The following is a 57,152-nucleotide window of genomic DNA, read 5'->3' as shown; positions in this document are numbered from 1 at the left end:
CTCGCGCGCCGCTGCCACGGCGACGCACGGCCGGAATGTCCGATCCTCGATGAGCTTGGGCGGAGCTGACGCGCGATCGAATAGGACGTTGCCGCCGCCGTCCGCGTCCTGAACCTAGCGGTGAAGATGCTCTCCGCCATCGCAAGGCTCGTCAGCAGCTTCCGTCTGGATCGTGCAGTGCTCGATCCCGAAGCGCGCACCCAGCATGGTCACGATCGAGCCGCGAACCGCGTCGGCATCCGCATTGTCCGCGAGAGTCACGTGTGCCGTGCAGCTGACCTCGTCGTTGGAGGTGGACCAGACATGAAGATCGTGGAGGCCGTCGACACCCGGCGATCCCGCAATCGCCGCCCGCACCTGCCTGAGTTCGAGGCCGCCCGGTACGCCCTCGAGCAGCACGTTGGTGGTGTCCCTGAGCAGGATCCAGGTGCGCGGCAGGACCCACAGGCCGATCGCCACCGCGACGACCGGATCGATCCAGGTCCAGCCGGTAAAGCGGATGGCAAGCGCGCCGCCGATCACGCCGATAGATCCGATCATGTCGGCCCAGACCTCGAGATAGGCGCCCTTGACGTTGAAGCTTTTGTCCTTGCCCGCTTGGAGCATCCGCATCGAGACGAGGTTCACGACGAGGCCGATCGCGGCAACGGCCAACATGCCCCAGGACTGCACTTGCTGGGGTTCGGTGAAGCGCCTGATCGCCTCGACGAAGACATAGATCGCAATCGCGAAGAGGAGAACCGCGTTGAACGCCGCGGCGAGAATCTCGAAACGTCGGTAGCCGAAGGTCCGCCGCTCGTCAGCGGCACGCTGGCCCAGTTTGATCGCCATCAACGCAATGACGAGTGCCGCGACATCGGTCAGCATGTGCGCGGCGTCGGACAGCAGCGCGAGGCTGTTGAACACGATCCCGCCGACGACCTCGGCGACGAGGTACGTCGATGTGAGCGCGAGCGCCCATCCGAGCATCCTGGCGCTCGCGCCTGCCGTGTGGTCGTGGGCGTGTCCGTCGGCGTGATCGTGGGACATGTTCAGCTCCTTCGCGGTCGTTTCACCTCAACGGGAGGGCATTGCGCTGGTTCATCCCCGCGGACGCCTGAGCGGGGACTGCCGCCACGGGCGCGTCCGGGACGGAAGCGTGAGATCGAGGACCTGGGCACGGCCACGGACAGCGTCGATCGTCCGGCCGAGCGCACGGGCGATGTCGCGGGGCTGCTGCCGCGCTCCGAGCCGCTCGCGGAGCTCCGCATCGTCCTCCGCCGTCCAGGGCCGCGGGGGCGGTCTCACTCGACGCTCTCACGGACCGTCCGCCCGCCGAAACGGGCATAGAGCGTCGGCAGTACGAACAACGTGAGCAGCGTGGCCGAGATCAGGCCGCCGATCACCACGGTGGCGAGCGGCTTCTGGACCTCGGCGCCGGCGCCGTGGCCGAGCGCCATCGGCACGAAGCCGAGCGAGGCCACGAGTGCGGTCATCGCCACCGGGCGGAGGCGTGCGAGCGCGCCCTCCCGAGCCGCCTGCGCGCGTTCGGCTCCCCGCCGGATCAGGTCCTGAATATAGGTGACCATGACCAGCCCGTTGAGGACGGCGATGCCGGACAGCGCGATGAACCCGACCGCGGCAGAGATCGAGAACGGCATGCCCCTCAGCACGAGGGCCAGCACGCCGCCGACCAGGGCCAGGGGAACGCCGGTGAACACGAGAACCGCGTCACGCGCCGAGCCGAGCGCCCCATAGAGCAGCAGCATGATCACCGCGAAGCAGATCGGCACCACGATCAGCAGCCGGTCGCGCGCCGAGGCGAGATTCTCGAACTGCCCACCCCATTCGAGATAGGTGCCGGGCGGCAGCTTGACCTGCTTGCCAATCGCGGTACGCGCATCCGCCACCACGCCGGCGATGTCGCGGCCGCGCACGTTCGCCTGCACGACCACCCGGCGCTTTCCGTTCTCACGACTGATCTGGTTGGGGCCGTCCACGATGCCGATGTCGGCGACCGTGGAGAGCGGAACGAACCCGCCTTCGGGTGTCGGCACGGGCACCTTGGCGATCGCGGTCAGATCCGATCTGGCGCTTTCGGGTAACCGGATGACGACCGGAAACCGCCGGTCGCCTTCGAAGATCATGCCCGCCTCGCGCCCGCCGATCGCGGCCGCCACCGTATCCTGGACATCGCCCGCGGTGACGCCCACGCGCGCCATCGCGGTGCGGTTCGGCCGGATGTCGAGCATCGGCAGGCCCTCGGTCTGCTCGACCCGCACGTCGACGGCGCCGCGCGTCTTGCGCAGCACGTCGGCGACGGCGTCCGCCGCGGCGTTCATCTGCGCGAAGTCGTCGCCGAACACCTTGACCGCGACATCGCCGCGGACGCCGGCAATGAGCTCGTTGAAGCGCATCTGGATCGGCTGGGTGATCTCATAGGCGTTGCCGGGAAGGTTCGACAGGCGCGTCTCCAGGCGTTCGACCAGCTCGGCCTTGTCCAGGCTCGGATCGGGCCATTGATCGCGCGGCTTCAGGATCACGAAGGTGTCGGTGACGTTGGGGGGCATCGGGTCCGACGCGATTTCCGAGGTGCCCGTGCGCGAGAAGGCGAACTGCACCTCGGGCTCCCTGGTGATCGCCTTCTCGACCGCGAACTGCATCTTCTGCGCCTGGTCGACCGAGATGCCGGGAATGCGGATCGCCTGGACGAGCACGTTCCCCTCGTCGAGCTGCGGCAGGAATTCCTGGCCGAGCGTCGTGAAGGCCGCCCCGGCCAGCGCGAGCGCGCCGACCGCGACACCCAGCGTCGCGCTCGGCCGCCGCATGGCGGTGTCGAGGCCGGGTTCGTACCGCCGCCGCAGCGCGGAGACGATCCGACCCTCCTTTTCCTCCACCCGCTTGCTGAGCCACACCGCGATCGCCGCCGGCACGAAGGTGAGCGAGAGGATGAAGGCGAAGACGAGCGCGATGATGACGGTGAGCGCCATCGGCTCGAACATCTTGCCTTCGACGCCCGAGAAGGTGAGCAGCGGGACGTAGACGAGGATGATGATCGCCTGGCCATAGACAGACGGACGGATCATCTCGCGCGCGGATGCGGCGACGATCGCCAGCCGCTCCTTGAGCGTCAGCGCATCGCCACGCCCATGCTGGGCCTCGGCGAGGCGTCTCAGCGAGTTCTCGACGATGATCACCGCGCCGTCGACGATCAGGCCGAAGTCGAGCGCGCCGAGGCTCATCAGATTGGCCGACACACCCGCACGCAGCATGCCCATGCTCGTCAGCAGCACCGTGATCGGGATCACCAGCGCCGCGATCAGCGCCGCCCGGAAATTGCCGAGCAGCGCGAACAGGACGACGATGACGAGCAGCGCGCCTTCGGCCAGGTTCCGAGCGACCGTGGCGATGGTCGAGTTGACGAGGTCGGTCCGGTTCAGCACCGGCTTAACGACCACGTCGACCGGCAGCGATTGTCCGATCTCGTTCAGCTTTTGAGCAACGCCGTTGGAGACGGTACGGCTGTTCTCGCCGATCCGCATGACCGCGGTTCCGACCACCACTTCGCGTCCGTTCTCCGAGGCCGAGCCCATGCGCAGGCTCTGTCCGGTCCGCACTTCGGCGATCTGGCTGAGCACGATGGGCACGTTCTCGCGCGTGGCGACGACCGTCCTCGCCAGCTCGTCGGCGTTGCGGATACGACCATCGGCCCGCACCGAGAGCCCTTCGCCGTTACGGTTCACGACGCCGGCGCCGGCGCTGGTGTTGTTGCGTTCTAGAGCGCGGGCGAGATCGTCGAGGGTGATCTTCATCGCCGCCATGCGCTGCACGTCGGGGACGACCAGATATTCCTTGGTGTAGCCGCCGAGCGAATCGACGCCGGCAAGACCCTCGGTGCTCTTGAGCTGCGGCGTGACGATCCAGTCCTGGACCGTGCGCAGATAGGTCGCCTTGTCGGCCTCGCCGACGAGATGGTCGCCCTCCGGCGTGATATAGCTCCCGTCCTGCTGCAGGCCGGGCTCGCCGTTCTTGTGGTTGACCTTGTCGAGCTCGCGGAACTCGACGGTCCACATGAAGATGTCGCCGAGGCCGGTGGCAATCGGCCCCATCTCGGGGTTGACCCCCTCCGGCAGGTCCTCTTCGGCGGCACGCATCCGTTCGGCCACCTGCTGGCGCGCGAAATAGATGTCGGTGCCTTCGGTGAATACCGCCGTGACCTGGGCGAAGCCGTTCCGGCTGAGCGAACGGGTATATTCGAGGCCCGGAATGCCCGCGAGCGCCGTCTCGATCGTGAAGGCGACCTGCTTCTCGACCTGGTCGGGCGACAGCGCCGGGGCGACGACGTTGATCTGGACCTGATTGTTGGTGATGTCGGGAACCGCGTCGATGGGCAGCCGCTGGAGCGCGAGCATGCCGAGGATCGAGGCGACGGCGGTGAGCAGCAGGACGAACCAGCGCCGCTCCACCGAAAAGGTGACGATGCGGGCGATCATGGATCAGTCCTCATGCTCGGCTTCGCCCTTTCCGAGCTCGGCCTTGAGGGTGAAGGAGTTGGTCGAGCCGATCCGTTCCGTTCCGGACAGGCCCGAGGTGACGATCACCTGACCGCCGTTGGTGCGGCCGAGCGTCACGGGGGTCGCCTTGAAGCCGTCGGCGGTGCGCACGAAGACGTGCGGCTTGTCCTCGATCATCTGGACGGCGGCAGAGGGCACGGCGACGGTGCGATCCCCGCTTGCCGGCACGATGATCGAGGCGTTGACCGTCTCGCCGACGCGCCAGCGATTGTCGCCGTTGTCGAGTGTGGCGATCACCGGCACGAGCCGGGTGGTCTCGTCCAAGATCGGGGAGACGAAGGTGACCCGCGCTTCCTGTCGTCGTCCGGGCGCCGTGACTTCGACGCGCGCGCCGGGCCTGACCCGGCCCGCGTCCGCCGGCAGCAGCGACATGGTGATGGACACCCTGGACAGGTTGGCGATGCGGAACAGCTCCGCGTCAGCCGCGACCGTCTGCCCCAGCGTCGCCGAACGACCGATCACCTGGCCGGAGATCGGCGCGCGGACCGCGATGCGGTTGGGCGCGCCGCCACCGCCGCCTGTGGCGGCGAGTTGCTGCTGGGCGAGCCGGAGCGCGATATTGGCCTCCGTCGCCGAGGTGCGGGCGGCGATCAGGTCCTGCTCGGGCGACACCCGCTCGGCGAAGAGCCGCTGCTCGCGCCGCAGGTTGGAGCTTGCGAGCGCGGCGCGGGCGCGAGCCGCCTCGACCTCGGCCTTGAGCGATGCGGCCTCGCGGCTCTCAATGACCGCGAGCGCATCGCCGCGCTGGACCGGCTGGCCGAGATTCCTGGTCAGCGAGACGAGCCGTCCCCCGATCGCGGCCGAGACCACCTGCACCCCTTGGGGATCGCCCTCGACGGTCGCGCTGATCTCGATCGCACCAGCCTCGCCGCCGACGGTCGGCCGCACGACTTCGATACCGGCCTCGGCGATCTGCTGCGGCGTGAGCTTGACCACACCTTCCTCGGCGCCGTGCGCATCCTTCTCGGCGTGCTCGTCGGCCGCCTTGTTGCCTTCGGCTGTCCCGCCGCCGCAGGCAGCGAGCGTGAGCGCAAGGGAGGCGGGCACGAGCGCCCGCGTGATGATCTTCTTCATTGCTGATCTTCCATGGCTGTCGGCGCGCGGGCGGTGAGCCGCTCCAGTCGGGCCTGTGCGTCGTGATAGGCGGCGAGCGCATCGATCGCGTTCGCGCGTGTCTCCGCCAGCGTGCGCTCCGCTTCGAGAAGGTCGAGCTGGCCGAACTTGCCTTCGCGGTAGCCGATCCGGGCGATCCGCGCCGCTTCCTCGGCCGCGGCCAGCGCCGGACCGGTCGCGGCGCGCGCATTCGCCTCTGCATTCGCGACATCGGTCTCGGCACCGGCGATCGCCTGTTCGGCATCGAGCAATGCCACCCGACGAAGGGCCTCCGCCTGCTGGCGCTGGGCCCGGGCGGCATCGACATTGGCGCTGCCGTTGTTGAACACCGGCAGCGGAATGCTCACGCCGAACACCGCGGCGACGTCGTTGCTCGCTTCCAGCCGGCGTGCGCCGGCGCTGAGCGTGATATCGGGCACCCGCTGGCTGCGGGCCAGGCGTTCCTGCGCCTTCGCCGTCGTGACGTCCGCCTGCGCTGCCGCCAAGGCCAGTGTGCCTTCCGCGCGGGCGGGCTGATGCGGTCCCATGGCGCCGATCCGCTCGAACCAGCCGAGATCCAATGCGCCCGGTTCGCCCCCGATCAGCCGCGCGAGATTGCCGCGGGCGAGCTGCGCCGTGCGCTCGGCGCGCTCCAGCGCGGTCGCGGCGTTGACCCGGGCCACTTCGGCGCGCTGCTCTTCGAGCGGCGACGCGCGCCCCGCCTTCACCCGCACGCTTGCCGCGCGAAGCCCTTCGGTCGCAATGCCGACCTGTTCGCGCGCGACGAGCAGGCGCCGCTCGGCCGTCGCCGTTTCGTTGAAGGCCTGAGTGACGCGCAGCCTGAGGTCGGCGCGCACGACCGTTCCTTGCAGCTGCGCGCGAGTGCTCTGCGCGTCGGCCACGGCGATACGTGCAGTCCGTTTGCCGCCGAGCTCCACCGGTAGCGACATGCCGACCGTGGTTTCGGCGGAGCGGAGGCCGCTATAGGCGCCGGTGCCGACGACGTTCTCGGTCTCGACGTTCAAGGACGGATTGGGGCGCAGGCCGGCGACACGCCGCTGCGCTTCGGCGGCACGCACCCCCGCGTCCGCGGCATCGACCCCTGGCGCGGTGGCGCCCGCGAGCTGGAGCGCCTGCTCGAGCGTGAGATGTGCTTCGGCCACGGCGGGTGGGGCGGTCTGGGCCTGCGCCGAAGCTGCGCAGGCGGCTGCGGCCAGCGAGGCCGCGAAGATGCGATACATGGACGTGCTCCTGACGATTGGACGGCCGCGGCTGCGGCGGCACAAAAGGGCTCGTCAGGCGATCGGCGGCCTCAGCCCCGGCAGGCTGCCCGTTCCCGTCAGCTGGGTCGTCTCGTACCGGTCACGTTCGGCCCGTGACAACGCCGTCACGGCCATGTCGTCGCTTTCGGCGGGCGCGGCGGCATGGTGGCCATGGCAGCCGCCATGATGGTGGGGATAGCCCATGTCAGCTTCGGACGGCACCTGGTCGGCGTCCCCGCTCCAGTGCAGCTCCGCGTCGGCGTTCCCAACGCAGGGCGGCGGCTCGAGCGCATGCGCCATCGACCCTACTCCCAATGAGAGGATCAGGCCCAGGAAGGCGATCATGGCAAGGAGCCGCCGCATGCGATCTCTTATCGGCTCCCTGCTGATGCGGATAGCTTCATGCGCGCCGGGGGCTGCGCGAGTTCGCTGCGTGCCTGCCGCATGATCTGCACGCCCCCGGAGAGCCCGAGCGCCGCCATGATCGTCGCCACGACGAGGTCCGGCCAAGCGCTGCCGGTGCCGAAGACGCCGGCGGCGGCCAGGACCACGGCCAGGTTGCCGATCGCGTCGTTCCTCGAGCATATCCAGACCGAGCGCATGTTCGCATCGCCCGAGCGGAAGCGGTAGAGCATCACGGCGACCCCGGCATTGGCGATGAGCGCGGCGATGCCGACGATGCCCATGACTTCGGCTTCGGGCGTCCGTCCATGCCACACGGCCCAGAGGGTCGCGCCGAGCACATAAAGCCCGAGCAGTGCCAGCGTGGCCCCTTTGAAGAACGCGGCACGCGCGCGCCAGGCGAGCGCCATGCCCGCCACGCCGAGGCTGATCGCATAGTTGGCGGCATCGCCGAGGAAATCGAGCGCGTCCGCCTGGAGCGCCTTCGAACCGCCGGCGACGCCCGCGATCATCTCAACCAGGAACATCGCTGCGTTGATGCCGAGCGCGATCCAGAGCGCTCGACGCCAGATGGGATGGTTGTTCGCATCCGGTTTGTCGGACGCGCAGCTGCTGCAGGCCACTTCACACCTCGCACGACTCGATGTGCCCCCTATATGCAGTCTGTAGCAACTATAGGGTCAAGCGGGATTTCGGGATGCAGATCGGTGAGCTGGCACGCGTGACGTCGACCAAGGTCGAGACGATCCGCTTCTACGAGAAGATCGGGCTGCTTCCCGCGCCCGCTCGCACCACAGGCAATTACCGCGACTATGGGACGCCGCACCTGGCGCGGCTCTCGTTCGTCCGGCGGGCGCGGGATCTCGGGTTCACGCTGGACCAGGTGCGGGAGCTGCTTGCGCTGTCCGATGACCGGGACCGCTCCTGCGGCGCGGTCGACGCGGTGGCACGGGCGCATCTCGCGCAGATCGATCAGAAGATCGCCGATCTTCGCGCGCTCCGCCGCGAACTCCACGGACTGATCAGCCAATGCAGCCAGGGTTCCATCTCGGATTGCCGGATCATCGAGGCGCTGGGGCCGCCGGGTGAGGTGGAGCATTGACACAATGTCATGAGCGGGCGGGACGCCGATGATGGCCTTGCCCACCGCTCAATTGCCGTGGGCGCTCCGCGCGGCACGATAGAAGAGCGCGCGGCCGGTCGGCACCAGCTGCAGCAGAAGGTCGAATTCAGCAATGTTCGCCGTGAGCACCGTGAAACCGAGCTTCTGCGCCTGGAGGAACAGCGTGCAGTCCTGCAGGGCTTTCAGCTTGGCGTCGCGCGCATAGCCCTGCAGCCGCGAGACGATGCCGGCGAGCAGCGCCGCCCTGCCGAGCACGTCCGCGTCCGGCAGGAAGACGCGGTGATCGGGCATGGCCTCGATCTGATCGCGCACCGCGCCGACGACTGCGGCGGTCCGCCGGTCCTCGGGATCGAGCACGCCGATGGTGTGCATGAGTTCCTGGACCGCCACCGTCGAATGATTGACGTGGCGCGTCTCCACCAGCTGCTCGACCACGGGCGGTGCGGCTCCCTGCATTTGGTTGATGTAGACGCACGTATCGAGGAGCAGCGGCTGACCGACCAGCTCCTCTTCGCTGGCGAACGGAAGCTCGCTATCCTCGCGGCGCGCGAGCGTCCGCCCGGGATCGAGCCGCGCCCAGCGCAGCGCCGCAGCGACGTCGAAACCCGCCACGTCAGAAGCCGAGCTTGAGGTCCGGATCCACCTTGCCGCGGGTCGCCTTGAAGCTCTCGGCGAACCTGTCTTCGAGCGCGACGTTGGCGAGCGCGAACTCGATCAGATCGGTGTCCGTCTCGATTCCGGTGCGCGCCTTGGCCTGCTCGACCAGCGCGGGGCTGACCCGGCCGCCGATCCGTCCGCTCTTCTCGTGCAGCAGGCCCGAGCGTTCCGCAGCCGCCATCACCGCTTCGACGCGGCCCTCGTGCAACGTCATGAATTGCCCGGTCGCGCCGCTGCGACGGACTTCCAACGCCTTGCCGGCAGCGCTCTTGCGCGCGCCCGATCCTTTGGCGAGGTGCCTCGCTCCGCTCTGCTTTGCCATGACGATGTCCAACGTTTCGAGATTTTGTCTAACATACGCTCGCGGCCAACCTAATTCAAGGCGACACCTCCGATCGCACCGGGCAGTGCGCTGCCTAGAAGAGGCTGGGCTGCACCTCCCGATCATGCAGCAGATGCAGCCGTGCATGCTGCGCCGCCTCGACCGCCCGGCGATAATGGATGGTGCCATATCGCTCGGCATCGTCGAAACCGACCGGGGCCAGCTCCTCGGTCGGAAAAACAGGCATCGTAGATCGCGCGCGCTGCCGCGCGCAGGCAGACATCATGCTGCATGGCGGACTCCAGGAGTGAATCGAATCGCCGTTGGGCGACAGCGGCGAAGCTTAGAACATTAAGTGAACATCGGGCAAGCGTCGTCTCCGCCTGCGAAGGCATGCGGCGAATAGGGGCGCTATTCACCGCACAATGTGCGGCGATTATGGTTGCGGGGGCGCAGCAGCAGCCATTCATAAGTTCGGAATATGTATGAATTATCAGCGCCCCCTCCAGATGCATGAGATCAGCAAACAGCGGTTCGATGCGCTCGCGGGCTATGTTCGTGTGCCGAGAATCCTCGCCCTTGTTCAGGAGGCGGCGTGGTTCACATTAGCGGATGAACGACTTCTAGGCTTGGTAGTCTGGGACAGAATTGATCGTGACTACGGCTGGGTGGTGCTCGGTCGTGATCGCAAGGCGCGGTTCCGCGCAATTGCGCAGGACGTCTCGTTGCCGAGCTTCGCAGACGCGCGTGAGGCGCTGCGTCAGGCGCTGGAGCGCCATCATCAGCAGCCAGATGAGGAATATTATCAGGGCGATGAGCGAGGGTCCCCCGTCGACTTTTTCGCGCCCCACGCGCGTCCGGAGCGCCGACACCCGTCTTTCGTCACATTGCTGGAACAAGCCCGATTCTCACCGTCCCGCGAACTGATCGCCGCCATGATGCGGTTTCACGAGGATGCCGACGGAAACTTCATCGAGCAATTTCAGACGAACGGCTTCGACGCCAGGCTTTGGGAATTGTACCTATACGCCACTTTTGTCGAACTCGGGTACGCACGCCAGCCTGAGTTTGCCGTCCCAGATCTAGTGCTCAGCGGATTGCTGGGCCGGCTCGCCATTGAAGCGACCACCGTCAATCGACCGCAGGGGATCGACGTACCGCGCCCCAAGACGGACGAAGAGATCAGGGCCTATCTGGAAGGCTATGTTCCGATACGCTTCGCGCGGTCGCTCAAGGCCAAGCTCTATCATAAGAACCGATATTGGGATGCCAAAGGCGTCGACGACGCGCCCTTCATTATCGCTTTGCAGGATTTCCACGTGCCCGCGGCGATGACCCGGATCGTGCCGATCGCAACTGAGTATGTCTTCGGCGTGCGTCATTCGATCGTCGCGGGCAAGCGCAAGATCGAGATGATCCAGGAACACGTCTTCGGAAATGCGCGCGAGCCATCCGGCTTTTTCCGCCTGCCCGAATCGGAGAATGTGAGCGCGGTAATTCTGAATCCGCTGGGAACCCTGACCAAGTTCAACCGGCTCGGCTATGTTGCGGGTTTCGGCGATCGGCGGGTCCGCATGTTGCGCGCCGGCTTGGCTCGTCGCGAGGGAAAACCCGACGGTCCCTTGCCGACAGTCTTTGAACATGACGTGTCGGCGCCTGAGTACAGCGAGAGCTGGGTGGAGGGCATGGTCGTCCTCCACAATCCAAACGCTCGCATCCCCTTGGACCCTGATCTGATACCGGGCGCCAATCACGAGTTCCTGGAACCAGACGGCAGCATCATGTCCCTGCTGCCTGACTTCCAGCCCTATATGTCGCACACAGCCATCTCGCTTGAAGGCGAAGCAGAGACGTTTGCAGATGAAGCTGGGGAGGGCCCGAAATAATGGCCGAAACACCTGCCGATGCGGTCGCCGTCAATCTGGCGAACTGGGAGAAGGGCCTGTTTGAGAAGATCCCGGTAGGCGGTCTCCTCGCACGGAGCCCGGTCGCACACAAATGGAAGGCGACCTTTCGAAGCCTTATGCTGCGTGAGGCGACCTTCTGGCGCCAGCACGACCTCATGCAACAATCATATGCACTCTATCAGCAAGGGCACGTACTTGGCGCGCGCATCCTTCTCCGCAGCGCCTTCGAAACCCTGGCGACGCTCGTCTACCTGAACATATTGATGCAGCAGGTTCTCGACGGGAAATTGGATTTCCACGCCTTCGGCGAGAAGACTGCTACCCTACTTCTAGGCTCTCGCAACAACGATGAGCTTCCACGCGCCACCAACATCGTCACCGTGCTCGAGAAGTGCGAGAAGCGATATCCAGGGATCATCGCGCTCTATGCCGACCTGTCGGAAAGCGCGCATCCTAACTATGAGGGGCTTTGCAGCGGTTACTCGAAAATCGACCACGACGAGTATGAGACAGTTTTCTCAAATCGCTGGATGGAGCTTCACGGTGACCGTCACCTCGACGCAATGCTCCTCTGCATGGGCACATTCCACGACGAGTATGACAAAGTGTGGCCCGAGCTGTTCGAAAACCTCGAGAAATGGGTCGAAGAGCATGATAACGAGCTTGAGGCGACCAAAGGCAAGCCGGCTGAACCTAAAGAGCCATTGTGAGGGCGAGAAACGGTGCGTGCGCATGCTGGGCGATATCGGGGCAACAAACTTCCTTATTTTCGGCGCCCCGTGATCTAACGGCGTGAATAACACATCGGATGGTAGCGAAATAACTTGTCGCCGCGAGTCCCCGATGTTGTGATGCCGCTATGAGCGATGCCCATACAGTCGATGAGATTAGCGCGGAAACAGAGCCACCCGTGCGGCAGACAGTGTTCATCAGCCACGCCAATCCCGAAGACAATGAGTTTGCGGCATGGCTCGGCACGCGGTTGATCGGCGCGGGCTACCAGGTGTGGAGCGACCTATTGCGCCTAGTTGGTGGCGAGCCGTTCTGGCGCGACATTGGCGACGCGATTAAAGACCATGCCGGGGTTGTAGTGCTGGTCCTTTCGCGCGCCTCGGTCACCAAACCCGGCGTGCTCGATGAGATCGCGCTGGCGGTGGCGACTTCGCGCAAGCTGCAAAATCCCCGATTCATTATCCCGGTCCGGTTGGACGATCTTCCGTTCGACGAATTTCCTGAGCAGGTCATTCGACTCAATGCCATCAATTTTAACGGCAATTGGGCGGATGGCCTGCACCGGCTGTTCGAAGCGCTCGATGAGCGTGCCCTTGACAAGGCCGAAGGCGCATCAGCGCAGGGTATCGCAGAATTTCGGAACTTCCGGCTGCGACAGAGTGCGGCGATTGCTGACCAGCCCGAGCAGGTCGAGGGCAGCTGGCTGCAAATTCGCGCGCTTCCCGCACAGGCACATCTCTGCCGCTACGGCGCCGAACCGAAGACGGTTGCGAAGCAGCTCGGCAAGTTCGGGACACCAATCGTGCCCTGGGACCGGCTCGGATTCGGCTTCGCGCGCGCGGCCGAGATCGTCGATGCCGAGACCCCCGACATCGCGGTCGAGCCAGCCTACGACATCGATTTGCAAAAGTTTCTGAGGGGCGAACCCAGCGGCGGCCCCGAACTGCGCGGGGTCGATGCGCGGCGGATGATGGTCAACTTGCTGCGCCAGGCCTGGGAGCGTTTCGTCCTCGCCAAAGGGCTGCGGCGTTACGAGTTCGCGCATGGTAGCGCCTTCTATGTTCCGCGCGGACTTATCGAGAAGGACACGATCGTCTTCACCGACCGCAGCGGCAAGAAGCGGCGCAAGCGCCTGTCGGGGCGCAGCATCAAGCGCAATGTCTATTGGAGCTTCGCGGTCAGCATCCATCCGGTTGTCGGCCGGCAATGGCATTTCGAGCTGAAGCCGCAGGTCGTATTCACGACCGACGGCGTCACACCGATCGATAGCAAGGTGAAGATGGCGCGGCTGCGCAAGAGCTTTTGCAAGAACTGGTGGAACGATCAATGGCGCGCGCTGCTGTGCGGCTTCGTCACCTTTCTTGCTGACGGCCAGGACGCGATCACCCTTCCGTTGGGTGGAAGCGCCGAGATGACGCTTGCGGGCTCGCTCGCCCTGTTCGAGGTTCCGACCACAATCGTCGGCGACAGCGTTACCAGTCTCGATGAGGCAGACGGCGACGGTGATGTCGACAGTGAGACCGGTGCCGACTTGCTCGACGATGGCGAAGATGCCAGTCCGTTCGATGAGCTCGACGAGGAGGAGGTGGTGGCATGAGCGCGATCAAGCTGCGCCAGCTCGCCGAACCGATGTTGAGCTTCGGTTATCAGCAACGCCTGGAGCACCCAAAGGACGGCTTGTTCCTATTCGGCCCGCTTGGCGGTAGCGGTCACCCCGCCGAGATGCGGATCGGCGTCATCGGCACCGCGACGGGCCTGGCCTGTTTCAGAACCTGGTCGCAGCGCATCCGCGGCCATATCCCTTCCGCCAATGCAACGGTTGCGCACCATGCCAGCTGGCCGGGATTCGAAGCGGTGTTCGAGACGCGCTGGCCGGAACGGCCAATGACCGAAATTACGGTCGATGCCGACGCGCTCGCTAATGCAATCCGGATCGAGAACCGACACGAGGCAATCGCCAAGGCGGTCAGCCTGTTCGAAGCGCCAATCCGGCGCTATCTGCGCCACGAGGAAGCACCGCCGACGATGTGGTTCGTGGTGATCCCCGAAGAAGTCCACCGCTTTGGCCGCCCGAAATCGACCGTGCCGCGCGAAGAGCGGATCACGGGCGACGCCTATCTCGGGCGCAAGGCGGGCAAGAAGGTGCTTGAGATGGGGTCGCTGTTTCCTGAGGACAGGGAGGCGGCGGAGATTTATCGCTATGAACTCAACTTCCATCATCAACTGAAAGCCAAGCTTCTCGACGAGAAGGCGGTGATTCAGATCGTGCGCGACACGACTCTCACGCCCGAGGCTTTTGTCGACGAGAAAGGCCGGCAGCAGCGCACGACGCAGGATCCCGCGACGATCGCCTGGAATCTTTGCACCACAGCCTTCTTCAAGGCGAGCGGTCGGCCGTGGCGGCTCGCCGATGTACGACCCGGTGTCTGCTATGTCGGGCTGGTGTTCAAGAAGGACGACACCGCGCTTGGCGGTGCCAATGCCTGCTGCGGCGCGCAGATGTTCCTCGATAGTGGTGATGGCGTCGTATTCCGCGGCGCGGTCGGGCCCTGGTATTCGGAGGCTGACCGATCGTTTCATCTGACGCGCGACAAGGCGGCAGAGCTGATGAAGCTGGTCGTCGATGCCTACCGCGATCTGCATGGGCACGCGCCTGCCGAGCTGTTCATCCACGGCAAAGCGCGGTTCAGTAACGAGGAATGGGCGGGATTTTCCTCGGCGGTGCCAGAGGAGACGCAGTTGATTGGCGTTCGCATCCGTCCCACCAGCGAACTAAAGTTGTTCCGCCTCGGCAAAAAGCCGGTGCAGCGCGGCACGGCGTACCTGACTAGCGATCGGCTCGGCTATCTCTGGACCAAAGGGTTCATTCCGCGGCTCGCGACCTATCCCGGCTGGGAGGTACCCAATCCGCTGCTGATCGAAATCCATCGCGGCGAAGCAGACCTCGAACGGGTGATGGGCGATGTGCTCGGCCTCACCAAGATCAACTTCAATGCCTGCGTGTTCGCGGACGGACTCCCGGTGACGCTTAAATTCGCTGACGCGGTTGGAGATATTCTGACGGCGGCGCCGGTTGGCGATCTGCCACCCCTGCCATTCCGCCATTACATTTAGAGGCGCCGTCCTTCGCTGTACGCTCGATGCGAAACGTCGGAAACCTGCCGCCAGACAGCCATTATTAGTGCAAAAAGGTGTCCGACGGCCCCGGAAGTTGTGAGAACCGCGCTTGAGAACGCGCGCCGATAACGGCCATCCGGCGCCGCCGAACGCGCGAACCATATCGCCTAAAGCATTCTAACGACAACCTGTGCTTGCCAAGAGGGAGGCGCTCGTCGAAGATTCCTCTTGATGAGGAAAGATGTCGATCACCTGCCTGCGACCCAACAGGGCGAGCTGGAGCGTGTCCAGCGCGTGCTGATGGAGGAGTTTGCCGAGGCGATCGGCAAGGCCACCACGCCGAGCCGCAAGAACGGCAAGATCCTCAAGATCATCCTGTTTGGCTCCTATGCACGGACCGATTGGGTCGACGAGCCGGAGAATGGCTACCAATCCGATTTCGATCTGCTGGTGGTGGTCAACCACGAGGACCTCACCGACATCGCGCATTACTGGTACGTCGCCGAGGATCGCATCCTGCGCGACGCCGAAATTGCGCGGCCGGTCAATATCATCGTCCACTCGCTCGACGAAGTGAACCAGTCGCTGAAGCGCGGCGAGTATTTCTGGGTCGATATCGCCCGCGACGGGATCATCCTCTACGAGCTGCCTTGCCACCCTTTGGCAACGCCGATGCCCCTCACGCCGGCCGACGCCTATCAGATGGCGCAGGCCTATTTCGGCGAGTGGCTGAAGAAAGTAGATAGCGCGATAAAGGGCGCGAACTTCTACATCGGTGAGGCGGAGTTCAAAGATGCCGCGTTCACGCTGCACCAAGCGGTAGAGCGCGCCTACATCTGCTTCCTGCTCGTGCGAACGCTCTACTTCCCGCGCTCGCACAACATAAAATTCCTCCGATCACTCGCCGAGGACAACGAGCCGCGACTGATTGAGGCATGGCCCCGCGAACGCCGGCTCGATCGGCGGCGCTTCCAATTGCTCAAGCGCGCATATGTCGAGGCCCGGTATTCGACGGCCTATGAGATCAGCGTCGAGGAGCTGAACGCGATCCTAGGATGCGTGCGCGCACTCCGTGATAACGTCGAGCAGGTTTCGCGCGAGAGGCTCGAAGAATTGCGGGCTGCAGCAGAGCTGTAGTTCGGCTCGACCTCGCAATCAGCCGACCCGCAGGTTGTTCACACATCAGCCGGGAACAGCCACCACTGGCTTGAGGGCGACCCGGTTCAGTACTTCGGTGTAGACTGCAGCCTCGCCCGGCATTTCCAACGTCACGACGAGAGCAAAGTTGGTCGCCTGGTCGAGATCGTCGGCTTCTCTCTGAACGTCGAGTTCGAAGAAGCCGTCGCCGGCGATAGCCGCTGCGCGATCGCCTTCCCACCGGCGATGGACAATTGTTCCCTTGTGGGCTTGTTTCGGGTCGGGCTGCGGGATGCCGCCGGCCTTGATGCCTGCGGCCCCCAACTGCTCCGGCTCGACGATCTTCATGCGAACCGCCCTGTAGGCGACGGCACTTGGCCGCGGGGGGCTGAACCACGCCAGTGTGGCATGCAGGCCGTGCGGTTTTGCCTTGCCGCTCATCGCGGCCGGCCAGGGGATCCTAAAGCGCCGCCCCTGATCCGCATTGAGTGTGCCGACTGCCCACAACGTCGCACGATCCTCAGCGCAATTGATGATCAGCTCAGGATCATATGCGCCATATCCGAGATAACGCCGGACGTTGTCCTTCTGGCGATAATGCTGCCGATTGTCGGCCGGGCCGAGGATTTCGATCAACAGGTCCTTCGCGCCGGTCCACCGAGCCCCGTGCACCAGCAGTGCCTTGAGCAAAGCCGCGCGCTGCGCGCTGGGCAATGCGACAAAGTCGGGATAGGCCGCCTCAAGGGCCTCATGCGCTCTGGCAGCGACACCGGTCGCGAGCGCTGCGGCAACGCTCGTGCCAACCGAACGCGCGATCACGTTCGGCCCGAGCGAAGTGGCAGATGGCGGCGCGGCGACCGCCACACCACCGAACGTTCCCGCATTTGTCGTAAGCGGGTGAAGGCGATGATGATCGCCGTGCGGCGCGAGTCTCACATGATGGCGTCCGCCGGGGGCAAGAATGTCCGGCTTCGTCGCTCCTCCATAGCCAGGGCCGAGACCGCTGGAAATTGTACAGAGCCCGGTGTCGGCCCAAACATCGAACGTGTAGGCGGGAAGCGGCACCGGATTGATGAAATTGTCCGCGTGCAGCGCGCCGACGGTGATCGCGTTCACTGCCTCGGCGGGCGCGAGGATGCGCCGCGTTGCGATTTGAGATGCGCTGGCTTGCAAGGCGACGCGAGTTCGCTGAGCTGCGTCCAACGTCTCGAATTGACCCGCAGTCATGTTCTGGGTCTCGAACAAGTCGTGATGGTTGCCGGCGCTTATGATGAAGAGCACGCCATATTTGCTCGCGAGATAGTCGACCACTCGAGCCCAGCCCGAAATCCGTCCTGCGAATGGTTTGTTAGCATCGCCCAAAGAGGCGTTGATGATAATGACGTGAGGCGCCGTCGGCTCGTCGCCGTCGCGCATGCGGACCAGTGCTTCCTCGAACAGGTCCGCCGGCAACCGATCGGGGAAGCGCTCGGGATGTGCAGGATCAGCGGTCGCATACATCATGTTGACGAAGTGGATCGGGCGTTCGAGCGGGCGATCCCAGGTCTGATTGATGTCTCCGTGGACGACGGCCGACGCCATAGCAGTGCCATGCTTGCGCGGGCCTACTGCCAACGGTTCCAAGGCAAAGGGATCGTCAACGCTCAGGGCACCAGCGAGACGCGGATGCGCGGAGAGAGGGACCGCATCGAAGATGGCCGCAATCGGATCACCTGCCAGAGCGGGCGCCGCTCCCTCCGGGCCGCCCGGAACTTCTTCAAGTGGCACCAGTTGCAGGACGCTTTGTGGCCGAATCTGAAGAACTGTCTCTTCTCCCGCGAGTCCCGCAGGATTTCGCGCAAGAGCGGCGGCAAGGGCGCCCCCCGGGACATCACATAGAAGTGCATGGTATCCCGCCCCAGCGATGCGGGATCGGGCGATGACCGCGCCGCCCACCCCATCGACAGCCTGTCTAGCCTGGGCCTCGGTCACCTCGCCATTGTGGCGGAAGACGAGCTCAATCTCCACGCGGACCATTGCGGCTCCCGCGTTCACCTCCGCCGTTAGGACGTCGAAGTCGGCAGGTGTGATTCGGTCTTGCGGCCCCCACGGTCGCACATCGCGAAGCTGGGAGAGCAGCGCCTTCCAAGCGCTATAGCCCGGAGGCACCGTGCCGTTTTGCTGCCAACCTCGCCAGAGTGTAACGATATTTCGGAGCGCGCCCTCCGACGGGACCATCAGATAAAGCGCGGGGTTTTTATCGAACTCGTCCTCCTCGAGATCTTCAGCACCGAGGAACTCGAGACCGGGAACCAACCTGACCGCTTTCTCGAAGGCGAGAACGCTTCCGGTGAGCTCAAAAACGAGAAGACGCTCAGGGGCAAGCGCATTGGGATCCGCGCGGATCTGGAGCGTCGACGTATTGGCCTGAAGCTGGTCGCTCAGGTGCTGGAGCTTTTGACCGCCCGGCGTTGCGACTTGATCGCCGGGGCTAAACTTGCGAGCGATCGGCGCGCCGCCGCCTTTTCGTCGTCCGATCGCCGTCGCTGCCCCCAGCCGTAACAGCGGATGTTCTGGTGGATTCGCCATCGCTCTCCGGTCTTATTCTCGTCGTCCAGAGCCGAAGCTCTTGCGCGAGCACGCTCTTCAGCGTCTCGCCCCCCTGTGAAAGAATGTGCCGCCGTCGAATGTTCTGACAAAATTCGAACACCTCGGCAAAGCTGGTCTGTCCCATCCGGGTAGCCACTGCCTTGGCAGTGACCCCCGGGTCTTCGGGCCAGGAATCGAAGAATCGCTCGATTAACACGGCGACTGCCTCAGTTGATGGCGTGGGCATGTCGATCCGAAGCTGAAACCGCCGCCAGACTGCCCGATCGAGCAGCTCGGCATGATTCGTAGCGGCCACGACGATCGTGTAGCTTGGCAGCTGATCGAGTTGCATGAGGAGGAACGAGACGACGCGTTTGATTTCGCCCGTCTCGTGAACGTCCCCACGCTCCTTGCCGACGGCGTCGAACTCATCGAAGAACAGGACACAAGGCGTTGCCCGCGCATACTCGAACAGGCGCGCCAAGCGCGCATTGGTTTCACCAAGATATGCGCCAACCAATGCATCATAGCGCACAGTGAGGAGCGGAACGGCTACGGCCTCCGCGATCGCTTCGGCGAGCGAAGTCTTTCCGTTGCCCGGAGGGCCTGAAAGCAGCACGCGATGGCGCGGTTGCATACCCTGCGCGCGCAGAAGATCGGCACGCCGCTGCTCCTCGATCAATTGCCGGGAAAGCTGTTCGGCGGGCAGAGTGAGGATGAGGCTTTCAAGCGTAGCACGCGGCTCGGATTCGATCACGAAATCACGGCCCGCAGCACCAGCGCGCCGAAGCTCGCTCGAGGGGGTGACCGGAACCGACTGAAGCGCGCGGTGAAGCCGATCAGCTAGAACATGATGGCTTTTAGCCCGTTCTTCCGCGACAATCGCCTCGACCGTAGAGGTCAATGAGGATCGATCGCCCGAAGCGCCTGCCTTGACCAGCGAAACAAGGAGATCACTTCTTGCCATCGACCTTTAACGCACCACCCGTATCGCCCCTACGGGCGAGACTAACACGCCAGCCCCATCGTGGGAATCCCTCGTGGGAACGGGCGCGGAACAGCACCGTGAACGAAGCAGCCAGCTGCCGGCTCAATCGGGAATTGTGATAAAGCCGACCGGCCGGACAACTGTTCCCGAATCGAGCTGTACCTAGCCCATCAAGGCGCATCAGCGCCATTCTGTTTTCAAGCGCTTAGGCGGACTCTGAGCCCGTCCGGATCGACTTCCCGTCGACCGGCGGGAGCCTCGACGTGACGCCCACCAAACTGCTCATCGGCCAGATCCTCGTCGTCTTCGCGATCGTCCTCGCCGGGCTATGGTCGGCGACCCAATGGGCGGCGGCGATGCTCGCCTATCAGCCCGAGCTTGGGCCGGCCTGGTTCCATTTCGGTCACCTGCCGATCTACCGCCCATGGGCGCTGTTCGCCTGGTGGTATCACTTCGATGCCTATGCGCCGCATGTGTTCGACCGTGCGGGCACTTTGGCGGGCGCCAGCGGCTTCATCGGTTGCGGCGCCGCCATCTTCGGTTCGCTTTGGCGGGCGCGACAGGCTCGGCACGTCACCACCTACGGCTCGGCCCGGTGGGCGACACAGAAGGAAATCGCGCGTGCCGGCCTGCTGCGGGACGCTGGCGTCATGCTCGGCCGCCTGGGTGGCAGCTATCTGCGCCACGACGGACCCGAGCATGTCATGGCATTCGCGCCGACCCGATCGGGCAAGGGCGTCGGTCTCGTCGTGCCGACATTGCTCAGCTGGACCGGCTCGGCGGTCGTCCACGACATCAAAGGTGAAAACTGGCAGCTGACCGCCGGCTGGCGTGCGCGCTTCTCGCATTGCCTGCTGTTCAATCCGACCGACGCGCGATCAGCGCGCTACAATCCGCTGCTCGAGGTCCGCCGCGGCCCCAATGAAGTCCGCGACGTCCAGAACATTGCCGACATCCTCGTTGATCCCGAAGGCGCGCTGGAGCGGCGCAACCATTGGGAGAAGACCAGCCACTCGCTGCTGGTCGGGGCGATCCTCCACATCCTCTATGCCGAGGAGGAGAAGACGCTCGCCCGCGTCGCCACCTTCCTGTCCGACCCGCAGCGCAGCTTCGTTGCCACGCTCCGGCGGATGATGACCACCAACCATCTCGGCAGCGCCGAGCATCCGCAGGTCCATCCCGTCGTCGCCTCCGCCGCGCGCGAGCTCCTCAACAAGAGCGAGAACGAGCGCTCGGGCGTGCTCTCGACCGCCATGTCGTTCCTCGGCCTCTATCGCGACCCGACCGTCGCCGAGGTCACGTCGCGCTGCGACTGGCATATCGCCGATCTCATCGAAGCCGAGCGGCCGCTCTCGCTCTACCTCGTCATTCCGCCTTCAGACATCAGCCGGACCAAGCCGCTCGTGCGCCTGGTGCTCAATCAGATCGGGCGCCGGCTCACCGAGCGCCTCGACCAGGGCGAGGCCGGCAGCCGCCGCCACAAGCTGCTCATGATGCTCGACGAGTTTCCGGCGCTCGGTCGCCTCGACTTCTTCGAGACCAGCCTCGCTTTCATGGCCGGCTACGGCATCCGCGCCTTCCTGATCGCCCAGAGCCTCAACCAGATCGAGAAGGCCTATGGCGAACACAACTCGATCCTCGACAACTGCCACGTCCGTGTCGCCTTTGCGACCAATGACGAGCGCACGGCCAAGCGCATCTCCGACGCGCTCGGCACCGCGACCGAGCAGCGTGCGATGCGCAACTATGCCGGCCACCGGCTCGCACCCTGGCTCGCGCACGTCATGGTCAGCCGGCAGGAGACCGCGCGCCAGCTGCTGACTCCCGGCGAGGTGATGCAACTCGCTCCCGACGAGGAGCTGGTGCTCGTGTCCGGACTGGCGCCGATCCGTGCGAACAAGCTGCGCTATTTCGCTGACCGCAACTTCACCCCGCGCGTCGCGCCGCCGCCCCGGCTCGCTGACGGCTCCTATGCCGACCGGCCGGCCGCGCGTGCCGACGACTGGTTCGGCATCGTCCGCCGACCCGATGCGCGCCTCGGCGAGACGGAGGAAGCGGAGCAGCTGGCCGAAGACGGCGGACTCGAGCAGCAGCGTCACCCGGGCCTGCCGGAACAGGCCGTCGCCAAGGCTGAACCCGTGCCCGATCCGGCGACTGCCCTGATCGAAGACGAGGACATCGCGGCCGACCAGCGCGCGATGGACCAGGCGCGCGGCCTCAGCGCCGTCGCTCGCGGTTACGCCCTCAACGAGGGCAGCGATCACGATCTCGTGCCGGGGCTCTGACGATGAAGGTCCGCCAGAACCTCTATATCGACCGCGAGCTCAGCAATGCGCTGGAATCGCTCGCGGCAGGCACCGCGGGCAACAAGTCGCGGCTGGTGAACGACGCGCTCGCGGACTGGCTGGCGCGGCGGGGCACGCAGCAGATCGACGACCTGCTCAAGGTCCGCCTCGATCGGATCAGCCGCGAAATCGAGCATGCCCGGCGCGACATCGAGGTGCTGCTCGAAAGCCTGTCGCTGTTTGTGCGCTATCAGCTGATGGTGACGGCGCCGCTCCCTGACGCGGACGCCGCCGCAGCAGCCGTCGGCCGCGACCGGTTCGAGAAGTTCGTGGCCCAGGTGGGCCGCCAGCTCGCCGTGGGCAAGCGCACCATCGGCCACGACCAGCCGACGGGAGACCGAGCATGACCGGCAACGTATCCGACACGGTCTCCGAAGGCCGCCGCCGCGCCATGCTGCGCACCGCCATGGGACCGACCATCGCCGCGGCGCTCGCCGACCCGCTCGTGCTCGAGGTCATGGTCAATCCAGACGGCGCGCTCCGCCTCGACAGGCTGGGCGAAGGGCGGACCGACACGCAGGTGCGCTACGATCCCGCGCAGGTCGAGCGGATCATCCGGCTGGTGGCGAGCCATGCCCGGACCGAGATCCACGCAGACCGGCCGATCGTCTCCGCCGAGTTGCCGCCGCACGGCGAGGGCGCCGGGGAACGCTTCGAGGGCCTGCTGCCGCCGGTATCGCTCGGCCCCTGCTTCTCGATCCGGAAGCCGGCGACGCGCCTCTACACGCTGATGGACTATGTAAAGGACGGCATCATGTCGGCCGATGCGGCACGGCGGCTGTCGCTCGCGGTCGTCGACCGCAGCAACGTCCTGGTGGCAGGCGGCACCAGCTCGGGCAAGACGACGCTCGCCAACGCGCTGCTCGCCGAAATGGCGCATCTCGACGAGCGCGTGCTGCTGATCGAGGACACCCGCGAGCTCCAGTCGCCCGCGCCCGACACGGTGGCGCTGCGCACGCGTCCCGGGGCGGTCACCATGGCCGATCTCGTCCGCTCGACGCTGAGACTCCGGCCCGACCGGATCATCGTCGGCGAGGTGCGCGGCCCCGAGGCGCTCGACATGCTCAAGGCCTGGAACACGGGCCATCCGGGCGGGATCGCGACCGTCCATGCGAACAGCGCCGCCGCCGCGCTCTACCGGATCGAGCAGCTGGTGCAGGAGGCGGTGGTCACCGTGCCGCGCCGGCTGATCGCGGAGGCCATCGACATCGTCGTGTTCATCGCCGGCCGCGGCACCGCGCGGCGCGTGCAGACGATCGCGCGGCTCGCCGGCCTCGATCCGGACGGCGGCTACGGCCTCGTCGACCTCACCCCTGACCCTGAACCCCAAAGCCATGGAGACTGACCATGTCCAGATTGCGCATACCATCTCGCCTTTTCCTGTCCGCTCCGCTGCTCGCGCTTGCGACGATGCCGGCCCCGGCATGGGCGGGCGGCTCGGGCATGCCATGGGAGCAGCCGCTCGAGCAGGTGCTGGAATCGGTCCAGGGCCCGGTCGCCAAGATCGTGGCGGTGATCATCATCATCGTAACCGGCCTCACGCTCGCGTTCGGCGAGACGGCCGGCGGGTTCCGGCGGTTGATCCAGATCGTGTTCGGCCTGTCGATCGCCTTTGCCGCATCCTCCTTCTTCCTCAGCTTCTTCAGCTTCGGCGGCGGGGCGCTCGTCGCATGACCGGCGGCGGGCACATCGAAGGCTTCGAGGTGCCGATCCACGGCAGCCTCGGGCAACCGATTCTGCTCGCCGGCGCGCCGCGCGGCCTCGCGATCGTCAACGGAACGATAGCCGCCGCGATCGGGCTCGGCCTGCAGCAATGGCTGGTGGGCATCGCGCTCTGGGCGGTCGGCCACAGCCTCGCCGTCTTCGCCGCCCGCCGTGACCCCGACTTCGCGCCCGTGCTCCTTCGTCACCTTCGCCAGAAGGGCCATCTCGCATGCTAGCGCTGCACGAATATCGGCGGTCCGCCGACCGGCTCGCCGACCATCTTCCCTGGGCGGCGCTGGTGGCCCCGGGCATCGTCCTCAACAAGGACGGCAGCTTCCAGCGCACGCTCGCCTTTCGCGGCCCCGATCTCGAAAGCGCCACCCAGGCCGAGCTCGTCGGCGCCTCGGCGCGCGCCAACAATGTGCTGCGCCGTTTCGGCTCGGGCTGGGCGCTGTTCTTCGAAGCCGAACGTCGCGAGGCGCCCGGTTATCCCGAAAGCCGGTTTCCCGACCCGGCATCCTGGCTCGTCGACGAGGAGCGCCGCGCCGGCTTCGAAGCCGAGGGCGAGCATTTCGAGAGCCGCTACTATATGACGCTGGTCTGGCTGCCGGCGCCCGACAGCAGCGAGGCCGCCGGTCGGGCACTGGTCGATCGGCCGGACGAGGCGGGGACGCGGGACTGGCGCGGCGAGCTCGCCCGCTTCGCCGCCGAGACCGACCGCGTCCTCGACCTGTTCGGCGGCTTCATGCCCGAGGTCCGCGCGCTCGACGATGCCGAAACGCTGACCTATCTCCACGGCACGGTCTCGGGCCGCAGGCACGCCGTCGGCGTGCCCGACACGCCGATGTACCTCGACGCCCTGCTTGCCGACACGCTGCTGGCCGGCGGGCTCGAGCCTCGGCTCGGCGACCAGCATCTGCGCACCGTGACCGTGCTCGGCTTTCCGGCTCTGAGCCGGCCGGGCATCCTCGACGCGCTCAATTCCGCCGACTTCGCCTACCGCTGGACCACGCGCTTCATCGCGCTCGACAAGACCGACGCGACGAAGGTGCTCACCCGCATCCGCCGCCAGTGGTTCAACAAGCGCAAGTCGATCACCGCGTTGCTGCGCGAGGTGCTCTACAACCAGCCCACGCAGCTGCTCGACAGCGACGCCGACAACAAGGTGGTCGATGCCGATCTCGCGCTCCAGGCGCTCGGCGGCGACCACGTCGCGTTCGGCTATCTGACGGCGACGATCACCGTCGCCGATGCGGACCGGGCGCGGGTCGAGGAGAAGGTCCGCGCAGTCGAGCGGATCGTCAACGGGCTCGGCTTCACCTGCGTGCGCGAAGGCGTGAACGCGGTCGAGGCGTGGCTCTCGTCGCTGCCTGGTCACGCCTATGCCAATGTCCGCCAGCCGCTCGTCCACACGCTCAATCTCGCCCACCTGATGCCGCTCTCGGCAATCTGGGCCGGGCCCGACGGCAACCGCCATCTAGACGGCCCGCCGCTCCTCTACGCGCAGACGTCGGGCACGACGCCGTTCCGCCTGTCGACCCATGTCGGCGATGTCGGGCACATGCTGGTGGTGGGGCCGACTGGGGCCGGCAAGTCTGTGCTGCTCGGCCTGATCGCGCTGCAGTTCCGGCGCTATGCCCGCTCGCAGATCGTCATGTTCGACATGGGCTTCTCCGCCCGCGTGCCGGTGCTGGCGATGGGCGGCTCGCATTATGCGCTCGGCGCCCATGGCGACGAAGTCGGCTTGGCCTTCCAGCCGCTGCGCCGCATCCATGATCCGCTCGAACGCGCCTGGGCCGCCGAATGGCTGAACGCCCTCTTCGCGCACGAGAAGGTCGTGGTGACCCCGCAGGTCAAGGATGCGGTCTGGTCCGCGCTCGGCAATCTCGCCACAGCGCCGGTCGAGCAGCGGACGCTGACCGGGCTCAGCATGCTGCTGCAGTCGGCGCCGCTGCGCACGGCGCTCACGCCCTATACCGTCGAAGGACCGTATGGCCGGCTGCTCGACGCCGCCGACGAGAAGCTGGCATTCGCCGACGTGCAGTGCTTCGAGACCGAGGCGCTGATGCTTCAGGCCGGCGTGGTCGCGCCGGTCCTCAATTATCTGTTTCACCGGCTAGAGGCGCGGTTCGACGGCAGGCCGACGCTGCTCGTCATCGACGAGGCCTGGAGCCTGCTCGACGACCCGATGTTCGCCGCGCGCATCCGCGAGTGGCTGAAGACGCTGCGCAAGAAGAATGTCGCGGTGGTTTTCGCCACCCAGTCGCTCGCCGACATCACCGAGAGCAGCATCGCCCCGGCCATCATCGAAAGCTGCCCGCAGCGGATCCTGTTGCCCAACGATCGTGCGATCGAGCCACAGAGCCGCGCAGCCTATGAGCGCTTCGGCCTCAACGACCGCCAGATCGAGCTGGTCAGCCGGGCCACGCCCAAGCGCCACTATTATCTGCAATCCGCGCGCGGCAACCGCCTGTTCGAGCTCGGGCTCGGACCCGCGACGCTCGCGCTGTGCGGCGCGTCCGGTCCCGAATGGGTCGAGCGCGTCGATGCGCTGCTCGCCGGGCACGGGGCTGACGTTTTTACGGACCGCTTCCTCCGCGATGCCGGGCTCGACTGGGCCGCCGACCTTCTCCCCCGCTTTCCCGCTTCCCCATCCCAGACCGCCAAGGAGATTGGATCATGACCCGTTCCCGTTCGAATGCACGCAGGCATGTCATCGCCGCCGCGCTCGGCCTCGCTGCGGCCGGATCGCTCGGCATGGCGATCGGCACCGCGCCGGCCTCGGCCCAGATCACCGTGTTCGACCCCAGCAACTACAGCCAGAACATCCTGACGGCGGCGAGGACGCTCAGCCAGATCAACAACCAGATCCGCTCGCTTCAGAACGAGGCGACGATGCTGCTCAACCAAGCGAAGAACCTGAGCCGGATCGACTTCCCCGAGCTGCAGGCGATCACGCAGCAGCTCCAGCAGATCGATCGGCTGATGGGCCAGGCGCAGGGCCTCGATTTCCGGGTATCGGGCCTCGACGAGCAGTTCCGCCAGCTCTTCCCGCAGGACTTCGGCCGAGCACTGTCCACCAACGAGCAGGTGATCGCCGCCCGGCGACGGCTCGATACGGCGATGGCCGCGTATCGCCAGACGATGACGGTCCAGGCACAGGTGGCCGAGAACGTTGCGGCCGACGCGCAGACGCTGAACGCGATCACCGCCAAGAGCCAGAGCGCCGAAGGCGCGCTGCAGGCGGCGCAGGCGACCAACCAGCTGCTCGCGCTCAGCGCCAAGCAGCAGTTCCAGATCCAGAACATGATGGCGGCGCAATATCGCGCCCAGGCCACCGAAGCCGCGCGGCGCGCCCAGGCCGAGGCGGAGGGGCGCGCCGCCACCAAGAAATTCCTCGGCTCCGGCAACGCCTACACGCCCCAATAGGCGCGGCCGGTCGCAGGCGGCGGCGGTCTCCCCTCCCGTCGCCGTCGCCGCGGGGCGTGGCCAAGCTCCCCCGCCACGCCCCGCGGCACTTGCCTTACAGAAACAGGAACGCGCCCGTGCAGGACCTCAGCGTCATCGATCGTTTCATGCAGGCCTTCATCCGCTACATCGACAGCGGATTCGGGCTGCTCGGTCCCGACGTGGGGTTCCTCACCACGACGCTGATCGGCATAGACATCACGCTCGCCGGCCTGTTCTGGGCGATGGGCGGCGAGCAGGACGTGATCGGCCGCTTCCTCAAGAAGATCCTCTACATCGGCGCCTTCGCGCTGATCCTGAACCAGTTCTCGACGCTCGCCGACATCATCTTCAGGTCATTCGCGCAGGCCGGCCTGACCGCCGGCGGGGGCAGCCTGACGGCCGACGACCTCCTGCGGCCGGGCAAGGTCGCATCGACCGGCTTCTCCGCCGCTTGGCCTTTGCTCGAGCAGGCCTCGAGCAAGATGGGCTTCGTCAGCTTCTTCGAGAACTTCCTGACGATTGCGGTGCTGCTGTTCGCCTGGGTGATCGTCATCCTCGCCTTCTTCATCCTGTCGGTCCAGATGTTCGTGACGATCATCGAGTTCAAGCTGACGAGCCTCGCGGGCTTCATCCTCGTGCCCTTCGCACTTTGGAACCGGACCAGCTTCCTCGCCGAGCGCGTGCTCGGCAATGTCGTCTCCTCGGGCATCAAGGTGATGGTGCTCGGCGTGATCGTTGGCATCGGCTCCAATTTCTTCGCCGAGTTCACCACCTCGCTGCAGGGACAGGAGCCCGATCTCGGCCAGGCGATGAGCCTGACGCTCGGCGCGCTGGCGCTGTTCGGCCTCGGCATCTTCGGTCCCGGTATCGCTTCGGGTCTCGTGGCCGGCGCGCCCCAGCTCGGCGCGGGCGCCGCGCTCGGCACGAGCCTCGGCGCCGCCGGCGTGGTCGCACTGGGCGGCGGGGCCGCGATGGGCGCAGCGCGGCTCGCCGGCGGTGCCGCGCTCGGCGGCATCCGCGCCGGCACCGCAATGGGCTCGGCTGCATCGACGGCCTACACGCTCGGCCAGGAGGCGTCCGGCTCCTCAAGCATCGGTGCCGGCCTCAAGGGCGTCGCCCAGGCGACGGCCGGCGCGGCCCGGCAGCGTGCGAGCTCTGCGTTCGGCCTCAGGGAAGCAGCGGAATCCGGGCGCACGGCGGCATGGTCCGCGCTCGCCGGCAGTGGCGGGGCGCAAGAGGCGCCGGCGTCCGCGCAGGCGGCCCCGCCGTCTTGGGCCCAGGCCATGCGGCGTCAGCAGGACGCCCGTCATCACCGCCATGTCGCGCTCCAGACGATCAAGGAAGGCGACCGCGGTGGCGCCTCGGCAACCCCCGACATCAAGGAAAAGGAGGAATAGGTCATGCGCTTCAAGCGAAGCGTCCAGCGCTATGGGCGCACGCCCGAGCCCGAGACGCCATACCAGCGCGCCGGGCAGCTCTGGGACGAACGGATCGGCGCGGCACGCGTGCAGGCGCGCAACTGGCGGCTGATGGCATTCGGCGGGCTGTTCCTGACGACGGGCATGTCCGCAGCACTCGTCTGGCAGTCGCTGCAGAGCAAGGTCGTGCCCTATGTCGTCGCGGTGGACCGGCTCGGCGAGGCTCGGGCGGTGAGCGAGGCCGAGCGCGATTATCAGGCGACCGACGCCCAGGTCGCATGGCACCTGGCGCGCTTCATCGAGCATGTCCGCTCGGTATCGCTTGATCCCGTCCTGATGCGGCGCGACTGGCTCTCGGCCTATGACTTCGTCACCAAGCGCGGCGCGCAGTTCCTCGGCGACTATGCCCGCTCAGCGGACCCGTTCGGCGGCGTCGGCGAGAAGACGGTCTCGGTCCAGGTGACCAGCGTGGTGCGCGCCTCCGACCGTTCGTTCCAGGTCAAATGGACCGAGACGGCATTCGAGCGCGGCGCGCGGACCGGGACGTCGAACTGGACCGGCATCCTGACCATCGTCCGCAAGCCGCCCAACTCGGCCGAGACGCTGCGGCGCAATCCGCTCGGCATCTATGTCGACGCGATCGACTGGAGCCGCGAGCTTGATCCCGCGCCCCTGCCTGGGCCCACCGCGGCACCGGCCCAGACTCTCAACCCGAACCTGCCGCTCGGATCGCCGCTCGATCCCAACCTGGCAGCCGAACCGACATCCGCCACAGTCCCGGAGAACAGGCAATGAATCGACAGCTATTCTTCGCGGCGCTCGCCGCTTCCGCCGCCGCTTCGATCGCCGCATCAGGGGCGTCAGCGCAGGCCAGATCCCCGGCACCCGCATCGGGCGGGCAGACAGCCCGCCACCATGGCGCCCCGCCCATGCAGAGCATGAGCGCAGTGCGTGGCGCCAACGCGGACGCCACGCTGGAGCCGCGTCGGCCCGACTTCGTGAACGCCACCGCGGTCTATCCCTTCTCCGAAGGCACCATCTATCGGGTCTATACGGCACCGGAGCGGGTCACCGACATCGCGCTCCAGCCTGGCGAGACGCTGGTCGCGGTCGCGAGCGGCGACACGGTGCGCTGGGTGATCGGCGATACGAGCAGCGGCACCGGACAGGAAAAGCGCGTCCATGTGCTGGTAAAGCCATTCTCGGCCGGGCTCGCCACCAATATGGTGATCACGACCGACCGCCGGACCTACCACGTCGCCCTTGCGAGCACCGCGGGGCCTGCGATGGCGGCGCTGTCGTGGAGCTACCCACAGGACGCGCTGCTTGCGATCCGCCGGGCGCAGCAGGCGGCCGAAGCGGCTGCGCCCGTCGCTGCTGGCCTTGAGGTCGAGAGTCTCAACTTCGCTTATGAGATCTCTGGTGACCGCCCGAGCTGGCGGCCGCTGCGCGCCTTCGATGATGGGCGTCAAACGTTCATCGAGTTTCCGCCGTCGCTCGGCGTCGGGGAAGCGCCGCCACTGTTTCTTGTCGATCGCAAAGGCGAGGCGCAGCTCGTCAATTACCGGCTGCGCGGCCGCTATTACGTCGTCGACCGGCTGTTCGATACGGCCGAGCTGCGCCTCGGCACCAAGCGTCAGCAGGTCGTGCGGATCAGCCGCGCCGGCACGAGCGGGCGGAGGTCGTGATGAGCGATACTGCCGCACCCGGCGAGGCCGGCGCACCGCCCAAGGTCGACCCGGAGACCCTCGTCCTGCGCGCCCGCCCAGCGCCGGCGATCCGCTTCAAGCGTGGTCTGATCGTCGCGCTGGCGGCGATAACGATCGCGGTGCTCGTCGCCACCGCCTGGTTCGCGCTCAAGCCGAGAAGCTTCCATCTGGTCGGCGAGCAGAGCGATGGCAGCGAGCCTGCCAAGCCGCCGAGCGACACGTTGAGCGCGCTCCCAACCAGCTATGGCGACGCGCCGAAACTCGGGCCGCCGCTGCCTGGCGATCTCGGCCGCCCGATCCTCAAGCACCAGCAGGCGATGGCGACCGAGTCGGCGACGCCGCAAGGCCCGACGCCCGAGCAGGCTGCGCAAGCGGCGCGCGAGCAGGTCGCGGCCGAACGCAAGGCGGCGCGCGAGTCCAGCCTGCTGGTGCAGACAAACGGTCGGCCGGCACCGGCGGCGGCCGTTGCCCCAATTGCGCCGGGAGCAGAGGGCGACGGCGGTGTTCCCAGGCTCGCGCTGGACCCCGACCGCGATCCCAACGCCCAGCAGCGCAAGGCGGATTTCGTGTCGGGACGCGATCGCGAGAGCGACATCAATCCGCATGTCGTCCGCGCCGCCGCTTCCCCCTATCTGCTTTCGGCGGGCAGCGTCATCGCCGCCAGCCTGATCACCGGCCTCCGGTCCGATCTTCCAGGGCTAGTGACCGCGCAGGTCACCGAGCGGGTGTTCGACAGCGCGACCGGACGCCTCCTGCTCATCCCGCAGGGCGCGCGCCTGATCGGCACTTACGACAGCGTGGTGGCGTTCGGCCAAAAGCGCGCGCTGGTCGTCTGGCAGCGCATCATCTTCCCGGATGGGCGTTCGCTGCGCATCGAGAATGTGCCGGCGACCGACCCCGCCGGCTATGCCGGGCTCGCCGACAAAGTCGACTTCCACACCTGGACGATCCTCAAAGGAGTGGCGATTTCGACGCTTCTCGGCGTCGGCTCAAGCCTCACCTTCACCGGCGAGAGCGACCTTGTGCAGGCGATCCGGGAGTCGACCCAGCAGAACGTGTCCCGCGCGGGCGACCAGCTCACCTCGCGCAATCTCCAGATCCAGCCGACGATCACGATCCGTCCCGGCACGCCGGTTAGGCTCGTTGTGCACCGCGATCTCGTACTCGCCCCTCCAGTCGAATAGGTGATCAATGCCAGACCTGAAGTTGCAGAAGCTTCCCGATCGCACGCCGGTCAAGCTCACGATCAGCATCACGCCCGACCTCCATCACGCGCTCCAGGACTATGCCCGCTGCTATGCCGAGGCATACGGCACTGAGGAACCGGCGGTCGAGCTCATCCCTCACATGCTCGCAGCGTTCCTGTCTGGCGATCGCGGGTTCGCCAAAGCGCGCGAGGGCCTTGCTGGACGCGGCAAATGAGCGAGAACGGTGCTTCCTCAGACCGGTTGCTCAAGATCGCGGAGGTCAAGAGCCGCGTCGGGCTCGGGAAATCGAAGATCTATTCACTGGTCGCCGAGGGCCGATTCCCGAGGCCATATAAGTTGACGCCGAAAGCCGCGCGCTGGAGCGAGCGGGAAGTATCTGACTGGATCGCACAGGCCCAGGCTGGTCGTTAGCGCAGCAAGAGACTGGGAAGGCGGACATCACATCCGCGGCAACATTCGATGGTTTGTCCATATTCACTGAGCAGGAAATTTGCACGTTCAGACGACCGGTTAAATCATCGAAGCCAAGAGCAAATGACGGTTTATGCGGCCTTCGCCCGCTTTGCGATCTTGGAGACGCGCGCAGGTCGCTTTCGCGATCCTAGCAAATATGCCTCCCAGTCGTTCATCAGGACGCGCCGTTTCAGGAAGGCGTCGCCGCGGCGATAGGCGCGCGACGTCTCGTCCCCAACCTGATGCGCCAGGGCCTGTTCGACCACGGATTCGGGATGGTCGCTCATCTCGCCCATATAGTCGCGGAAGGAACTCCGCATGCCATGAACGGTAAAGTGCCCGAGCTTCATGCGGCGAAGAACCATGGTCATCGCCATCTGCGAGAGTGGCTTGCCTGCTTTCGCGCCCTTGAAGACGAAGTCGTCGGGATCGCAGTTAGAGTTGCGGGCTATGTCCCGCAGCAGGGTGACGGCCGCATTGCAGAGCGGGATGCGATGCTCGACCTCCATCTTCATGCGCTCGGCGGGGACGGTCCAAACTCCCGTGTCGAGATCAACTTCCGACCATCGCATGCGGAGCGTCTCGTTCGTTCGCGTCGCGCAAAGGATCGTGAGCTCAAGCGCTCTAGCTGCCAGTGCGGGTCTGGAGCGCAGCCGCTTCCAGAATGCCGGCAACTCCTCGAAGGGCATGGCCGGGTGGTGGCGGACCTGCTTTTTCGTGCGCCGCTTGGGAAGAAGATGGCTGAGGTTTCCGCGCCAGCGTGCTGGGTTCTCCCATGGCCCATGGATGTGCTTTGACGCCTTTGCTGCGTCGAGGATGTTCTCGATGCGGCCGCGCAGGCGGCTCGCGGTTTCGGGCACTGTGCGCCAGATCGGCTTCAGCACCGCGACGACATCGTCGACGAGAATGTCCTGCACCGGCATTTCCAACAACGACGCGGCATGCGTCTTGATGGTGTTGCGCCATTGCTGCCGATGCTTCGGGTTCTTCCAGCCTTCCTCGTGCGTATCGATATAGCCGTCGGCGAACGCCCCGAAGAGGACGGGGCCGACGCGCTCGCGCTCGGCTTGCCGTGCCGCTTCCTCGGCTTCTGCTTCGGCGGCGCGGCGTGCCTCTATGGGATCGATCCCCTGGGCAAGCAGGTCTCGCGCAGTCGAGGCAAGGTCGCGGGCCTTGCCGAGGCCCACGTCGCTTGCAGGGCCAAGCCCCATTTCGCGGCGCTTCTTGTTTCGTTCATAGGTGAAGACCCAGCGCTTCGAGCCATCCTTGGTGATGAAGAGCCAAAGGCCACCGCCATCGGAATGCTTGCCCACGCGCTTTTCGGTCTCCACGCGCTTGGCTGTCAGTTTGTGAATGGAACGGGACATGCCAACCTCCGACTACAGGGTGGCTGGCAACCCGGTTAGCAACCCGGTTTCCAACCCGGTTTGAGTCGTGGATTGACGCGGAACGTGGCGAACCAATGGGGACCAACAAGAGCGACAATCAACAATCAAGCCGTTGATTTTATAGTCGAAATGTCAGAAAAAGTCGATGTCGGCCAACGGGTTAGAAATTGGGAGTTCGATTCCCTCCCGCTCCGCCAACCACCGATTTTATTTATATTTTCGATGGTGGTGGTGTGCTCCCATAGCCCCCCCCCCGCCGGGCTGCGTGTCCCGCCGCCACCTCCGCTCTCCCGCTCAGAAATCGGCCCCGAGCGACAGCGCCGGCCCCGATCCCGGGCGTACCTGCCCCGCCACCCGCTGTCGCCAGTCGAGCGCGGCCCGCAGATTCTGCCCGCGCACCGGAATCACCGTGATCAGCGTCGGGCCGACATCCAGCCTTTGCCCGTCGCGCTGCGCCGCGCCCCAGGCACCCACGCCCACCGCCCAGCGGCTGCGCCCGCCCTTGCCGATACCGCGCAGCACGCGCACCGCGCCATCCGCATAGGCTTCGGTTTCGCCGCGATTGAGCACACCCGCCTGGCCATATCCCTCGACCCGCACCGGTCCCACGCGCTGCTCGCCCCCCGCGATCACGCCCACGCCGGGGCCGCCGGGCTGCCCGGCAAGTCCCATCCTTTGTTCGGCGACCAGCCGTACCGGAAGACGCGTCGGCTGCCATTCCGCCCCCACGGCCAGTTCGCCGCCCCGCCCGACCATCGGCGCATCGACGCGCCCGAACAGCGCGACCCGTGCACGCGACACTGGGCTCCAGGCGATGCGCGCGCCTGCCTGGCTTCCGCCCAGTTGCGCCGCCACCGGTCCGGCGCCGATCCCCGTACCCGGCCGCGCGATGACCCAGCCGCTGACTCGCCAGCGCGGCGCGAGCGGCATCATCCGTTGCGGCGGCGGCGCCTGCTGTCCCACCACCGCCGCAGGAGCGCCAGTCCCCGGCGTGGGTAGCGCCGCCGCGATCGGCACTGTCGCGGACGTTGCCGACGGGACCCAATGCGGCGGGTCGCCCTCCGTGACCGTGCCCTCCGGCAGCGACCACGCGATCATCGGCACCTGGAGCGGTGCGCCGTGCCCTGCGCCGGCCGCAATCGCCCCGCGCGCGCCGGTCCGCACCGACACGGAAACGGGAACGGGCACCAGCCGCAATCCCGCCAGAAGCGGCGTCAGATCGAGCCCGCATGTCCCCGGCGCCGGTTCCGGTACCGTCGCGGGGACCGGTGCGGCCGCCGACACTGTCGGCGGCGCAGCCGGGCACATGCCGGAACGCACCCATTCGGGCATCGTTGCCGCAGCCGCCGGTGCGGAGACGCGCGCGAACAGTGGTGGCACGACGCGCGGAATCAGCGGCGCAACGCGGATTCCAAACCAGACAATCGCGACCAACGCCAGAAAGCGCAACGGCCGCCCACGCCCGGCGCCGGGCGGCACCCCCATCGCCGCGCTCACTTCGTCGCTCCCGGCGGAGACGGGGGCGCGGCCTCATCGGGAAACTCGTGCGCCGTCTTGTCCCAGCGCGCCGCCTGGCCCCGCAGGATTTCAAGGTAGAGAAACAGGGCACGCCGTGCCGCGAGCAGCGAGATGTAATTGGCGACCACCATCCGCGGCACCGAAAGCAACGCATCGACAACGCCATAGGCGCGACCGACGAGCACCATCCGAACCACCATGCGCCATGCGAGCAGGATCAGGTTGAGCGCAAGGATCAGCTGCAGCGCCATCGACAGGGGCTCGCCACTCGCCCCGTCGCCAAGCACGGCGTGCAGCCCGATCGAAGCCCCCCACAGCAGCAGGGCGACATAGGCAACGAGCAACACCGGGATCGCCAGCGTCGCACGCCGGTCGCGCATCCGCATCCAGTGATCGCCGATCCGGCCCGCCCGGCTCCATCCGGTACGGTCCCAGCCGGCCAGCGCGATCCCCGTCATCCAGCGCGCCTTCTGCCGCACTGCGGCGGCGACGGTCGACGGGAAATAGGCGCGAACGGCCACCAGTTCGCCACCCGGACGTTCGGCAACCCGCGCCAGCGTCGCGCGCTCGCCCATCGCGGCGATCGCCAGTCCCAGTTCATAGTCCTCGGTCAGGCTCGATGCGTCGAAGGGCTCGCCCCCGCGTCCCGCGGCGATCCGGTCAATGACATCGCGACGCAGCGCGCAGCCGACACCCGCGAGCGGCAGGCCCGCTCCGACATAGCCGCGCACGAGCAGGTGCTGGGCATGCGCGATCACGAACTCGTCGCAATAATGCCCCGAAACCAGGGGCGAGCGCGGATGCCGCAACGGCAATACCGGCAACTGCACCGCGGCATAACGGTCGAGATGCGCGTCGAACACCACCAGTTCCTGCGGGTGCACCATGTCCTCGGCATCGTGCAGGATCACGGCGTCGAATCGCCGCTCGCCGGCACGTTCGTGCCGCAGCATCGCGCGCCAGATCGCGTTGAGGCAATCGGCCTTGGTGGTGGGGCCCTCCCGCGGCCCCACCACCAGCCGCACGCGCGGATCCCCCCTCGCAGCGGCGGCAACGGCGTCGATGGTCGCGCCATCGTTCGGATAGGCGCCGACATAGATACGGAAATCGGGATAATCGAACCGGGTCAGCGCCGTCTTGAGCATGGCGCCGATCACGGCCGATTCGTCCCAGGCCGCGACAAAGATCGCCAGCCGATGCGGCGGCCCGGTCCGCGTCACGGCATCAAGTCTGGACCGCCTCCTCCCCAGTCCTACAATCCCTCGATGCACCGATCTGGCAACGAACAGAAGGTCGACGAGCAGATCGTCGATTCCGCCGACCAGAAACCATATCGCCGCAAAGGCCACCGTTTCCCACAGCAACCTGTCGACGACGAAGATCACTCCCTCGACAACCATCCCGACCGCCCCCGAATCGGAGTTATTTCTTACTAAGAACTAGCGTGATTCTGGAAGTGGAACAGCGCCTTGTCGTGCCAGTTTGCTTCATTTCGGATCAATCAGGTTGTGGATTGGCCGAATTTGGGACGCAGGCTAAGGTGAAGCGGTTCGCAGTTGGGGAGTTCGGCTTGAAACGCGCATTCAGGATCGCGGCGCTGGCGTTGATCGCAGCACCGCTGGGCGCCCTTGCGGCATTCGGCAACGGCGGGCCGCAGGTCGAACTGGCGACGCCGGGCATCGGCAACGGCGCCATCGAACGTTTCACACTTAGGTTCAGCCAGCCGATGGTCCCGCTTGGCGATCCGCGCGCCGCTGCGCCGGTCGACGTCAAATGCCCAGTCGGCGGCACGGGCCGCTGGGCCGACCAGAACACCTATGTCCACGAATTCGCGAGCCCGCTTCCGGGCGGCGTCACCTGTACCTTCACGCTCAGGGAAAAGCTGAAGACGCTGGCCGGCTATGCAATCGACGGCCAGCGCAGCTTCACCGTCGACAGCGGCGGCCCCGTCGCGCGCGCGGTGCTGCCGAGCCGCTATGGCGGTGAGATCGAGGAGGACCAGACCTTCCTCGTCGCCGCCAACCTCGCGCCCGATCCGGCCTCGGTTGCCGCCAACGCCTATTGCGCGGTCGAAGGGCTGGGCGAGAAGATCCCGGTGGACGTCCTCCCCGCGGACGTTCCGGCCAAGGTGCTTTCCGGCCTGGGCACCGATCGTTGGGTAGTGCGCAGCTTCCTCGAGGACGCTGGGCTTCCCCAGGCGCTTCCTGCCGACGCCGCCACCCGCACGAAGGCCACGGCGAGCATCGTCGCACTCAAGTGCCGGCGCCCGCTCCCCGCCGGGCGCGATGTCGCGCTGGTGTGGGGCAAGGCCATCCGGAGTGCCTCCGGACGACTGGCGGGCGCCGACCAGCGCTTCGACTTCACCGTCCGCAAACCCTTCACCGCACGCTTCGAATGCGCCCGTGTCAATCCGCAGGCGGGGTGCAGCCCCGTGCAAGAAGCCTGGGTCCGCTTTTCCGCACCGATCGCGCGCGCGCAGGCCGAGGCGATCCGGCTCCGCACGGCCGACGGCAAGGAGATCGCGCCCACCCTGTCCGATGAGGACAAGCGCCGCGCCACCATTGCCGATATCAAGTTCAAGGCGCCGCTTCCGCCGTCGACCACGGCGCGGCTGACGCTGCCGGCAAACGTCACCGACGAGAGCGGTCGTCCGCTCAGCAATGCGGAACGCTTCCCGCTAGAGGTGCGCATCGACGAAGCACCGCCACTCGTGAAGTTCGCCGCCAATTTCGGCATCCTCGAGCTGAAGGAGGGCGGCGTGCTGCCGCTCACCGTCCGCAGCGTCGAGGAAAATCTCGGCGGCAAGCAGATGGCGGTCGGCGGGCAGAGCCTGAAGGTCGATGGCGGCGACGGCGAGGTCGCCAAGTGGCTGCGCGCCGTCGAGGATGCCGCCGAGACCAAGACCGACGAGGTCAAGCGCGCGGGGAAGACGATCCGCATCAACCAGACCGGTGCCAAACCGCTGCTGACCCCGGCCAGCGGCAAGCCGTTCCAGGTCGCACTGCCCGGCAAGGGCAAGGCATTCGAGGTGATCGGCGTACCGCTCACCCGTCCCGGCTTCTACGTCGTCGAACTGGCGAGCCCGCGACTCGGCGAGGCGTTGCTCGGCCGCAAGGCACCGCGCTACGTCGCCTCGGCGGCGCTCGTCACCAACATGACGGTGCACTTCAAATGGGGCCGCGACGCCTCGCTGGTCTGGGTGACGGCGCTCGACAGCGGCAAGGGCGTCGGCGGCGCCGAAGTGCGCGTCACCGACAGTTGCACCGGCGAACTGCTCGCCCGCGGCACGACCGACGCGTCGGGCCGGCTGGGCGTTCCCAGGGGGCTGCCGCAACCCGAAACCTATGGCAGTTGCGACAATGGCGGTGCGTCGCCGCTGATGGTCTCGGCCCGGAGCGGTGACGATTTCAGCTTCACGCTGACCAGCTGGGGCGAGGGCATCCGCCCCTATGATTTCGACCTGCCCTATGGCTGGCAGGAACAGAAGCAGCTGTTCCACACCGTGTTCGACCGCGCGCTCGTCCGCCAGGGCGAAACGGTGCACATGAAGCACATCGTGCGCCAGCCGATTGCGCGGGGCTTTTCTGCATCGCCGGCCTTCACCGGAACGTTGCGCCTGTCGCACCGGGGGTCGGACACGGTGTTCGACCTGCCGCTGACGATCGACGCCAACGGCATCGGCGAGACGAGCTGGACGGTCCCGCAAGGCGCCGAGATGGGCGATTACGACCTCCGCGTCGTGATCAAGAAGAACGGCGAGGAAGAGACGATCTGGACGAACCAGTCGGTCCGGGTCGACGAATACAAGCTTCCCACGATGAAGGCGTCGGTGGCCGGCCCCAAGGATCCGGCGGTGCGCCCGACGACGTTGCCGCTCGACCTGTTCGTCGGATATCTGTCGGGCGGCGGCGCGGCAAACCTGCCGGTCGAGCTGCGCATCGGCTATTTCGAAGGGCTCCAGACACCCGACGGCTATGAAAGCTACAGCTTCGGCGGACGCGCGCTGAGCGAGGGGTTGCGCGCACTCAACGGCGATTCGGAAACCGACGAGGAAAGCGCGAAGCTCCCGCCGACGCAGACCTTGCCGGTGACGCTGGGCGCCGACGGCAGCGGCCGGACCTCGGTCGACGTACCGCAGACGCTCGACCAGCCGACCAACATGCTCGTCGAGATGGATTATCAGGACGCCAACGGCGAAATCCTGACGGCCTCGCGGCGCATCCCGATCTTTCCGTCGGCGGTGCAACTGGGGATCAAGACCGACGGCTGGCTGATGAAGCAGGACGATCTTCGCCTGCGCTTCGTCGCCCTCGACACGGCCGGGCACCCGATCGCCAATCAAAAGGTCTCGGTCGAGCTGTTCAGCCGCGAAATCCTCACCGCGCGGCGCCGGCTGATCGGCGGCTTCTATGCCTATGACAACCAGATGAAGACGACGCGCCTCGGCGCGACGTGCAACGCCACCACCGACGCGCAAGGCCTGGCGAGCTGCAAGCTCGCACCCGGCGTGTCGGGAGAGGTCTATGCGGTCGCGACGACCAAGGACGCCAACGGCAATGTCGCCCGCGCGACGCGTTCGGTATGGGTCGTCGGCGAGGACGAATGGTGGTTCGGCGGCGACAATGGCGACCGGATGGACGTCATTCCCGAAAAGCTGGAATACAAGGCCGGCGAAACCGCGCGCTTCCAGGTACGAATGCCGTTCCGAAGCGCAACCGCACTCGTTACGGTCGAGCGGGAAGGCGTGCTCTCCAGCTTCGTCACCACGCTTTCGGGCAAGGATCCGGTGATCGAAGTTCCGATGCCGGGCGACTATGCCCCCGACGTCTATGTTTCGGTCATGGCGGTGCGGGGGCGGGTGTCCGGCTGGTCGAGCTGGGGCGCCAATCTCGCGCGCGAATGGGGGCTCGATTTCTTCTCCAAGGATGGCGGCAAGCCGACGGCGACCGTCGATCTTGCGAAGCCTGCCTATCGCATGGGCATCGCCAAGGTGAAGGTCGGCTGGGAAGGTCATCGGCTCGGTGTGGCGGTCAAGGCTGATCGCGAACGCTATGCCGCACGCGACGTGGCGCAGGTCGACGTCGCCGTCCGCCGCCCCGACGGCAGCCCGGCCGCCTCGGCCGACGTCGCGTTCGTTGCCGTCGACGAGGCCCTGCTCCAGCTCGCACCCAACGACAGCTGGGACGTGCTGGCGGCGATGATGGGCGAACGCCCGATCTCGGTGCTGACGTCGACTGCGCAAACGCAGGTGGTCGGCAAGCGCCATTATGGGCGCAAGGCGGTCGAGGCCGGCGGCGGGGGCGGCGGCGGCGACCTCTCCGGCCTCAATCGCGAGAATTTCAAGCCGGTGCTGCTGTGGAAAGGCAAGGTTGCACTCGACGGCAACGGCCACGCGCGTGTCGCCGTGCCGTTGTCGGACGCGTTGACCGCGTTCAAGCTGGTTGCGATCGCCACCGACGGTGAACAATTGTTCGGCACCGGGCAGGCAACGATCCGCGCCGCGCAGGATCTCAGCATCTATCCGGGCGTGCCGCAGATCGTGCGCACGGGCGACAATTTCGGCGCCATGTTCACGCTGCGGAACGGCTCGGCCAAGCCGATGCGCGTCACGGCGAGCGTCGCGCTCGAACCCGCCGTGGCAACGGGCCGGCCGCTGACGGTCGAGATTCCGGCGGGCGGGGCCGTTCCGGTGACCTGGAATCTCACCGCCCCGGCACAGCCGGGCACGCTGCGCTGGACGGTGAGCGCGCGTGCCGAGGACGGCACCCGTGCCACCGATCGGGTGACCGTCGCACAGACGGTCATCCCGGCGGTTCCGGTCGAAACCTGGGCGGCGACGCTGCTCCGCGTCGGCGATGCGACCAGCCTGCCGATCGCGCCGCCCGCCGGCGCGTTGCCTGGACTCGGCTCGGTCGATGTGCAACTCACCGATTCGCTCGCGCCGCCGCTCCAGGGGGTGCGCGATTTCATGGCGGCTTACCCCTACAACTGTCTTGAACAGCGGACCTCGCGCGCGATCGCGCTTGGCGACGTCGCCCTTTGGAACGGCATCGCCGGTGACCTGCCGGCCTATCAGGACGGCGAGGGGTTGCTGCGCTATTTCCCCGGCGACTGGCCGGGATCGGAGGCGCTCACCGCCTATATCCTCTCGGTCAGTGCCGAGGCCGGGCTCCCGCTTCCAGACGGTCCCCGCGCCAAGATGATCGACGCGATGAAGGCCGTACTCGACGGGCGGCTGCGCCACGAAGATTATGGTGATGTCCGGCTCCAGCGCGTCGCCGCCTTCGCAGCACTCGCACGGCAGGGCGTGGCGAGCGCGTCGATGCTCGGCCAGATCGGCCTCGCGCCGGCCGAAATGCCGACGTCGACGCTTGCCGATTATGCGATGGCGCTCGGCCGCGTGAACGGCCTTGCCAACGGCGCGGCGCTGCGCGCGGAGGTGGACAAGGTTCTGCGGACACGGCTGGTTTATGAGGGAACGCGCATCGACCTGAGCGACAAGGGCCGCATGCCGTGGTGGCTGATGGCCTCGGACGACGAGGCGGCGATCAAGGCCGTGCTCGCGGTGCTCGGCCGCCCCGGCTGGCAGGACGATGCCGCCAAGATGATGGTCGGCGTGGCCGCCCGTCAACGCCGCGGCGCCTGGGGTACCACGACCGCCAACGCTTGGGGCACGCTCGCGGCGCGGCGGTTCCAGACGCTCTACCCGGCCACGGCGATCGCCGGCGTCACGACGGCTTCGTTCGGCGGTACCAGCATCAGCCGTGCCTGGCCGCTGATGGCACCGCAGCGGCTGTTCAGCCTGCCGCTGCCCACGGCGCAAACGCCGCTTCTGCTCCGCCAGGCCGGCGGCGCCGGTCCCTGGGCATTCGTCCAGGTAAAGGCGGCGGTACCGCTCACCCAGCCGCTGATGGCCGGGTATCGCGTTTCGAAGACGGTCGAGGCGGTGCAGGCCGCGGCGGCGGGACGCTATACGCGCGGCGACGTGCTCAAGGTGACGATCCGCGTCGAGGCATCGGCCGAACGGAACTGGGTGGTGATCGACGATCCGATCCCCAGCGGCGCGACCGTGATGGGGGGCCTGGGCGGCCAGTCGCAGATGCTGGCCGACAAGGGCGGCGCCGAGGGTGACGCGACACCGAGCTGGACCGAGGCGAGCGGCGGTTCGTGGCGCGGCTATTATGGCTGGATGCCGCGCGGCAGCTTCACCGTCTCCTATGTCGTGCGGCTCAACGCCGCCGGCCGCTTCAGCCTGCCGGCGACGCGCGTGGAGGCGATGTACGCGCCGGAAATCCGTGCGCAGTTGCCCAATCAGCCGATGGTGGTCGCCGAACGGTGATCCCATCACGGCTGCGGGCGCTGATCGCGCGAATCGACGCCTTTCCGCAGGCGATCGGCGACTGGTTCGGACGCGAACGTGCCGCCTGGCGTGAACAGGGCTGGCGCGCGGTGTTCACGCCGACGCGGATCGTATGGGGCGGCGGCACGATGCTCGCGACCAGCTATGCCGCACTCTGGTGGGCGACGCTGCCGCCGACGCTGCCTAGCTATGTCACCGTGCGACGGCAATGGCAGCCGTCCGAGAGCTGGCTCTACGATCGCCAGGGACGGCTGATCGACAGCGTCCGGGTCGATTACAAGGCACGCCGGCTCGGCTGGACGCCGCTCGAGGGCGTAGCGCCCGTCGCACGCGACACGATCGTCGCCGCCGAGGACCGACGCTTCCGCAGCCATGGCGGGATCGACTGGTGGTCACTCGCCGGGGTGCTGCGCGATCGACTCGCAGGGCGGCACGTCCGCGGCGCGTCGACGCTGTCGATGCAGGTCGCTGCGTATCTTGCGCCCGAACTGGCGCAGCCCGGACGGCGCAGCTTCTGGGACAAGCTGCGCCAGATGCGGGCCGCGGCCGAGCTCGAACAGAATTGGAGCAAGGACGAGATCCTCGAGGCCTATCTCAACCTCGCCGGCTTTCGCGGCGAGGCGCAGGGGATCGGCGCGGCCGCACTGGGGCTGTTCGGCAAGACGCCCGCGACGCTCGGCCGCGACGATGCGCTGCTGCTCGCCGCGCTGCTTCCCAACCCCGGCGCGCCCGCCGGCATGGTGGCGCGACGCGCCTGTGCGCTCGCGCGCGAACACGATTGCAGCCATCTCGCTGCCGCTGCGGCGTCGATGCTCGGCCCGGCGCGCAGCCTTGCGCTCGACCCCGGCCTCGCGCCACACTTGGCCGCCGCGCTGTTGACGCGGCCGGGAATGCGCGTGCGTACCACGCTCGACATCGGCGTTCAGCGCGCCGCCGTCGCCGCGCTCCGTCGCCAGCTACAGGGGCTGGGCGGCACGCGCGCCCGCGACGGCGCGGTGGTTGCGATGGACAATGCGACCGGCGATATCCTCGCCTATGTCGGCGGGATCGGCGGCGAGTCGACCGCGCCGGCCGTCGACGGCGCCAGCGCCTATCGCCAGGCGGGATCGACGCTGAAGCCCTTTCTCTACGCGCTCGCGATCGAGAAGGGCTATCTGACCCCGGCCTCGATCCTCGACGATTCGCCGGTTGAACTCGACACGGCATCGGGGCTCTACGTCCCGCAGAATTACGACCGCGCGTTCAAGGGACCGGTCTCGGCGCGAATGGCGTTGGCCGGCTCGCTCAATGTCCCCGCGGTGCGCACGCTGCTGCTGACGGGCGTCGAGCGCTTCCGCGACCGGCTATGGGATACCGGCTATCGCGGTCTGGTCGAGGACGGCGACTATTACGGCTATTCGCTGGCGCTGGGTTCGGCCGAAGTGACGCTCGTCGAGCAGGTCGCCGCCTATCGAAGCCTCGCGATGGGCGGACGCTGGTCGCCCGCCCGGCTGACGCTCGACGCGCCGCACGATGCGCCGAGAGCGACGACCACACCTCAGGCGGCATGGATCGTCGCCGACATGCTCGCCGACCCCAATGCGCGGGCGGGCACGTTCGGGGTCGATTCGGCGCTTCGCCTGCCCTTCTGGGCAGCGGTGAAGACCGGCACCTCCAAGGCGATGCGCGACAATTGGTGCATCGGCTTCTCGGACCGGTTCACCGTGGGCGTCTGGGTCGGCAATCTCGAGGGTGATCCGATGCGCGCCGTCTCGGGTACCAGCGGCGCAGCGCCGGTGTGGCGCGACATGATGCTGGCACTGCATGCCGCGCGTCCCAGCCGACCGCTGCCCATGCCGGATGGCATCGAGAGACGGACGATCCGTTTCGCAGGCGCGATCGAACAGCCGCGGCAGGAGTTTTTCCTCCGTGGAACGGCGCTCGATCTTGTCGCCGCCGCCCCTGCGGCGGCCCGGCGACCGCGCATCACCAGTCCGGTCGCCGGCAGCGTCTATGCCGTCGACCCCGATATTCCCCCCGAGCGCCAGCGGCTGGCGGTCGCCGTCTCCGGTGACGCGCGCGGCCACCGGCTTCAGCTCGATGGGCGCGAACTGGGCAGCCCCGATACCCATCCGCTGATCGTCCCCAGTCGGGGTGCACATCGGCTGCGCCTGATCGACCCGGGCGGTCGCGTGATCGACCAGTTGCTGTTCACCGTGCGCTGAGCCGCAGGGGGCGCGCGGAGCGAAGTCCGCGGCGGGACGTTATTCCACCGGTCCTTTGCCCCTTTCGGACCGTGCCGCAGGGCACCGGTCGCGCCCCATGACGCGGCGCGGCCGAACCCTGCGTCACTTGCTTACCAGTAGAAGCCGGGGATCACGCGAACGACGACCCCACGCCGCGTGTCGACCAGCACCAGGTCGCGATAGTGGCGCACCCAGACGCGGGCCGGGCCGGCGGCGGGGAGGTGATACCGCCACGGATCGACGATCACATAGCGCGGGGCATAATAGGGCGCCGCGATCCGATAGCCTGGCTGGAAGCGGGTGTAACGGAACGGCGCGCGCCAGTCGCCATGCGCGAACACGGCGCGGTTCTGGTTGCGCCAGCTGCGCCAGTCATCGTCGCGCCAGTGCCGTTCGCGATCGCGCAGATCCTCGCGGTATTCGCGCCGGGCTTCGTGCAGATCGCGACGCTCCTCGTGAATGCGGCGCGGATCGCCCGAGCGATAGGCCCGGTCGAGATCGCGACGTTCCTCGCGAATGTCGCGGCGGTCCTGACGCAGTTCTGCATTGGACTGGGCGCTTGCGGTGCTCGACAGCGCCAGGCCAGGCACCGTGACGGCAGCGATCAGCGCAGCCAGAACGATCTTCTTCATCGCTTCCCTCCTTCCAGAGCGAGCCGGCGAAGCTGCCGGCATGGCATCGAAATGGCAGGGGGCGACTGAACGCGGCGGGAACGGTCGTGTCAGCCGGCAGCAAGCTTTGTGAAGACCTCCGGCGCCGCAGCGCAGGCGTTCAGATCAGCGACCGCCGCCCTGGCCGCCGGCCCCGCCGCCCATGCCGGGCGCACCGACGGTCCCGATATTGCCGAACAGATCCTCGAAGAAACCGCGCTTGCGACCCAGCGTCGGTGTCTTCTTGCCATAGGGCTCGACCGTCGCGACCATGTCCTTGCCCATCCGATCGACGGCGATAACGCCGCCCGCATCGTTGAAGCGGATGCGCAACGTCAACTGATCGTGCAGCTTCGGGGTGTGGAAGGCGAAGTTCGCCGATTCCCGCGCCACATAATACCACTCGTTCTTGTTGAACTGCGCCTGGAAGGTCGGGTTGCCCAGCGTCTGGACGACCGATTCGCGATTATCGATCCCCGGCTGGATCGCATCGACCAGCTCCTTGTCGACGATATAGCCCTGATGCGTCCGCGTGCGCGTGCACGCGGTCGTGCCCAGGGCGACGATCAGCGCAGCAATCGCAAGCGCGCGGGCGGAAACGGCCATTAAACTCTCCAGTGCAGACGCGGGCCGGCACGCATTGCATCGCGCGCCGATCGCCTCAATATGCGGCAAAATGCGGCCAAACAAGGTCGCGTACGGTCCAGAGGAACAGATTCGGCCCATGGGATTGCTCAAGCGGCTCTTCGGAAGCCCCGATCGCGGCAGCGCACCGCAGCTTTATGCCGCCGTTGTCGCGCGCGGCCGCGAACCACATTGGTACGTCGAGGGGGCGGTTTCCGACAGCATCGACGGCCGCTTCGACATGATCGCGGCCGTTCTCGCGGTCGTGCTGCTTCGACTGGAAGGCGATCCCGCAGGCGTCGCGACGTCGACCGCACTCGCCGAGTGCTTCATCGACGACATGGATGGACAGCTGCGTGAAATCGGCATCGGCGACATCGTCGTCGGCAAGCATGTCGGCCACATGATGGGAATGCTCGGCGGCCGCCTCGACGCCTATCGCGCCGGTTTTGCGGCAGGAACGCTTGCCCCTGCGCTGGAACGCAACCTCTATCGCGGCCGTCCGCCGCTGCCGGATGCAGTCGCGCACGTCGAGCGGTCGCTGCGCGCGCTGCGTGCGACGCTCGACGCGACGCCGCTCGACATCCTTCTGAAAGGCGAACTTCCCCGATGAATCCAGAATTTTCGCGTCCGCACCGGCTCGACCAGATCGGCGCGGGCGAAAGCGAGGTGCAGATCGCCGCCGATGCGGACGAGCGCGCTGCACTCAGCCGGCGGTTCGGCCTCCAGGCGATCGACAAGCTCGATGCCACCTTTCGGCTCCGGCGCGACGCGCACAGCGTGGTGGCCCGCGGCCATGTCTCGGCGCGGCTTACCCAGCGCTGCGTCGTAACCGACGATCTGCTTCCAGCGACCGTGGAAACCGATTTCGCGATCCGCTTCGTTCCCGAGCCTGAAGCGGACGGCGACGAGGAGATCGAACTGACCGAAGACGAGTGCGACACCGTCTTTTACAGCGGCGGCACCGTCGATCTGGGCGAGGCGGCGGCCGAAACGATGGCGCTCGAGATCGATCCTTATCCGCGTAGTCCCCGCGCGGCGGCCGTCCTCCGGGAAGCCGGCGTGAAGACCGAGGAAGAGGCGGCGGCTGCAATGGGTCCGCTCGCGGGTCTGAAGGATTTGCTCGGCAAGAAGTGATCGATGCGCGCAGCGGCGCGTATCGATCGGCCGGCTTTTCCGCTCTCGAGCAGCGCCCGCCTCAGATCAGGGCGGCGCGCCCATCCCGCTGCCCTTTCCGCGCAACGCCGAAGGACACGCATTATCGCTCGATGGCGATGCCGCGTGCCAGCAATTGCGCCACCGTGTCGGCCACGACTTCCGGAGGCGTTTGCTCGTCCCAGACGCTATAGCGGAGGCCGAGGAACACGTTCATCCCCATGATCGCCCACGCATGGATCTCGCCGACATCGTCGCGCACCTCGCCGCGATCGGCCGCCGCACGGAGGCGGGCGGCAATGCGTTCGGCCGTGCTGGCATAATGCTGGCGAAAACTTTCGGCATCGACGAACTCGGCCTCGTCGATGATCCGATACAGCTCCTTCTTCGAGCGCGTGAAGCGGATGAAGGCGAGCAGCGCGGCGCGCTCCGCGTCGATCTGGTCGCGCGCATCGCGAAGCGCCGGGGCCACATGTTCGCGTACCTGGCTGCTCATGTCGCGCACCAGCGCGCGGAACACATCGTCCTTTGAATCGAAATAGGTATAGAAGCTGCCCAGTGCGACGCCCGCGCGACGCGTGATGCCGCTGATCGATCCGTCGTGAAAACCCTTTTCGCCGAACTCTGCTGCAGCGGCGTCGAGAATCGCGCGCAGCGTGCGCCGTCCGCGCGCCGTTCGCGGCTCCTTGCCTTCGCTTGCGCCGGTCGACGCCGACGGGTGCGCTGGAGCCGCGGTCGACCCGGGCCTGGCTGACATGGCTCGCTCTCTCCTGCTCGTTCTGAAGTTGAAACCCGGTTCAGGTTTCAGTATAGCGTGGTTTCAATTCTAGCAACCCGCACAAAGACGGGTCGGGAATCATGGGGAGGATCAAGGTGATGAATCGCATCATTCCGTCTGCGCGCGTGCTGCTCGTGGCGGGCGTCGCGTTGACCGCGTTCGGCGCAACGACTGCCAGGGCCCAGGATAGCACGACCGCCGCAGCACCGGCAGAAGCCGAAGCACAGGCCGCCACCGGCACCGAAGGTGAAATCGTCGTAACCGCCCGCCGGCGCGAGGAAAGCCTGATCGACGTCCCGATCTCGGTATCGGTCGTCACCGGCGACGCGCTGCTGAAAAAGGGTGCGCCGGACATCACCGCGCTTCAGGACATGACGCCGAACCTTACGCTGCAAGTCGCGCGAGGCTCCAACTCGACGATGATCGCCTTCAGCCGCGGCGTCGGCCAGCAGGATCCGCTGTGGGGCTTCGAACCCGGCGTCGCGCTTTATATCGACGACGTCTATGTCGCCCGTCCGCAGAACGCGATCCTTGACGTGTTCGACGTCGAGCGGGTCGAGGTGCTGCGCGGACCGCAAGGGACGCTTTATGGCCGCAACACGATCGGCGGCGCGATCAAGTACGTCACCAAGCGGCTGGGCAATGAATTCCACGCCACCGCCCGCGCCGCCTATGGCAGCTACAACCAGGTCGATCTGGTCGGCACGGTCACCGTGCCGCTTACCGAGACGCTGTCGGTCGGCGGCGCGATCGCCCGCTACTGGCGCGACGGCTATGGCCGCAACGTCACCACGGGCGTCGATCAGTACAACAAGGATGTGGTGGCCGGCCGCGTCTCGGCGGAATTCGCCCCGCGCGACGGCATTCTGTTCCGCGTGGCGGGGGATCGCACCGTCGATCACTCGAACCCGCGTCACGGCCACCGTCTCACCGGCAATCCGGGGCCCACGGCCGCGATCTATGCCCCGGTCGGCGACGAATATGACACGGCCGCCGGTGCAGGTGACAAGAACCGGGTGATGAGCCAGGGACTGTCCGCAACCGCCGAGATCGAGCTTTCGGACGCGCTGACGTTCAAGTCGATCACGGCCTGGCGCAACGGCAATACCGACACGATCATCGATTTCGACAACACGCCGTCGCCGACGCTCGACGTTCCCGCTTATTATCAGGACCGGCAGTTCACCCAGGAACTGCAGCTGCTCTACACCGGCAACCGTCTGCAGGGTGTGGCGGGCCTCTATTACCTCAACTCACGTGCGTCGGGGGCGTTCGACACCGTCGCCGGACTGGCGAACCTGACGATCCTCACCGCCGGCACCGTTGATACCAAGAGCTATGCCGCCTTTGGCGACCTCAGCTACGACATCACCGACTCGCTCAAGCTCGCGGTCGGGCTGCGCTATACCAAGGACGACAAGACCGGCACGGTCTACCGGCAGAACTTCACCGGCATCCGCAGCCCGCGTTTCGGCAACCCGGCGGCTGTGCCCGGCCTGCTGCGCACCAACTACACCAACAGCCGCAGCTTCGAGCAGGCGACGCCGCGTATCTCGCTCAGCTACGAGCCGCGCCAGAACCTCAACGTCTATGCAAGCTGGGGCAAGGGGTTCAAGTCGGGCGGGTTCGACATGCGCGGCGACGCGATCCTGACGCCGACCACCGTCAATGGCTATCAGCCCGAAAAGATCGATTCCTATGAAGTCGGGATGAAGGGCGCGTTCCTCGACAACCGCTTCTTCCTCAATCTTGCCGGCTATTATTCGAACTACAAGGACCAACAGGTCACGATCCAGGCGCCGGCAGCGGGCGGCGGCATCTCCAGCTTTGTCGACAATGCCGGCAAGGCGGAGATCTATGGCTTTGAGGCCGAGGCGCGGATGGTGCCCTCGCGCCACTTCTCGGCCAATCTGGTGCTGGGTTACACCCATGCCGAATACAAGAAGTTCTTCACCTATATCACCGGCGGTACCACGCCCGTCGATGTGTCGAACCAGCGCGTTTTCCAGAACACGCCGCGCTGGACGGTGAATGCCTCGGCAACCTGGTCCGAAGATCTGGCGGGAGGCACCATCGCCTTTACGCCCTCGGTGTCGATGCGCAGCGACATCTCGATGTTCGAATACGCGTCACCGCTCGATCAGGACGGCTATTTCCTTGTGGAAGCGAGCCTGAACTGGACTTCGGCGGGCGGGCGTTATCGGATCGGCGTTGCCGGCCGGAACCTGACCGACGAACGTTATCGCGTCGGCGGCTATTATTTCCCCGGTGCGCTCTATGGCAACTCGGTCATCGGCTATTACGGTCCTCCGCGCACGGTGACGGGCACGTTCGAGCTGCGGTTCTGAACCGCGCCGGATTGGTGAAAAGGGGAAGGCCGGGCGCGTCGCGTCCGGCCTTCCTGCCTTGACGCCACGACCAACCGCGCCGACCAGCAGCGGCGCGCTTCCCTATACCCGATCGCGCACAGGAGTTTGCCACATGCCGGATCCCGTCAGCGAGCGACCGACCCGCCTCCCCCCGCGCGGGCTGGTGCTGGCGATGCTGTTGCTCGTCTACACGTTCAACTTCCTCGATCGGCAGATCCTTTCCATCCTCGCCCAGCCGGTGAAGGCGGCGCTCAAGCTCGACGATGCGCAGTTGGGGATGCTGGGCGGGCTGGCATTTGCCGTGCTTTACTCGACGCTTGCGATTCCGCTGGCGATGCTTGCCGACCGGACGAGCCGGACCTGGGTGATTGCGGGTTCGTTGGCGGTTTGGAGCGGGTTTACGGTTTTGTGCGGGGTGGCGCAGAATTTCGGGCAGATGTTCCTGTTCCGCGTCGGCGTCGGGGTCGGCGAGGCGGGCGGGGTGGCGCCGAGTTACGCGTTGATTTCAGACTATTTTCCCGCAGAGCGCCGCGCCCGGGCGCTGGCGATCTATTCGCTGGGCATCCCGCTGGGCGCCGCGGCAGGCGTCCTGATGGGCGGCTATATCGCGCAAAATGTCGAGTGGCGGACCGCGTTCCTGGTCGTCGGGGCGACAGGACTTGTCGTTGCACCGCTGTTTCGTGCCGTTGTGAGGGACTTTCCGACGCCCCGGTCGGGCTCGAATCCGACCGGCGCCGAAGCCGCCCCGCCCGTCCCCGTCAGCCGCGTCTTCGCGATCCTCGCGGCCAAGCCGAGCTTCTGGCTGCTCGCCTTCGGCGCCGCCGCCGGGTCGATGTGCGGATACGGCGTCGCCTTCTGGCTGCCGAGCCTGATGCAGCGCAGCTTCGGCCTGACGCTGGTCGGCACCGGCCAGTTCATCGGCGCGCTGCTGCTGACCGGCGGCGTCGCGGGCATCCTGGCGGGCGGTACGCTGGCCGACCGGCTGGGCGCGCGCAACCGGCGCTGGTACGCGCTGCTCCCTGCGCTCTGCTATGTCGCGGGAACGCCGCTGTTCATCGCGGGCGTGCTGTCGGCGAGCTGGCCCGTCGCCTTCGCGCTGTTCCTGCTGCCCCAGGCGCTCGTCTATGTCTGGCTGGGCCCCGTGCTGACCGCCGTGCAGCACCTCGTTCCCGCCGAGCTGCGCGCGACCGCGTCGGCGAGCTTCCTGCTGATCAACAACCTGATCGGGCTGGGGCTGGGAAGCTGGGCGATCGGCGCGCTGTCGAAGGCGCTGACCCCGGACTATGGCGACGAGGCGCTGCGCTATGCGATCGCCGCCGGGCTGTGCCTGTACCTGGTCGCCGGGCTGCTGATGGCGCTGGCGAGCCGCACGCTGCGGCGCGACTGGGTGGGCTGACGCCCGCCCGGCCGGCCGCCGCCCCGACCGTCAGCGCTCGCGCGTCGCGGCGAAGCTGACCTTGGCATAGCGATCGGCGACATAGCCGACCTCCCATGCCGACTTGGCGAGGAACACGGCGTTGCCGTCGCGATCCTTGGCCATCGCGCCGCGATTGAGCTCGATGAACTCCTTGAGCGCCGCCGGATCGTCCGAGCCGATCCACCGCGCGGTGTCGTAGGGCGAGGGTTCGAGCACCGCCGCCACCTTGTATTCGGCATCGAGCCGCGAGAGCAGCACGTCGAGCTGAAGCTGGCCGACGACGCCGATGATCCAGTTCGACCCGATTTCGGGATAGAAGACCTGGATCACGCCTTCTTCCGACAGGTCGTCGAGCGCCTTGCGGAGCTGCTTGGTCTTGGTCGGATCCTTGAGCGCGACGCGACGCAGGATTTCGGGCGCGAAATTGGGCAGCCCGGTGAAGCGCACCCCGCCCTTTTCGGACAGCGTGTCGCCGACGCGCAGCGTGCCGTGGTTGGGGATGCCGATGATGTCGCCCGGAAACGCCTCGTCCGCCAGCTCGCGTTCGCGCGCGAAGAACAGGATCGGCGAGTGGATCGCGATCGGCTTGCCATGCCCCGTCGGCGTCAGCTTCATGCCGCGCCTGAACGTCCCCGAGCACAGCCGCATGAACGCGATGCGGTCGCGGTGATTGGGGTCCATGTTCGCCTGGACCTTGAACACGAAGCCCGTCACCTCGTCGCGGGTTGGTTCGACCGGCGCGGGTTCGGCGGGCAGCGCGTGCGGCGGCGGCGCGAATTCGGCGATCGCCGCGATCAGCGAATCGACGCCGAACTCCTTGAGCGCCGAGCCGAAATAGACCGGCGTCATGTCGCCGTGACGATAGGCCTCGGCATCGAATTCGGGATAGCCCGCCTGGGCGAGTTCGACATCCTCGCGCAGCTTGGCGAGATTGTCGGGCGAGACGATCGCATCGAGCTGCGGATCGTCGAGCCCGGTGGTCTGGATCACCTTGCCCTGGAACTCGCGGCTGTCGCCCTCGGGCAGCAGCAGGCGCTTGGTGGCGAGGTCGTAGATGCCCTCGAACGTGCCGCCCATGCCCACCGGCCAGGTCATCGGCACGACGTCGAGCGCGAGCAGGTCGGCCACCTCGTCGAGCGTCGCGAACACCTCGCGGCCCTCGCGGTCGACCTTGTTGACGAAGGTGATGATCGGCACGTTGCGCAGGCGGCAGACCTCGAACAGCTTGCGCGTCTGGCTTTCGATGCCCTTGGCGACGTCGATCACCATCACCGCCGAGTCCACTGCGGTCAGCGTGCGATAAGTGTCCTCCGAGAAGTCCTCGTGGCCCGGCGTGTCGAGCAGGTTGAAGGTGATGCCGTCGCGTTCGAAGGTCATCACCGAGCTGGTGACCGAGATGCCGCGCTGCTGCTCGATCTTCATCCAGTCCGAGCGCGCGCGCCGCGCCTGGCCCCGCGCCTTGACCTCGCCCGCGAGATGGATCGCGCCGCCGAACAGCAACAGCTTTTCGGTGAGCGTGGTCTTGCCCGCGTCAGGGTGCGAGATGATGGCGAAGGTACGACGATCGGAGGGGGTCATGCGCTTTTTCGGACCGGAAGGATGGATTGGCGCGCAGCCTTAGTGGCGGTGCGGGCGGAAGGCCAGCACGGACTATCGCGGGAGGCGCGGGCGGGAGGCGCGGGCCAGCGTCCCGCGACCGCGCCCGGCCGGTCAGAACAGCGGCGCGCGCAGCGTGAGCCGGACGGTGCGCCCCTGGGGATCGAGGCTGGCAGGGAGCAGCGCGAACGGCGTCGGCCGGTCGGGGAAGCGGACGCGCGGGCGCGCATCGAGCAGGTTCTCGACCGCGAGCGACAGGCGCCATGCCGGCGCGCGCCGCGCGGCGCCCGCGCCGCCGCGCAACTGGACGAAGCCGGTGAAATTGACGCGCCACGGATTGTCGTAGCGGCCCGGCGCGCCGCCGCCCTGACCCAGCAACTGCGTCCCGCTGCGCCAGCTCGTGTCGAGATTGGCGCCGAAGCCGCGCCCGGCCAGCCCCGCCTGGATCGACAGGCTGCGCCCCGAATCGCCGCCGCCCGCGCCGAGCTGGGCACTGGCGAGGTCGACCGGCGCCAGCCCGTCGCGCAGCACCAGCCGGCTGCGCAGCGTCCATTGGTGCGTGACCCCCAGATCCCAGTGGAGCGGCTGGCGCACCGCCGCCGACGGCGCCGAGGCGGGTGCGGCGGGTGCGGCGAAATCGCCCGAGGCGTGGAGGCTGACCCCGATCCGCCCGCTGTCCTGGCTGCGCGCGTTGAGCGGACGCGTGTCGAACGCGACCAGCCGCCCCGCAGCGTCGCGCACGAAGCGTTCGGGAAAGGCGCGTTCGGTGATGAGGTCGAGCGTCGGCGTCCACACCGGATCGGTGACGCGGTTGGCGTCGTAATTGGCGGCGAGCATCCACTGGCTCTTGCCCAGCCGCGGGCGCAGCGCGACGCGCAGGCTGGTGCTGCGCAGGCTCGACGCGACGAGCGCGGGGTTGCCGCCCGACACGCGGCGGATGCGGACATCCTGCTGCCGCGCCGGATCGAACACCGCGACATCCGATTCGACGAGCAGCGGCGCGACCGGGCCGCCGATCCCGGCGGCGGCGACGTTGCGCGTCCATTCGAACGACAGCAGCGCGACCGGCGACCAGTTGACCGAGGTGGTGTAGCCGAGCAGCCAGTCGCTGCCGGTCGAGCGATCGACGCCGAGCTGGCCCATCACCGACAGGTCGCCGAGCAGCCCCGGTCCCTGGCTGCGGCTGTGGAGCGGCACGAGCACGCCCGCCTGCCCCTGAAGCGCCGAACGGCCCGAGGCGAGGCGCAGCGCCTGGGCGGTGCCCGTGCCGGTGCGCTGGATCGAGCGGTTGCCGGTGACGCCGAGATTGAGCGTGAGGTTCGCCTGATTGCCCGCGATCCGGAACAGCGGGCTGCTCCCCAGCGCGAACACGCGCAGGCCGTATCCCTGTGACCGCGCGCCGCCCGGCGGCGCCGCGCCGCCCGCCGCCGGATCGCTGTCGCTGCGCCCGGTATTGACGTTGCCGCTGACCATCAGCGACCAGAAACGCTGTCCGGCATTGCCCGAAAGCTGGGCCGAGAGATCGAGATTTTCGCCGGCGCTGCGCTGAACCGCCGCCCCGGGCGCCACCGTGCGACGGTTGCGATAGAGGCCCGCGCCGACCGACAGGTTGAGATTGACGTCGTCGAGCGGCTCGGCATGGCCGAACTGAAGCTGGGCACGCTCGCCCGCGCCGATCAGGCTGGTGCGCGCGGTGGTGCCGGGCGGTGCGAGCGCGAGCGTCGCCGGATCGAAACGATCGCCGAAGCGCAGCCCGCCGGTGCGCGCCAGCGTCAGCGCGCCGTTGTCGCGCCGTTCGCCGCGGATCGATGCGAGGCGCAGCGTCGCCTCCTGCGTATCGGCGTCGCCGTGGAGCGTGGCGGCGGCGCGCGCCTCGACCGTTCCCGAGCGGAACTGTTTCCGGAGCACCAGATTGACGACGGGTTCGTTGCCGCCGAAGCCGCGCTGCGCGCCCGCCGCGGGGGGCAGCACCTCGATCCGGTCGATCGCTTCGGGCGGGAGCGCGAGGATGTCGCCGATCCCGCCGAGCCGCCGCCCGTTGACGATCACCGGCGGCGAATCGCGGCCGATCCGCTGGCGCACGCGGGCGAGCACCTCGCCCACCGAATCGGCGCCGAAGGTGGCGACATCGTCGGCGCTGAGCACGTCCTGCGGCGGCGGATCGGCGGGCGTGCGGCGGCCGACGACGACGATCTCGCCGCCCGCGGCATCGGGCGCGGCGCCGACCGACTGGGCGGCGGCGGGCGGCGCGTCGGCGGGGCGAGGATCGGCGGGGGGAACCGGCGTGGGCGCGGGTGCGGGCGGCGTCGACTGCGCCATCGCGGCCGGGGGCACCCCCGTCGCGGCGAGCGCCGCCCCGATCGTCCAAACGCAGCCGCCCATCCCCTCTCCCCCACGCTGTTTCGCGTGTTGCGCGGAGCCCGGCGGTCCCGCGGCGAGGAGTATTGCGAAATCGGCGGATTTACCAAGGCTTATCTTTGCCGGGGCGGGGCGCGCCTTGCCGTGGCGGCGCCCCGTCCGGGCCGATCAGCCTTCGCGGTGGACCGCGAAACCGTTGAACGCCTGGTTCACCGGCATGAGTTCGAGCGTGTTGATGTTGAGGTGCGGCGGCAGCGTCGCGACCCAGAGCAGCGTGTCGGCGATGTCGTCCGCCGTCATCGGGTTGACGCCGGCATAGAGCTGATCCGACGCCGCCTGGCTGCCGGTGCGGACGAGCGTGAACTCGGTCTCGACCATCCCCGGCTCGATCGAGGTGACGCGGACGCCGGTGCCGAGCAGGTCGGCGCGCAGATTGAGGCTGAACTGGCGGACGAACGCCTTGGTCGCGCCATAGGTGTTGCCGCCGGGATAGGGATAGGTGGCGGCGACCGACGACAGGTTGATGATCGCGCCGCGCCGTTCGATCAGCATCGGCAGCAGCCGGTGCGTGATCGAGACCAGCGCGGTGACGTTGGTGTCGATCATCGTCTTCCAGTTTTCGAGGCTGCTCGCCTGGGCCGGCTCGGTGCCGCGCGCGAGGCCGGCATTGTTGATGAGCAGGTCGATCGCCGCGAACGGCGCGGGGAGCGTGGCGAGCGCGGCGTCGCGCGCGGCCTCGTCGCGGATGTCGAAGGCGAGCGTGTGGACGCGCTCACCGGCAAGGCGCGCCAGCCGGTCGGCCCGGCGGCCGGTGGCGACGACGTGCCAGCCGGCATCGGCAAAGGCACGGACGGCGGCTTCGCCGATCCCGGCGGTGGCGCCGGTGATGAGAACGGTGGGCATGGGACGCGGACTCCTTTGCGGATCGGACGGCAGGGCGCCGCACCGCCGCCCCCGAAGCGGGGACGACGGTGCGCGGAACGCCTCAGCCGCGCAGCGTGGCGCCGAGCTTGGCGGCGGCGGCGACGACCTTGTCGGCGACGGCCTTGAGATCGGCGTCGGTGAAGCTTTTTTCACCCGGCTGCAGCGTGACTTCGACCGCGAGGCTCTTCTGCCCCTCGGGCACGCCCGCGCCGGTGAAGACGTCGAACAGCCGGGCATCGACGATCGCGCCCTTGTCCGCGCCCTTGACGATGCGCACCAGGTCGCCCGCCGGCAACGCGGCGGGGACGAGGAACGCGAAGTCGCGCGTCACCGCCTGCAGCGCCGGGGGGGTGAAGGCGGGGCGGGTGAAGCCGGTCGCCTTCTTCGCGGGCAGCGCGTCGAGATAGAGCTCCACCGCCGCGACCGCGCCGTCGAGGTCGAATGCCTTGAGCACCGAAGGGTGGACCATGCCGAAGCCGGCGAGGACGTTCTTCGGCCCGAGGCGCAGCGTCGCCGACTGGCCGGGATGGTAGGCGGCGCCCGCCTCGCCCATCACCTGGAGATTGGCGACCGGGGCGCCCGCGGCCTCGAGCAGCGCCAGCGCCTCGGCCTTGGCGTCGAACGCGGTGAAGGGCTGGGCCTT

47 protein-coding genes (2 of these 47 cut by a window edge) are annotated in these 57,152 nt (G+C 67.2%); 26 read left to right on the top strand and 21 right to left on the bottom strand.

What is annotated here, in order from left to right; all coding sequences use genetic code 11:
- Window positions 1-69 carry the 3' end of a Cu(I)-responsive transcriptional regulator gene (gene cueR / locus ACT3CF_RS01320; RefSeq protein WP_478419923.1) on the top strand. 321 nt of this gene lie to the left of the window's left edge, so 69 of the gene's 390 nt are visible here — the last part of the coding sequence; its start codon lies off the left edge, out of view; it ends in the stop codon at window positions 67-69.
- Window positions 70-114: 45 nt separating this feature from the next.
- On the opposite strand, the gene ACT3CF_RS01315 is transcribed toward cueR, so the two are convergent.
- The 6 genes from ACT3CF_RS01315 to ACT3CF_RS01290 all read right to left on the bottom strand — a co-directional run bounded on the left by ACT3CF_RS01315 (window position 115) and on the right by ACT3CF_RS01290 (window position 7,932).
- Window positions 115-1,029: a cation diffusion facilitator family transporter gene (locus tag ACT3CF_RS01315; RefSeq protein ID WP_478419922.1), complete on the bottom strand. Its 915-nt coding sequence runs from the start codon at window positions 1,027-1,029 to the stop codon at window positions 115-117.
- Between the two features lie 254 nt (window positions 1,030-1,283).
- Complete coding sequence (locus tag ACT3CF_RS01310; RefSeq protein ID WP_478419921.1) at window positions 1,284-4,472, bottom strand: efflux RND transporter permease subunit; 3,189 nt, start codon at window positions 4,470-4,472, stop codon at window positions 1,284-1,286.
- A 3-nt stretch (window positions 4,473-4,475) separates the two neighbouring features.
- Window positions 4,476-5,627, bottom strand: coding sequence for an efflux RND transporter periplasmic adaptor subunit (locus tag ACT3CF_RS01305; RefSeq protein ID WP_478419920.1), 1,152 nt, complete (start codon window positions 5,625-5,627; stop codon window positions 4,476-4,478).
- Window positions 5,624-6,886, bottom strand: a complete 1,263-nt coding sequence (locus tag ACT3CF_RS01300; RefSeq protein WP_478419919.1) for a TolC family protein — start codon at window positions 6,884-6,886, stop codon at window positions 5,624-5,626. Before ACT3CF_RS01300 ends, ACT3CF_RS01305 begins: the two co-directional genes overlap by 4 nt.
- A 54-nt stretch (window positions 6,887-6,940) precedes the next feature.
- Window positions 6,941-7,270 (bottom strand): hypothetical protein, encoded by a 330-nt coding sequence (locus ACT3CF_RS01295; RefSeq protein WP_478419918.1) that lies wholly within the window; start codon window positions 7,268-7,270, stop codon window positions 6,941-6,943.
- Window positions 7,271-7,278: 8 nt separating this feature from the next.
- The gene (locus ACT3CF_RS01290) at window positions 7,279-7,932 is read right to left on the bottom strand and encodes a cation efflux transmembrane domain-containing protein (protein WP_478419917.1); all 654 of its coding nucleotides are present in this window, start codon (window positions 7,930-7,932) and stop codon (window positions 7,279-7,281) included.
- A gap of 74 nt (window positions 7,933-8,006) precedes the next feature.
- Here ACT3CF_RS01290 and ACT3CF_RS01285 point away from each other — a divergent pair, with 74 nt between their 5' ends.
- Window positions 8,007-8,411 carry a MerR family transcriptional regulator gene (locus ACT3CF_RS01285; protein ID WP_478419916.1) on the top strand — a complete coding sequence of 135 codons (405 nt, stop codon included), beginning with the start codon at window positions 8,007-8,009 and terminating at the stop codon, window positions 8,409-8,411.
- Window positions 8,412-8,459: 48 nt separating this feature from the next.
- Here the strand turns inward: ACT3CF_RS01285 and ACT3CF_RS01280 are convergent, their stop codons facing one another.
- The 3 genes from ACT3CF_RS01280 to ACT3CF_RS01270 form a co-directional block, all read right to left on the bottom strand.
- Complete coding sequence (locus ACT3CF_RS01280; protein ID WP_478419915.1) at window positions 8,460-9,044, bottom strand: type II toxin-antitoxin system VapC family toxin; 585 nt, start codon at window positions 9,042-9,044, stop codon at window positions 8,460-8,462.
- Window position 9,045: 1 nt separating this feature from the next.
- A complete protein-coding gene (locus ACT3CF_RS01275; protein WP_478419914.1) occupies window positions 9,046-9,411 on the bottom strand; it encodes a hypothetical protein in 366 nt (121 codons plus the stop codon).
- A gap of 94 nt (window positions 9,412-9,505) precedes the next feature.
- Window positions 9,506-9,658 carry a hypothetical protein gene (locus ACT3CF_RS01270; RefSeq protein WP_478419913.1) on the bottom strand — a complete coding sequence of 51 codons (153 nt, stop codon included), beginning with the start codon at window positions 9,656-9,658 and terminating at the stop codon, window positions 9,506-9,508.
- 238 nt (window positions 9,659-9,896) lie between these two features.
- Between ACT3CF_RS01270 and ACT3CF_RS01265 the strand changes: the two genes are divergently transcribed.
- The 5 genes from ACT3CF_RS01265 (at window position 9,897) to ACT3CF_RS01245 (ending at window position 16,304) form a co-directional block, all read left to right on the top strand.
- Window positions 9,897-11,297, top strand: a complete 1,401-nt coding sequence (locus ACT3CF_RS01265) for a hypothetical protein (RefSeq protein ID WP_478419912.1) — start codon at window positions 9,897-9,899, stop codon at window positions 11,295-11,297.
- The gene (locus ACT3CF_RS01260) at window positions 11,297-12,028 is read left to right on the top strand and encodes a hypothetical protein (RefSeq protein ID WP_478419911.1); all 732 of its coding nucleotides are present in this window, start codon (window positions 11,297-11,299) and stop codon (window positions 12,026-12,028) included. Before ACT3CF_RS01265 ends, ACT3CF_RS01260 begins: the two co-directional genes overlap by 1 nt.
- 149 nt (window positions 12,029-12,177) lie before the next feature.
- Window positions 12,178-13,647, top strand: a complete 1,470-nt coding sequence (locus tag ACT3CF_RS01255; protein WP_478419910.1) for a toll/interleukin-1 receptor domain-containing protein — start codon at window positions 12,178-12,180, stop codon at window positions 13,645-13,647.
- On the top strand, window positions 13,644-15,164 hold the full coding sequence (locus ACT3CF_RS01250) for an argonaute/piwi family protein (RefSeq protein WP_478419909.1): 1,521 nt from the start codon (window positions 13,644-13,646) through the stop codon (window positions 15,162-15,164). Before ACT3CF_RS01255 ends, ACT3CF_RS01250 begins: the two co-directional genes overlap by 4 nt.
- Window positions 15,165-15,398: 234 nt before the next feature.
- Window positions 15,399-16,304 carry a HEPN domain-containing protein gene (locus tag ACT3CF_RS01245; protein ID WP_478419908.1) on the top strand — a complete coding sequence of 302 codons (906 nt, stop codon included), beginning with the start codon at window positions 15,399-15,401 and terminating at the stop codon, window positions 16,302-16,304.
- Window positions 16,305-16,349: 45 nt separating this feature from the next.
- On the opposite strand, the gene ACT3CF_RS01240 is transcribed toward ACT3CF_RS01245, so the two are convergent.
- Both ACT3CF_RS01240 and ACT3CF_RS01235 read right to left on the bottom strand, forming a co-directional pair.
- Window positions 16,350-18,872, bottom strand: a complete 2,523-nt coding sequence (locus tag ACT3CF_RS01240; RefSeq protein WP_478419907.1) for a S8 family peptidase — start codon at window positions 18,870-18,872, stop codon at window positions 16,350-16,352.
- A complete protein-coding gene (locus ACT3CF_RS01235) occupies window positions 18,775-19,839 on the bottom strand; it encodes an AAA family ATPase (protein ID WP_478419906.1) in 1,065 nt (354 codons plus the stop codon). The genes ACT3CF_RS01240 and ACT3CF_RS01235 overlap by 98 nt, the downstream gene beginning before the upstream one ends.
- Window positions 19,840-20,123: 284 nt before the next feature.
- On the opposite strand from ACT3CF_RS01235, the gene ACT3CF_RS01230 reads away from it, so the two are divergent.
- The 13 genes from ACT3CF_RS01230 (at window position 20,124) to ACT3CF_RS01170 (ending at window position 32,105) form a co-directional block, all read left to right on the top strand.
- Window positions 20,124-22,145: a conjugal transfer protein TraG gene (locus tag ACT3CF_RS01230; RefSeq protein WP_478419905.1), complete on the top strand. Its 2,022-nt coding sequence runs from the start codon at window positions 20,124-20,126 to the stop codon at window positions 22,143-22,145.
- 2 nt (window positions 22,146-22,147) lie between these two features.
- On the top strand, window positions 22,148-22,552 hold the full coding sequence (locus ACT3CF_RS01225; RefSeq protein ID WP_478419904.1) for a CopG family transcriptional regulator: 405 nt from the start codon (window positions 22,148-22,150) through the stop codon (window positions 22,550-22,552).
- Window positions 22,549-23,550, top strand: a complete 1,002-nt coding sequence (gene trbB, locus ACT3CF_RS01220; RefSeq protein WP_478419903.1) for a P-type conjugative transfer ATPase TrbB — start codon at window positions 22,549-22,551, stop codon at window positions 23,548-23,550. The genes ACT3CF_RS01225 and trbB overlap by 4 nt, the downstream gene beginning before the upstream one ends.
- Before the next feature lie 2 nt (window positions 23,551-23,552).
- Window positions 23,553-23,879 carry a TrbC/VirB2 family type IV secretion system protein gene (locus ACT3CF_RS01215; RefSeq protein ID WP_478419902.1) on the top strand — a complete coding sequence of 109 codons (327 nt, stop codon included), beginning with the start codon at window positions 23,553-23,555 and terminating at the stop codon, window positions 23,877-23,879.
- Entirely contained in the window at window positions 23,876-24,145 is a 270-nt protein-coding gene (locus tag ACT3CF_RS01210) for a VirB3 family type IV secretion system protein (RefSeq protein ID WP_478419901.1), read from the top strand. Before ACT3CF_RS01215 ends, ACT3CF_RS01210 begins: the two co-directional genes overlap by 4 nt.
- Window positions 24,139-26,592: a conjugal transfer protein TrbE gene (gene trbE / locus ACT3CF_RS01205; protein ID WP_478419899.1), complete on the top strand. Its 2,454-nt coding sequence runs from the start codon at window positions 24,139-24,141 to the stop codon at window positions 26,590-26,592. The genes ACT3CF_RS01210 and trbE overlap by 7 nt, the downstream gene beginning before the upstream one ends.
- Window positions 26,589-27,338, top strand: a complete 750-nt coding sequence (gene trbJ, locus ACT3CF_RS01200; protein ID WP_478419898.1) for a P-type conjugative transfer protein TrbJ — start codon at window positions 26,589-26,591, stop codon at window positions 27,336-27,338. Before trbE ends, trbJ begins: the two co-directional genes overlap by 4 nt.
- A 116-nt stretch (window positions 27,339-27,454) precedes the next feature.
- Window positions 27,455-28,756 (top strand): P-type conjugative transfer protein TrbL, encoded by a 1,302-nt coding sequence (gene trbL, locus ACT3CF_RS01195; protein WP_478419897.1) that lies wholly within the window; start codon window positions 27,455-27,457, stop codon window positions 28,754-28,756.
- Between the two features lie 3 nt (window positions 28,757-28,759).
- Window positions 28,760-29,572 carry a conjugal transfer protein TrbF gene (trbF, locus tag ACT3CF_RS01190; protein ID WP_478419896.1) on the top strand — a complete coding sequence of 271 codons (813 nt, stop codon included), beginning with the start codon at window positions 28,760-28,762 and terminating at the stop codon, window positions 29,570-29,572.
- A gap of 134 nt (window positions 29,573-29,706) precedes the next feature.
- Window positions 29,707-30,465: a P-type conjugative transfer protein TrbG gene (gene trbG, locus ACT3CF_RS01185; protein ID WP_478419895.1), complete on the top strand. Its 759-nt coding sequence runs from the start codon at window positions 29,707-29,709 to the stop codon at window positions 30,463-30,465.
- Window positions 30,465-31,670, top strand: coding sequence for a TraB/TrbI/VirB10 family type IV secretion system protein (locus ACT3CF_RS01180; protein ID WP_478419894.1), 1,206 nt, complete (start codon window positions 30,465-30,467; stop codon window positions 31,668-31,670). Before trbG ends, ACT3CF_RS01180 begins: the two co-directional genes overlap by 1 nt.
- Window positions 31,671-31,677: 7 nt before the next feature.
- Complete coding sequence (locus ACT3CF_RS01175; RefSeq protein ID WP_478419893.1) at window positions 31,678-31,908, top strand: DUF2274 domain-containing protein; 231 nt, start codon at window positions 31,678-31,680, stop codon at window positions 31,906-31,908.
- Window positions 31,905-32,105: a helix-turn-helix transcriptional regulator gene (locus ACT3CF_RS01170; protein ID WP_478419892.1), complete on the top strand. Its 201-nt coding sequence runs from the start codon at window positions 31,905-31,907 to the stop codon at window positions 32,103-32,105. Before ACT3CF_RS01175 ends, ACT3CF_RS01170 begins: the two co-directional genes overlap by 4 nt.
- A 131-nt stretch (window positions 32,106-32,236) precedes the next feature.
- Here ACT3CF_RS01170 and ACT3CF_RS01165 read toward each other — a convergent pair whose 3' ends face one another.
- The 3 genes from ACT3CF_RS01165 to ACT3CF_RS01155 form a co-directional block, all read right to left on the bottom strand.
- Window positions 32,237-33,514 carry a tyrosine-type recombinase/integrase gene (locus tag ACT3CF_RS01165; RefSeq protein ID WP_478419890.1) on the bottom strand — a complete coding sequence of 426 codons (1,278 nt, stop codon included), beginning with the start codon at window positions 33,512-33,514 and terminating at the stop codon, window positions 32,237-32,239.
- A 315-nt stretch (window positions 33,515-33,829) separates the two neighbouring features.
- Window positions 33,830-35,032, bottom strand: a complete 1,203-nt coding sequence (locus tag ACT3CF_RS01160; RefSeq protein WP_478419889.1) for a hypothetical protein — start codon at window positions 35,030-35,032, stop codon at window positions 33,830-33,832.
- On the bottom strand, window positions 35,029-36,453 hold the full coding sequence (locus tag ACT3CF_RS01155; RefSeq protein ID WP_478419888.1) for a glycosyl transferase family protein: 1,425 nt from the start codon (window positions 36,451-36,453) through the stop codon (window positions 35,029-35,031). The genes ACT3CF_RS01160 and ACT3CF_RS01155 overlap by 4 nt, the downstream gene beginning before the upstream one ends.
- 170 nt (window positions 36,454-36,623) lie before the next feature.
- Here ACT3CF_RS01155 and ACT3CF_RS01150 point away from each other — a divergent pair, with 170 nt between their 5' ends.
- Window positions 36,624-42,392: an alpha-2-macroglobulin family protein gene (locus tag ACT3CF_RS01150; protein WP_478419886.1), complete on the top strand. Its 5,769-nt coding sequence runs from the start codon at window positions 36,624-36,626 to the stop codon at window positions 42,390-42,392.
- Between the two features lie 149 nt (window positions 42,393-42,541).
- A complete protein-coding gene (pbpC, locus tag ACT3CF_RS01145) occupies window positions 42,542-44,617 on the top strand; it encodes a penicillin-binding protein 1C (protein WP_478421306.1) in 2,076 nt (691 codons plus the stop codon).
- A gap of 131 nt (window positions 44,618-44,748) precedes the next feature.
- Here pbpC and ACT3CF_RS01140 read toward each other — a convergent pair whose 3' ends face one another.
- A complete protein-coding gene (locus ACT3CF_RS01140; RefSeq protein ID WP_478419885.1) occupies window positions 44,749-45,270 on the bottom strand; it encodes an RcnB family protein in 522 nt (173 codons plus the stop codon).
- Between the two features lie 144 nt (window positions 45,271-45,414).
- A complete protein-coding gene (locus ACT3CF_RS01135) occupies window positions 45,415-45,894 on the bottom strand; it encodes an outer membrane protein assembly factor BamE (protein WP_478419884.1) in 480 nt (159 codons plus the stop codon).
- Between the two features lie 118 nt (window positions 45,895-46,012).
- On the opposite strand from ACT3CF_RS01135, the gene ACT3CF_RS01130 reads away from it, so the two are divergent.
- Entirely contained in the window at window positions 46,013-46,525 is a 513-nt protein-coding gene (locus ACT3CF_RS01130; RefSeq protein WP_478419883.1) for a ubiquinol-cytochrome C chaperone family protein, read from the top strand.
- The gene (locus ACT3CF_RS01125; RefSeq protein ID WP_478419882.1) at window positions 46,522-47,049 is read left to right on the top strand and encodes a YceD family protein; all 528 of its coding nucleotides are present in this window, start codon (window positions 46,522-46,524) and stop codon (window positions 47,047-47,049) included. Before ACT3CF_RS01130 ends, ACT3CF_RS01125 begins: the two co-directional genes overlap by 4 nt.
- Before the next feature lie 121 nt (window positions 47,050-47,170).
- Here the strand turns inward: ACT3CF_RS01125 and ACT3CF_RS01120 are convergent, their stop codons facing one another.
- Window positions 47,171-47,824 (bottom strand): TetR/AcrR family transcriptional regulator, encoded by a 654-nt coding sequence (locus ACT3CF_RS01120; protein ID WP_478419881.1) that lies wholly within the window; start codon window positions 47,822-47,824, stop codon window positions 47,171-47,173.
- Window positions 47,825-47,943: 119 nt separating this feature from the next.
- On the opposite strand from ACT3CF_RS01120, the gene ACT3CF_RS01115 reads away from it, so the two are divergent.
- Both ACT3CF_RS01115 and ACT3CF_RS01110 read left to right on the top strand, forming a co-directional pair.
- The gene (locus ACT3CF_RS01115; protein ID WP_478419880.1) at window positions 47,944-50,193 is read left to right on the top strand and encodes a TonB-dependent receptor; all 2,250 of its coding nucleotides are present in this window, start codon (window positions 47,944-47,946) and stop codon (window positions 50,191-50,193) included.
- A gap of 133 nt (window positions 50,194-50,326) precedes the next feature.
- Window positions 50,327-51,610, top strand: a complete 1,284-nt coding sequence (locus tag ACT3CF_RS01110; protein ID WP_478419879.1) for a spinster family MFS transporter — start codon at window positions 50,327-50,329, stop codon at window positions 51,608-51,610.
- Window positions 51,611-51,640: 30 nt separating this feature from the next.
- Here the strand turns inward: ACT3CF_RS01110 and ACT3CF_RS01105 are convergent, their stop codons facing one another.
- The 4 genes from ACT3CF_RS01105 to pheT form a co-directional block, all read right to left on the bottom strand.
- Window positions 51,641-53,209, bottom strand: a complete 1,569-nt coding sequence (locus tag ACT3CF_RS01105) for a peptide chain release factor 3 (protein WP_478419878.1) — start codon at window positions 53,207-53,209, stop codon at window positions 51,641-51,643.
- Between the two features lie 132 nt (window positions 53,210-53,341).
- Entirely contained in the window at window positions 53,342-55,609 is a 2,268-nt protein-coding gene (locus ACT3CF_RS01100; RefSeq protein WP_478419877.1) for a hypothetical protein, read from the bottom strand.
- Between the two features lie 144 nt (window positions 55,610-55,753).
- Window positions 55,754-56,488 (bottom strand): SDR family NAD(P)-dependent oxidoreductase, encoded by a 735-nt coding sequence (locus tag ACT3CF_RS01095; protein ID WP_478419875.1) that lies wholly within the window; start codon window positions 56,486-56,488, stop codon window positions 55,754-55,756.
- An 82-nt stretch (window positions 56,489-56,570) separates the two neighbouring features.
- Window positions 56,571-57,152: the 3' portion of a phenylalanine--tRNA ligase subunit beta gene (gene pheT / locus ACT3CF_RS01090; protein ID WP_478419874.1), read on the bottom strand. Its footprint extends 1,797 nt past the window's final position; the window shows 582 of its 2,379 coding nt (coding positions 1,798-2,379); its start codon lies off the right edge, out of view — the gene reads right to left on this strand; it ends in the stop codon at window positions 56,571-56,573.

It is taken from the genome of Sphingomonas chlorellae (genome assembly GCF_056485145.1).
Note: the sequence above shows the minus strand (reverse complement) of the source record. Positions and strands in the feature narration are given on the sequence as shown.

Excerpts from the sequence above, each read along its gene's own strand:
- ACT3CF_RS01315 (WP_478419922.1), bottom strand. The coding sequence starts at position 1,029 with ATGTCCCACGATCACGCCGACGGACACGCCCACGACCACACGGCAGGC.
- ACT3CF_RS01310 (WP_478419921.1), bottom strand. The coding sequence starts at position 4,472 with ATGATCGCCCGCATCGTCACCTTTTCGGTGGAGCGGCGCTGGTTCGTC.
- ACT3CF_RS01305 (WP_478419920.1), bottom strand. The coding sequence starts at position 5,627 with ATGAAGAAGATCATCACGCGGGCGCTCGTGCCCGCCTCCCTTGCGCTC.
- ACT3CF_RS01300 (WP_478419919.1), bottom strand. The coding sequence starts at position 6,886 with ATGTATCGCATCTTCGCGGCCTCGCTGGCCGCAGCCGCCTGCGCAGCT.
- ACT3CF_RS01295 (WP_478419918.1), bottom strand. The coding sequence starts at position 7,270 with ATGCGGCGGCTCCTTGCCATGATCGCCTTCCTGGGCCTGATCCTCTCA.
- ACT3CF_RS01285 (WP_478419916.1), top strand. The coding sequence starts at position 8,007 with ATGCAGATCGGTGAGCTGGCACGCGTGACGTCGACCAAGGTCGAGACG.
- ACT3CF_RS01275 (WP_478419914.1), bottom strand. The coding sequence starts at position 9,411 with ATGGCAAAGCAGAGCGGAGCGAGGCACCTCGCCAAAGGATCGGGCGCG.
- ACT3CF_RS01270 (WP_478419913.1), bottom strand. The coding sequence starts at position 9,658 with ATGCCTGTTTTTCCGACCGAGGAGCTGGCCCCGGTCGGTTTCGACGAT.
- ACT3CF_RS01265 (WP_478419912.1), top strand. The coding sequence starts at position 9,897 with ATGAATTATCAGCGCCCCCTCCAGATGCATGAGATCAGCAAACAGCGG.
- ACT3CF_RS01260 (WP_478419911.1), top strand. The coding sequence starts at position 11,297 with ATGGCCGAAACACCTGCCGATGCGGTCGCCGTCAATCTGGCGAACTGG.
- ACT3CF_RS01255 (WP_478419910.1), top strand. The coding sequence starts at position 12,178 with ATGAGCGATGCCCATACAGTCGATGAGATTAGCGCGGAAACAGAGCCA.
- ACT3CF_RS01250 (WP_478419909.1), top strand. The coding sequence starts at position 13,644 with ATGAGCGCGATCAAGCTGCGCCAGCTCGCCGAACCGATGTTGAGCTTC.
- ACT3CF_RS01245 (WP_478419908.1), top strand. The coding sequence starts at position 15,399 with ATGAGGAAAGATGTCGATCACCTGCCTGCGACCCAACAGGGCGAGCTG.
- ACT3CF_RS01240 (WP_478419907.1), bottom strand. The coding sequence starts at position 18,872 with ATGGCGAATCCACCAGAACATCCGCTGTTACGGCTGGGGGCAGCGACG.
- ACT3CF_RS01235 (WP_478419906.1), bottom strand. The coding sequence starts at position 19,839 with ATGGCAAGAAGTGATCTCCTTGTTTCGCTGGTCAAGGCAGGCGCTTCG.
- ACT3CF_RS01225 (WP_478419904.1), top strand. The coding sequence starts at position 22,148 with ATGAAGGTCCGCCAGAACCTCTATATCGACCGCGAGCTCAGCAATGCG.
- trbB (WP_478419903.1), top strand. The coding sequence starts at position 22,549 with ATGACCGGCAACGTATCCGACACGGTCTCCGAAGGCCGCCGCCGCGCC.
- ACT3CF_RS01215 (WP_478419902.1), top strand. The coding sequence starts at position 23,553 with ATGTCCAGATTGCGCATACCATCTCGCCTTTTCCTGTCCGCTCCGCTG.
- ACT3CF_RS01210 (WP_478419901.1), top strand. The coding sequence starts at position 23,876 with ATGACCGGCGGCGGGCACATCGAAGGCTTCGAGGTGCCGATCCACGGC.
- trbE (WP_478419899.1), top strand. The coding sequence starts at position 24,139 with ATGCTAGCGCTGCACGAATATCGGCGGTCCGCCGACCGGCTCGCCGAC.
- trbJ (WP_478419898.1), top strand. The coding sequence starts at position 26,589 with ATGACCCGTTCCCGTTCGAATGCACGCAGGCATGTCATCGCCGCCGCG.
- trbF (WP_478419896.1), top strand. The coding sequence starts at position 28,760 with ATGCGCTTCAAGCGAAGCGTCCAGCGCTATGGGCGCACGCCCGAGCCC.
- trbG (WP_478419895.1), top strand. The coding sequence starts at position 29,707 with ATGCAGAGCATGAGCGCAGTGCGTGGCGCCAACGCGGACGCCACGCTG.
- ACT3CF_RS01180 (WP_478419894.1), top strand. The coding sequence starts at position 30,465 with ATGAGCGATACTGCCGCACCCGGCGAGGCCGGCGCACCGCCCAAGGTC.
- ACT3CF_RS01175 (WP_478419893.1), top strand. The coding sequence starts at position 31,678 with ATGCCAGACCTGAAGTTGCAGAAGCTTCCCGATCGCACGCCGGTCAAG.
- ACT3CF_RS01170 (WP_478419892.1), top strand. The coding sequence starts at position 31,905 with ATGAGCGAGAACGGTGCTTCCTCAGACCGGTTGCTCAAGATCGCGGAG.
- ACT3CF_RS01165 (WP_478419890.1), bottom strand. The coding sequence starts at position 33,514 with ATGTCCCGTTCCATTCACAAACTGACAGCCAAGCGCGTGGAGACCGAA.
- ACT3CF_RS01155 (WP_478419888.1), bottom strand. The coding sequence starts at position 36,453 with ATGGTTGTCGAGGGAGTGATCTTCGTCGTCGACAGGTTGCTGTGGGAA.
- pbpC (WP_478421306.1), top strand. The coding sequence starts at position 42,542 with ATGCTCGCGACCAGCTATGCCGCACTCTGGTGGGCGACGCTGCCGCCG.
- ACT3CF_RS01140 (WP_478419885.1), bottom strand. The coding sequence starts at position 45,270 with ATGAAGAAGATCGTTCTGGCTGCGCTGATCGCTGCCGTCACGGTGCCT.
- ACT3CF_RS01135 (WP_478419884.1), bottom strand. The coding sequence starts at position 45,894 with ATGGCCGTTTCCGCCCGCGCGCTTGCGATTGCTGCGCTGATCGTCGCC.
- ACT3CF_RS01130 (WP_478419883.1), top strand. The coding sequence starts at position 46,013 with ATGGGATTGCTCAAGCGGCTCTTCGGAAGCCCCGATCGCGGCAGCGCA.
- ACT3CF_RS01125 (WP_478419882.1), top strand. The coding sequence starts at position 46,522 with ATGAATCCAGAATTTTCGCGTCCGCACCGGCTCGACCAGATCGGCGCG.
- ACT3CF_RS01120 (WP_478419881.1), bottom strand. The coding sequence starts at position 47,824 with ATGTCAGCCAGGCCCGGGTCGACCGCGGCTCCAGCGCACCCGTCGGCG.
- ACT3CF_RS01115 (WP_478419880.1), top strand. The coding sequence starts at position 47,944 with ATGAATCGCATCATTCCGTCTGCGCGCGTGCTGCTCGTGGCGGGCGTC.
- ACT3CF_RS01110 (WP_478419879.1), top strand. The coding sequence starts at position 50,327 with ATGCCGGATCCCGTCAGCGAGCGACCGACCCGCCTCCCCCCGCGCGGG.
- ACT3CF_RS01105 (WP_478419878.1), bottom strand. The coding sequence starts at position 53,209 with ATGACCCCCTCCGATCGTCGTACCTTCGCCATCATCTCGCACCCTGAC.
- ACT3CF_RS01100 (WP_478419877.1), bottom strand. The coding sequence starts at position 55,609 with ATGGGCGGCTGCGTTTGGACGATCGGGGCGGCGCTCGCCGCGACGGGG.
- ACT3CF_RS01095 (WP_478419875.1), bottom strand. The coding sequence starts at position 56,488 with ATGCCCACCGTTCTCATCACCGGCGCCACCGCCGGGATCGGCGAAGCC.